The organism is Roseburia sp. 499 (genome assembly GCF_001940225.2).
Taxonomy (GTDB): domain Bacteria; phylum Bacillota; class Clostridia; order Lachnospirales; family Lachnospiraceae; genus Petralouisia.
Map to the genome: position 1 here is coordinate 2883574 of NZ_CP135164.1, position 57671 is coordinate 2941244.

General features: G+C 38.1%; 54 protein-coding genes and 4 tRNA genes (1 of these 58 running past the window's edge). 10 read left to right on the plus strand and 48 right to left on the minus strand.

Annotated elements, in window-relative coordinates; translation table 11 throughout:
* The 8 genes from BIV20_RS14115 to BIV20_RS14150 form a co-directional block, all read right to left on the minus strand.
* Nucleotides 1-919: the start of an ABC transporter permease gene (locus BIV20_RS14115; RefSeq protein ID WP_075721978.1), read on the minus strand. 1097 nt of this gene lie to the left of the window's left edge; 919 of the gene's 2016 nt are visible here — the first part of the coding sequence; its start codon is at nt 917-919; its stop codon lies off the left edge, out of view.
* Entirely contained in the window at nt 912-1679 is a 768-nt protein-coding gene (locus BIV20_RS14120) for an ABC transporter ATP-binding protein (RefSeq protein WP_075721977.1), read from the minus strand. The genes BIV20_RS14115 and BIV20_RS14120 overlap by 8 nt, the downstream gene beginning before the upstream one ends.
* Before the next feature lie 112 nt (nt 1680-1791).
* Nucleotides 1792-2772: a sensor histidine kinase gene (locus tag BIV20_RS14125; protein WP_075721976.1), complete on the minus strand. Its 981-nt coding sequence runs from the start codon at nt 2770-2772 to the stop codon at nt 1792-1794.
* Nucleotides 2759-3430: a response regulator transcription factor gene (locus tag BIV20_RS14130; protein WP_075721975.1), complete on the minus strand. Its 672-nt coding sequence runs from the start codon at nt 3428-3430 to the stop codon at nt 2759-2761. The genes BIV20_RS14125 and BIV20_RS14130 overlap by 14 nt, the downstream gene beginning before the upstream one ends.
* Nucleotides 3431-3524: 94 nt before the next feature.
* Nucleotides 3525-3974 (minus strand): DUF6465 family protein, encoded by a 450-nt coding sequence (locus BIV20_RS14135; protein WP_075721974.1) that lies wholly within the window; start codon nt 3972-3974, stop codon nt 3525-3527.
* Between the two features lie 24 nt (nt 3975-3998).
* Complete coding sequence (locus BIV20_RS14140) at nt 3999-4253, minus strand: HPr family phosphocarrier protein (RefSeq protein WP_075721973.1); 255 nt, start codon at nt 4251-4253, stop codon at nt 3999-4001.
* A gap of 165 nt (nt 4254-4418) precedes the next feature.
* Nucleotides 4419-5597 (minus strand): cation diffusion facilitator family transporter, encoded by a 1179-nt coding sequence (locus tag BIV20_RS14145; protein ID WP_075721972.1) that lies wholly within the window; start codon nt 5595-5597, stop codon nt 4419-4421.
* 60 nt (nt 5598-5657) lie between these two features.
* On the minus strand, nt 5658-6785 hold the full coding sequence (locus BIV20_RS14150; protein ID WP_075721971.1) for an SLC13 family permease: 1128 nt from the start codon (nt 6783-6785) through the stop codon (nt 5658-5660).
* Nucleotides 6786-6862: 77 nt separating this feature from the next.
* Here BIV20_RS14150 and BIV20_RS14155 point away from each other — a divergent pair, with 77 nt between their 5' ends.
* Both BIV20_RS14155 and BIV20_RS14160 read left to right on the plus strand, forming a co-directional pair.
* Entirely contained in the window at nt 6863-8737 is a 1875-nt protein-coding gene (locus BIV20_RS14155) for an OPT family oligopeptide transporter (protein ID WP_075721970.1), read from the plus strand.
* An 88-nt stretch (nt 8738-8825) separates the two neighbouring features.
* Entirely contained in the window at nt 8826-10196 is a 1371-nt protein-coding gene (locus BIV20_RS14160; protein ID WP_075721969.1) for an NCS2 family permease, read from the plus strand.
* 57 nt (nt 10197-10253) lie between these two features.
* Here the strand turns inward: BIV20_RS14160 and BIV20_RS14165 are convergent, their stop codons facing one another.
* From BIV20_RS14165 to BIV20_RS14190, 6 genes are all read right to left on the minus strand, one after another.
* Nucleotides 10254-10838 (minus strand): manganese efflux pump MntP, encoded by a 585-nt coding sequence (locus tag BIV20_RS14165; protein ID WP_075721968.1) that lies wholly within the window; start codon nt 10836-10838, stop codon nt 10254-10256.
* Nucleotides 10839-10863: 25 nt separating this feature from the next.
* A complete protein-coding gene (locus BIV20_RS14170; protein ID WP_075721967.1) occupies nt 10864-12924 on the minus strand; it encodes a hypothetical protein in 2061 nt (686 codons plus the stop codon).
* A gap of 17 nt (nt 12925-12941) precedes the next feature.
* Nucleotides 12942-15026 (minus strand): efflux RND transporter permease subunit, encoded by a 2085-nt coding sequence (locus tag BIV20_RS14175; protein WP_075721966.1) that lies wholly within the window; start codon nt 15024-15026, stop codon nt 12942-12944.
* Nucleotides 15027-15190: 164 nt separating this feature from the next.
* Nucleotides 15191-15766 (minus strand): TetR/AcrR family transcriptional regulator C-terminal domain-containing protein, encoded by a 576-nt coding sequence (locus tag BIV20_RS14180; protein WP_075721965.1) that lies wholly within the window; start codon nt 15764-15766, stop codon nt 15191-15193.
* A 44-nt stretch (nt 15767-15810) separates the two neighbouring features.
* Nucleotides 15811-16854, minus strand: a complete 1044-nt coding sequence (locus BIV20_RS14185; protein ID WP_075721964.1) for an HD-GYP domain-containing protein — start codon at nt 16852-16854, stop codon at nt 15811-15813.
* A gap of 519 nt (nt 16855-17373) precedes the next feature.
* Nucleotides 17374-18237 (minus strand): hypothetical protein, encoded by an 864-nt coding sequence (locus tag BIV20_RS14190; protein WP_075721963.1) that lies wholly within the window; start codon nt 18235-18237, stop codon nt 17374-17376.
* Nucleotides 18238-18515: 278 nt separating this feature from the next.
* Here BIV20_RS14190 and BIV20_RS14195 point away from each other — a divergent pair, with 278 nt between their 5' ends.
* The 6 genes from BIV20_RS14195 (at nt 18516) to BIV20_RS14220 (ending at nt 23960) form a co-directional block, all read left to right on the plus strand.
* Nucleotides 18516-19337, plus strand: a complete 822-nt coding sequence (locus BIV20_RS14195) for a hypothetical protein (RefSeq protein ID WP_075721962.1) — start codon at nt 18516-18518, stop codon at nt 19335-19337.
* 470 nt (nt 19338-19807) lie between these two features.
* Nucleotides 19808-20176, plus strand: coding sequence for a hypothetical protein (locus BIV20_RS14200; protein ID WP_075721961.1), 369 nt, complete (start codon nt 19808-19810; stop codon nt 20174-20176).
* A 24-nt stretch (nt 20177-20200) separates the two neighbouring features.
* Entirely contained in the window at nt 20201-20773 is a 573-nt protein-coding gene (locus BIV20_RS14205) for a hypothetical protein (RefSeq protein WP_075721960.1), read from the plus strand.
* Nucleotides 20774-21079: 306 nt separating this feature from the next.
* Nucleotides 21080-22102 (plus strand): hypothetical protein, encoded by a 1023-nt coding sequence (locus BIV20_RS14210; protein WP_075721959.1) that lies wholly within the window; start codon nt 21080-21082, stop codon nt 22100-22102.
* 40 nt (nt 22103-22142) lie between these two features.
* Nucleotides 22143-22544, plus strand: a complete 402-nt coding sequence (locus BIV20_RS14215) for a hypothetical protein (protein WP_075721958.1) — start codon at nt 22143-22145, stop codon at nt 22542-22544.
* Nucleotides 22545-22655: 111 nt separating this feature from the next.
* The gene (locus BIV20_RS14220) at nt 22656-23960 is read left to right on the plus strand and encodes a tyrosine-type recombinase/integrase (protein ID WP_075721957.1); all 1305 of its coding nucleotides are present in this window, start codon (nt 22656-22658) and stop codon (nt 23958-23960) included.
* Nucleotides 23961-24037: 77 nt separating this feature from the next.
* Here the strand turns inward: BIV20_RS14220 and BIV20_RS14225 are convergent.
* The 4 genes from BIV20_RS14225 to BIV20_RS14240 all read right to left on the minus strand — a co-directional run bounded on the left by BIV20_RS14225 (nt 24038) and on the right by BIV20_RS14240 (nt 25829).
* Nucleotides 24038-24110, minus strand: a tRNA-Gly gene (locus tag BIV20_RS14225).
* A 6-nt stretch (nt 24111-24116) separates the two neighbouring features.
* Nucleotides 24117-24187: transfer RNA gene (locus BIV20_RS14230), tRNA-Gly, on the minus strand.
* A 4-nt stretch (nt 24188-24191) separates the two neighbouring features.
* Nucleotides 24192-24264: transfer RNA gene (locus tag BIV20_RS14235), tRNA-Phe, on the minus strand.
* Between the two features lie 71 nt (nt 24265-24335).
* Nucleotides 24336-25829, minus strand: coding sequence for a methyl-accepting chemotaxis protein (locus BIV20_RS14240; protein WP_075721956.1), 1494 nt, complete (start codon nt 25827-25829; stop codon nt 24336-24338).
* Between the two features lie 210 nt (nt 25830-26039).
* Here BIV20_RS14240 and BIV20_RS14245 point away from each other — a divergent pair, with 210 nt between their 5' ends.
* Complete coding sequence (locus BIV20_RS14245) at nt 26040-27380, plus strand: butyryl-CoA:acetate CoA-transferase (RefSeq protein ID WP_075721955.1); 1341 nt, start codon at nt 26040-26042, stop codon at nt 27378-27380.
* A gap of 73 nt (nt 27381-27453) precedes the next feature.
* Here the strand turns inward: BIV20_RS14245 and BIV20_RS14250 are convergent, their stop codons facing one another.
* From BIV20_RS14250 to BIV20_RS14340, 19 genes are all read right to left on the minus strand, one after another.
* Complete coding sequence (locus BIV20_RS14250) at nt 27454-29025, minus strand: methyl-accepting chemotaxis protein (protein ID WP_075721954.1); 1572 nt, start codon at nt 29023-29025, stop codon at nt 27454-27456.
* 242 nt (nt 29026-29267) lie between these two features.
* On the minus strand, nt 29268-31523 hold the full coding sequence (locus BIV20_RS14255) for a phosphatase PAP2 family protein (protein ID WP_075721953.1): 2256 nt from the start codon (nt 31521-31523) through the stop codon (nt 29268-29270).
* A gap of 60 nt (nt 31524-31583) precedes the next feature.
* The gene (locus BIV20_RS14260) at nt 31584-31718 is read right to left on the minus strand and encodes a hypothetical protein (protein ID WP_278335700.1); all 135 of its coding nucleotides are present in this window, start codon (nt 31716-31718) and stop codon (nt 31584-31586) included.
* Nucleotides 31719-31898: 180 nt separating this feature from the next.
* Entirely contained in the window at nt 31899-34520 is a 2622-nt protein-coding gene (pulA, locus tag BIV20_RS14265) for a type I pullulanase (protein WP_075721952.1), read from the minus strand.
* A gap of 100 nt (nt 34521-34620) precedes the next feature.
* Nucleotides 34621-35661 (minus strand): aldose epimerase family protein, encoded by a 1041-nt coding sequence (locus BIV20_RS14270; protein WP_075721951.1) that lies wholly within the window; start codon nt 35659-35661, stop codon nt 34621-34623.
* 88 nt (nt 35662-35749) lie between these two features.
* Nucleotides 35750-35820: transfer RNA gene (locus BIV20_RS14275), tRNA-Cys, on the minus strand.
* Nucleotides 35821-36255, minus strand: coding sequence for an ABC transporter ATP-binding protein (locus tag BIV20_RS14280; RefSeq protein WP_330554332.1), 435 nt, complete (start codon nt 36253-36255; stop codon nt 35821-35823).
* A gap of 2 nt (nt 36256-36257) precedes the next feature.
* On the minus strand, nt 36258-36611 hold the full coding sequence (locus BIV20_RS14285; RefSeq protein WP_330554333.1) for an ATP-binding cassette domain-containing protein: 354 nt from the start codon (nt 36609-36611) through the stop codon (nt 36258-36260).
* A gap of 3 nt (nt 36612-36614) precedes the next feature.
* Nucleotides 36615-37397 carry an ABC transporter permease gene (locus tag BIV20_RS14290; protein ID WP_075721950.1) on the minus strand — a complete coding sequence of 261 codons (783 nt, stop codon included), beginning with the start codon at nt 37395-37397 and terminating at the stop codon, nt 36615-36617.
* Nucleotides 37398-37790, minus strand: a complete 393-nt coding sequence (locus BIV20_RS14295) for a BadF/BadG/BcrA/BcrD ATPase family protein (RefSeq protein ID WP_075721949.1) — start codon at nt 37788-37790, stop codon at nt 37398-37400.
* A gap of 614 nt (nt 37791-38404) precedes the next feature.
* Nucleotides 38405-39691 (minus strand): IS110 family transposase, encoded by a 1287-nt coding sequence (locus BIV20_RS14300; RefSeq protein WP_075718156.1) that lies wholly within the window; start codon nt 39689-39691, stop codon nt 38405-38407.
* An 82-nt stretch (nt 39692-39773) separates the two neighbouring features.
* Entirely contained in the window at nt 39774-40829 is a 1056-nt protein-coding gene (locus BIV20_RS14305) for an ABC transporter substrate-binding protein (protein ID WP_158024953.1), read from the minus strand.
* A gap of 45 nt (nt 40830-40874) precedes the next feature.
* The gene (gene cysK / locus BIV20_RS14310) at nt 40875-41741 is read right to left on the minus strand and encodes a cysteine synthase A (protein ID WP_083655316.1); all 867 of its coding nucleotides are present in this window, start codon (nt 41739-41741) and stop codon (nt 40875-40877) included.
* Nucleotides 41742-41841: 100 nt separating this feature from the next.
* Nucleotides 41842-42000, minus strand: a complete 159-nt coding sequence (locus tag BIV20_RS14315; RefSeq protein WP_075721947.1) for a YezD family protein — start codon at nt 41998-42000, stop codon at nt 41842-41844.
* Between the two features lie 293 nt (nt 42001-42293).
* Nucleotides 42294-42446 carry a YezD family protein gene (locus tag BIV20_RS14320; RefSeq protein ID WP_083655324.1) on the minus strand — a complete coding sequence of 51 codons (153 nt, stop codon included), beginning with the start codon at nt 42444-42446 and terminating at the stop codon, nt 42294-42296.
* A 512-nt stretch (nt 42447-42958) separates the two neighbouring features.
* Nucleotides 42959-43822, minus strand: a complete 864-nt coding sequence (locus BIV20_RS14325; protein WP_075721945.1) for an Rpn family recombination-promoting nuclease/putative transposase — start codon at nt 43820-43822, stop codon at nt 42959-42961.
* 97 nt (nt 43823-43919) lie between these two features.
* A complete protein-coding gene (locus BIV20_RS14330; protein ID WP_075721944.1) occupies nt 43920-44750 on the minus strand; it encodes an energy-coupling factor transporter transmembrane component T family protein in 831 nt (276 codons plus the stop codon).
* Nucleotides 44750-46474 carry an ABC transporter ATP-binding protein gene (locus BIV20_RS14335; RefSeq protein WP_075721943.1) on the minus strand — a complete coding sequence of 575 codons (1725 nt, stop codon included), beginning with the start codon at nt 46472-46474 and terminating at the stop codon, nt 44750-44752. Before BIV20_RS14335 ends, BIV20_RS14330 begins: the two co-directional genes overlap by 1 nt.
* Before the next feature lie 73 nt (nt 46475-46547).
* Nucleotides 46548-47105 carry an ECF-type riboflavin transporter substrate-binding protein gene (locus BIV20_RS14340; RefSeq protein ID WP_075721942.1) on the minus strand — a complete coding sequence of 186 codons (558 nt, stop codon included), beginning with the start codon at nt 47103-47105 and terminating at the stop codon, nt 46548-46550.
* 340 nt (nt 47106-47445) lie between these two features.
* On the opposite strand from BIV20_RS14340, the gene tnpC reads away from it, so the two are divergent.
* A complete protein-coding gene (gene tnpC / locus BIV20_RS14345; RefSeq protein ID WP_143524481.1) occupies nt 47446-48900 on the plus strand; it encodes an IS66 family transposase in 1455 nt (484 codons plus the stop codon).
* A 146-nt stretch (nt 48901-49046) separates the two neighbouring features.
* Here tnpC and BIV20_RS14350 read toward each other — a convergent pair whose 3' ends face one another.
* From BIV20_RS14350 to spoVT, 11 genes are all read right to left on the minus strand, one after another.
* The gene (locus BIV20_RS14350) at nt 49047-49805 is read right to left on the minus strand and encodes a tRNA threonylcarbamoyladenosine dehydratase (protein ID WP_075721941.1); all 759 of its coding nucleotides are present in this window, start codon (nt 49803-49805) and stop codon (nt 49047-49049) included.
* The gene (locus BIV20_RS14355; protein ID WP_075721940.1) at nt 49805-50626 is read right to left on the minus strand and encodes a bacteriohemerythrin; all 822 of its coding nucleotides are present in this window, start codon (nt 50624-50626) and stop codon (nt 49805-49807) included. Before BIV20_RS14355 ends, BIV20_RS14350 begins: the two co-directional genes overlap by 1 nt.
* Before the next feature lie 95 nt (nt 50627-50721).
* Nucleotides 50722-51687: a glycerophosphodiester phosphodiesterase gene (locus BIV20_RS14360; protein WP_075721939.1), complete on the minus strand. Its 966-nt coding sequence runs from the start codon at nt 51685-51687 to the stop codon at nt 50722-50724.
* A 1-nt stretch (nt 51688) separates the two neighbouring features.
* A complete protein-coding gene (locus BIV20_RS14365; protein WP_075721938.1) occupies nt 51689-53029 on the minus strand; it encodes an MFS transporter in 1341 nt (446 codons plus the stop codon).
* A 115-nt stretch (nt 53030-53144) separates the two neighbouring features.
* Entirely contained in the window at nt 53145-53588 is a 444-nt protein-coding gene (locus BIV20_RS14370) for a DUF5085 family protein (RefSeq protein WP_075721937.1), read from the minus strand.
* Nucleotides 53578-54033, minus strand: coding sequence for a DUF5085 family protein (locus tag BIV20_RS14375; RefSeq protein ID WP_075721936.1), 456 nt, complete (start codon nt 54031-54033; stop codon nt 53578-53580). Before BIV20_RS14375 ends, BIV20_RS14370 begins: the two co-directional genes overlap by 11 nt.
* The gene (locus tag BIV20_RS14380) at nt 53999-54733 is read right to left on the minus strand and encodes a hypothetical protein (RefSeq protein ID WP_075721935.1); all 735 of its coding nucleotides are present in this window, start codon (nt 54731-54733) and stop codon (nt 53999-54001) included. The genes BIV20_RS14375 and BIV20_RS14380 overlap by 35 nt, the downstream gene beginning before the upstream one ends.
* Nucleotides 54734-54747: 14 nt before the next feature.
* Entirely contained in the window at nt 54748-56229 is a 1482-nt protein-coding gene (locus tag BIV20_RS14385; RefSeq protein WP_075721934.1) for a T7SS effector LXG polymorphic toxin, read from the minus strand.
* Between the two features lie 13 nt (nt 56230-56242).
* Nucleotides 56243-56515 carry a DUF5344 family protein gene (locus tag BIV20_RS14390; protein WP_075721933.1) on the minus strand — a complete coding sequence of 91 codons (273 nt, stop codon included), beginning with the start codon at nt 56513-56515 and terminating at the stop codon, nt 56243-56245.
* A gap of 1 nt (nt 56516) precedes the next feature.
* Nucleotides 56517-56912, minus strand: coding sequence for a hypothetical protein (locus tag BIV20_RS14395; RefSeq protein ID WP_075721932.1), 396 nt, complete (start codon nt 56910-56912; stop codon nt 56517-56519).
* A gap of 127 nt (nt 56913-57039) precedes the next feature.
* Entirely contained in the window at nt 57040-57588 is a 549-nt protein-coding gene (gene spoVT, locus BIV20_RS14400; RefSeq protein WP_075722023.1) for a stage V sporulation protein T, read from the minus strand.
* Nucleotides 57589-57671 lie beyond the last annotated feature (83 nt).

The window sequence follows — 57671 nt, forward strand, 5'->3', positions numbered from 1 at the left end:
ATGACACCGTACCTGAAACCATCACTAATACCGCAGTACTTAGAATACATATATTGGCAAGCCCTACTGCGTTTTGTTTCATACGATAAATCATACCGGAAACAGATGTAAAATGTGCAGTCTGATAATAGTATTTTTTATTTTTCCGAAGCATTTTTAATACTGCAATGCTCCCTGCCGTAAACAGACAGTAGGTTCCAATCATTACTAAGATAACCGCTACAAAAAACAGGAAAATTGCCCCTATTGGGTCTTTTGTCACAATTGCAATCACATATCCTGCCACTAATGTTATTACGCCTACAACCGTCATAATCCAACGTGTCTTTGGCTCTGCTTCTCCCTGACTACTGCTCTGCAGTAATTCTACCGGTTTTGCTTTCTGCACCTGATGCAGATTATATAATAAAGTTACCACATAGATAGCCGCAAATAACACAGCCATATTCACAAGACCTTTGCCATAAATAGAAAAGCCAAAAGGAACCTCTAAATGTGTAATGCGCAACAAAATCAATATTACCACTTTATTTAAAATGATGCCTGCTGCAAGTCCCCCAAGAATACTAATGACTCCTACTATCAACGTTTCCCAAAACATCATTTTTCCTATATGACGCTTTTCCATTCCTAATATATTAAAAAGTCCAAATTCTTTCTTTCGACGCTTCATTAAAAAGCTGTTAGTATAGAACAGAAAAATACATGCAAAAATTGCAATTACAACACAGCCCAATGTCAACATCATGCGGAGTTCCGCTCCACCGAACATATTTTCAATTCCTTTATCCCAGGTAATTGCCAGCATAATGTAATACATCGCACTCATACCTATTGCCGTAATAATATAAGGTAAATAAAGGCTTTTATTCTTCTTCAGGTTCTCCGATGCCAGCTTTGCATAAAAAAATCTACTCATTTCTGCCACCACCTGTCGTAATTACTGTAAGGGTATCTGATATTTTCTGGTACATTTCTTCGTCTGTACAGGAACCTTTGTATAACTGATGGAATACCTGACCATCTTTAATGAACAGCACTCGTTTGGCACAACTCGCTGCCTTAACAGAATGTGTTACCATGAGTATCGTCTGACCACTTTCATTGATATTCTTAAACATCTTGAGAAGTCCCTCTGCCGCCTTAGAATCCAACGCTCCTGTAGGTTCATCTGCAAGAATCAACTGTGGTGCTGTAATCAACGCTCTTGCCACTGCTGCACGCTGTTTCTGTCCACCGGATACTTCATAAGGATATTTATTTAAGATTTCTCTAATTCCCAATTTTTCCGCAATCGGCTGCAAACGCTCATTCATCTCATCAAAATGTTTTCCTGCCAGTACCAACGGAAGAAAAATATTGTCCTGCAAACTAAAGGTATCTAATAAGTTAAAATCCTGAAATACAAATCCCAGATTCTTTCTACGAAATGCAGATAGTTCCTTCTCTCGAATCTGTGATAAATTCTTTCCTCCTAATAACACCTGTCCGGCCGTCGCCTTATCCAACGCCGCCAGAATATTCAGCAATGTAGTTTTACCGGAACCGGATTCTCCCATAATTGCTACATACTCTCCTTCTTCCACGGAAAAGGTAACATCGGACAGTGCCTGCACCTGATTTCCACCAAATCGTGTGGTATATACTTTTTTTACATTATTTACTTCTAAGATTGCCATAATGTCCTCCTTGCTTTCTTGTTCTAAGGATAGTATACAAAAAAAGGAAATGCGTTGCCTTAATTCTGGCTTACATTTCCAGTTCATTTCTTACATTTTCGTAAGGTTCTTATCAAAACACCAGTTTCACTTGTGTTCCTTTTCCCGGCTCTGATTCTACATACACTTTATGTCCCAACTTCTGCAATATCTGCTTACACAAATACAATCCAATTCCACTTGCCTTCTTATCACTTCTTCCATTATATCCGGTATATCCCTTTTCGAAGACTCTAGGCAAATCTTCCGCCAGAATTCCAATTCCGGTATCTTTAATTACAAGCATACCGTCTTCCATATAAATAGAAATGCCACCTTCTGCCGTATATTTAATGGCATTCGAAAGAATCTGTTCCACAACGAACACTAACCATTTTTCATCAGTTACTACCTTCACATCCACTGCATTGTAATGAAGTGCAAGTTTTTTCCGAATAAACATAGGCGCATACTTATGGATTGCCTGACGTATAATATCATCCAACGAATACTCCTGCAATACAAAGTCATTTACACTACTATTTAATCGTAAATACTGCAATACCATTTCCACATATTGCTCAATTTTAAACAGTTCACCTTCACATTCCTTGCGTCGCTCATAAAACTGTTCTATCTCCTCAGTATCCTGTTGAAGCAACAAACGCATTGCTGCAATCGGTGTCTTAATCTGATGTGCCCACAATGTAAAATAATCTGTAATATCCGTCTTCTCCCGCATAAGTTGGGCTGTCTGTTCTCTTCTCTCCTCTTGGGCCTGATACAACAGTTCCTGATAAGCCTCTTCCACACTGTCTTTTGCTTGCGGCAACTCTTCTGTTCCATTCCGAACTGCTTCCTGCTGCTCTTTGAGGTTGCACACCTTATTTCGATAAGCTAGTGCATCAATAAATACTGTTATACTTCCCACTACCAGGCACAATCCAAAGGCGTATCCCACTGCCTCTACGGGTAGATGATAAAGAAAAAATATAAATGCAAATATAAATCCAAAAAGAACGAACAAGGCTATCCCAAGTCTATGACGCCGAATATAAGACTTAATCCACCACATAACCAATTCCCTTTCTGGTCTTTATGACATCTTTTATCCCTACTTCTTCTAACTTCTTACGAAGTCTTGCTACATTTACAGTAAGCGTATTATCATCAATGAAACTGTCAGATTCCCACAGCCGTTCCATCAAACGGTCTCTAGTGACAATTTTCCCTTTTTGCTCCAATAACTCTTGTAAGATACGCATCTCATTTTTAGTAAGTTCAATCCTATTTCCCTCATAGGTTATAATTCCATTTCCACAATCAAATACCATTCCCCTATGCTCCATCAGATTACTTTCTCCGGCAAAATCATAAGTACGGCGTAACATTGCCTGAACCTTTGCCTGAAGCACATTTAAATCAAAAGGCTTCGCGATAAAATCATCTCCCCCCATATTCATGGCCATAACAATATTCATATTATCAGACGCTGAGGAAAGAAAAATTACCGGAACCTTTGATATTTTTCTTATTTCATCGCACCAATGAAATCCATTATAAAAAGGCAGTGAAATATCCATCAATACCAAATGAGGCTGCTCCTCTACAAATGTCTTTTTTACATTTTCGAAATCTACAATACAAACAGCTTCATATCCCCAACTTTCCATATGATTCTGAATTGATTTTGCAATTACTGCATCATCTTCTACAATCAGTAATTTATACATTACATTTCCTTTCCATACCAAAAACTTTTCTATAAAAAAAGAAGTCCGCCTGCAGAATTCGCCGCAAGCGGAACCTTTTTACTATTCAAATATATTATACTGGAACTCCTCCAGCAATCTTCTCGTTGATTACGTAATATGCCATATGTTCTTCTGGCTTAATATATAAACGAATTGATTTGATAGAAGATTCTCTGTGTCCTTCTGCAATATATGCCTGTTTTGCTCTTTCCAGTACTTCCTTTGTAAAAAGTTCCTGACCGGAAAACTGTACATATATTTCTTCTATCTTTTCTACCTCTTTTGCAGCTGGCTTTTTAGCAGGCTTCTTTCCAGTTGCCTTTTTCGCTGCTGTTTTCTTTTCTGCTGTCTTCTTCTCTGTCTCTTTCTTCTCTACAGGTGCCACTGTATCAAATACAAGTGTCTCCTGCTTTGCTTCCACCGTCTTCTCCACCGGTTTTGCAACCGTTTCCTGCTTTACAGGAACTGCTGTCTTTGCTGTTACTGTTTTTGCTGTCGCTGCTTTACTACCACTCTTTTGCATGTTATTCCCTCCCAAAATAAATAATTACTGGCAAGCTAAGAATCGCTCCATTGCATTCAATGCTTCCTGCTCATCGGTTCCGTTTGCTACAATGTTCACAGACATTCCTTTTGATGGATTAAATGCCATAATTCCCATAATACTCTTTGCATTAATTCTGGCATCCCCACTCTCCAAACAAATGTCACTGTCAAACTGACAAGCGACCTGCACCAGTTCTGCAATCGGATTGCTATACTCTTTCGCTACATTAGATACAATAACTTTCTTTTCACTCATCTTTTCTCTCTCTCTCATGTACTATGATATAAGCTATTATGTATGTGCCCTATTATCATAATCGAATATACACCAACTAATTTCCTTTTTCAAGTATATTTTCGAAAAACTAGTAAATTCCACGAAAGAATCAACTTTATTTTCTAAAAAATAGACACTTTTTCCTTATTTTTCCTTGCAATAAGCCTTATCCACCTCTATTACTGTAAAATGATTCTTTCCTATCTTTTCCTTTGTTTTCGTTTGAATCAGTTCTGTTAGTTCCTCATCCTTCATCTTGTATCCAAAGGGAACTACAATATCAAAAACAAGATTTGCATGGGACGGTCCCATAACCACCCGAAAGTCATGCATAGAAATTTTTTCATCAATTTCCTTTAAAAGGTCCTGCATCTGTACTTTTAATTTATTGACCTGTTCATCTCCTGTCACTACCGGGTCCATATGTATCACTGCTTCACACTTTAATTGATTGCGCAGTTCATGTTCTATATTATCTATCACATCATGAAGTTTTAATATATCTCCGTCCGCCGGAACCTCTGCATGAAGAGATATCATCATACGTCCCGGACCGTAATCATGCACAACCAGGTCATGAATCCCACTTACTTCTGAATGTTTCAGTACAAGTTCTTCTATTTGCTCCACAAATGCTTCTTCCGGCGGCTGTCCCAACAGCGGATTCAAGGTATCTCTCGCCGCACTGATTCCCGCATAAAAAATAAAAATTCCTACCAACACACCACAGTATCCATCAATCTGAAGTCCTGTTAACTTTCCAACAATCGTCGCAATCAAAACCACTGTAGTTGCGCAACTATCACTCAAACTGTCTGTTGCAGTTGCGCCCATGGCTGTCGATTCTATTTTCTTTCCAATGCTATGATTGTAATACGCCATGTACAACTTTACGCAAATAGAAACAATTAGAATTCCTACCGCCACCATACTAAACTCTACCGGTTCCGGATGAATAATCTTTTCCACAGAAGATTTTATCAACTCAAATGCCATGATAAGAATCGCCCCTGAAACAATTAACCCTGAAACATATTCTATTCTTCCATGCCCAAAAGGATGATCTACATCCGGCTCTGCTCCGGACATACGAAATCCAATTAAGGTAATCACAGAGGAACCTGCATCTGATAAATTATTAAATGCATCTGCCGTAATGGAAATCGATTTACTTATGGTTCCTGCCAGGAACTTTCCTGTAAACAAAAGTACATTCAGCAAAATCCCTACCACACTGCAAAGCATTCCATACTTTTGCCGCACCTGCGGATTCTTCACATCCTCCTTATTTTTAATAAACAACCCAGCTAGTACTGAAACCATCTTGTTCCCTCCTATATTATATATGCCTTTATTTCAGCAAAATACCTTGCACCTATTATATCACACAATACCGCTTTTATAAAATGCGAATAACACAGCAAAAAAGAACACATTTGCTACCGTAAAATACTTCAGATAAGAAAATCTTTTATCCTTATCCTCTGCTCCAATATACCGAAAAGAAATCAAACTTGCCATGGATGCAATCAGTGTTCCAAGTCCACCAAGATTTGTACCAATCACAAGACTTTTTATATCCTCCGTAAATCCGGACAACAGGAGTGCTGCCGGAACGTTACTGATTACCTGACTTGCCACAGCCGCTGTTATCACCTCATTACCATCAATCACAGTTTCCAACACTCTGCAAAACTCTTCCATTCTTCCCACATTTCCTATGAAAATGAAAAATCCTGCAAAGGTCCCCAACAATGCATAATCTACCTTACAAAAAATCTTCCGGTCTATGGCAAAAACGCCCACGACCACCACAATAAAAGTAACCGAATAATGCACAACACCCGCAACAGCAAGGATGCATAAACAAAATAATACGCTCCATCCTACAAGTTCTTTTTTGTCCAGATATATTTCTTCTGCATCAATCTGCACACTCCCTTTTCCACTTTTTCTTCCGGTTGCAATGCACCAAATCAACAATACCACCAGAGAAACCAATGAATATGGAAACATCAAGCATATAAATTCCATCCCACCCATATTTGCCCTTGCATATAGGTATAGATTCTGTGGATTTCCTATCGGTGTCAACATACTTCCCAGATTTGCAGCAATGGTCTGCAACACTACCACAGGAATCAACAATTTTTGCTTCTTTTCCTCTCCCATCATCCCAAGCACCTGAATTCCCAGTGGAACAAACGTAATCAAAGCCACATCATTGGTAATCAACATACTAAAAAAGAAGCATAAAAACACCAATATCACAATCAACTGACATCCGCCTGTAACCTTTTGCAACAGGTTTCTCGCTATCATTCGAAATACACCTATTTTTTGAAACCCTGCTACAACTACCATTAAACAGAATAAAATTGCCATAGTACGGACATCAATATAAGAGATGTATTTTTTATCGGGCAACACAAAACAGGAGGAAATTACCGCAAGCAAAATGGCAATGCATAATATGGTTTCTCTTTTTATAAATTCCATGCATTTTTTCATTTGTTCCGTTCCTTTCCTGTAACATATTTTTTCATTATATTACCATATCATAACATAAATCAAGGAGAACTTATACCATGAACGAACAAAAAGACTTTAAACCCTATATTCCGGCAGACCACATCACCTCGGAATTTACCCCAGCCTCTGTGATTACCGGAATTCTTCTGGCTGTTGTTTTTGGCGCGGCTAATGCATATCTCGGACTTCGAGTAGGACTCACCATTTCCGCTTCCATTCCCGCCGCAGTAGTTGCCATGGGAGTTATTCGAGTCCTTTTACGAAAAAATTCTATTCTGGAAAGCAATATCGTCCAAACCATCGGTTCTGCCGGAGAATCCGTGGCAGCAGGAGCTATTTTTACCTTGCCGGCCTTATTTTTATGGGCAGGAGAAGGAAAAATGTCCACTCCAAGTATTTTTGAAATCACTATTATTACCCTGGCCGGTGGTCTATTGGGTATTTTTTTCATGGTTCCTTTAAGAAATGCCCTTATTGTAAAGGAACATCTTACACTGCCTTATCCGGAAGGCTCAGCCTGTGCAAAGGTGCTACTTGCCGGAGAAAAAGGAGCTTCTAATGCTTCAACCGTTTTCGCCGGAATGGGCATCTCTGCCGCTTTTAAATTCATTGTTGACGGACTAAAAATATTTCCAAGCGAAATCTCCCTACGTTTCAAAAACTTTGCCGGAGAAATTGGCACACAGGTCTATCCGGCTGTTTTGAGTGTAGGCTATATCTGTGGCCCTAAAATCGCCTCTTATATGTTTGCCGGTGGCCTTATCAGTTGGATGGTACTAATTCCCGTCATTGTATTATTCGGTTCTCAACTTACTCTTTATCCCGGTATGGAGCCAATTGGAATGCTATATGAAGCAGGTGGAGCCAGTGCCATCTGGGAAAACTATATCCGTTACATTGGAGCCGGCGCTCTGGCTGCCGGAGGCATCATCAGTCTGCTTAAGTCTCTTCCTCTGATTTTACAGACTTTTCGGGATTCTGTAAAAGGATTAAAAATTTCAAACCACAAGACCTCCAAACGTACCGACCAGAATCTGGATATGCGTTTCATTCTTTTTTGCATCGTTCTGATTGGTCTGGTTCTTTGGCTGATTCCTTCCATTCCTCTTACACTTCCCGGTACTGTTCTGGTAATTGTATTTGGTTTCTTTTTCTCTGCCGTATCCTCTCGAATGGTAGGGCTGGTAGGTAGCAGCAACAACCCAATTTCCGGCATGGCAATTGCTACCCTGCTATTTTCCACTATTATTCTAAAATCTACCGGCGATTCCGGAACAAGCGGTATGCAGGGAGCCATCGCCATTGGTTCTATCATCTGCATCATAGCTGCCATTGCAGGGGATACCTCCCAAGACCTGAAAACCGGTTTTTTATTGGGTGCCACTCCCAAAAAACAGCAAGTCGGCGAACTGATTGGCGTTACCGCCGCTTCCCTCGTCATCGGCAGTGTCCTTTCCCTTTTGAACGCCGCCTGGGGCTTTGGTTCCGAAGAACTAGGTGCCCCACAGGCAACACTAATGAAAATGATTGTGGAAGGCGTTATGGAGAGCAATTTACCTTGGGCTCTGGTATTTATTGGCGTTTTTCTCGCCATTGCCATAGAGGTTCTCGGTATTCCGGTTCTTCCTTTTGCTATCGGTGTATATCTTCCGGTACAGTTAAACGCCTGCGTTATGGTTGGCGGTCTGCTTCGCCTCATTCTGGACAAAAAAGATGATTTTAGAATTAACAGTGGAATTCTCTATTGCTCTGGTATGATTGCCGGAGAAGGACTTGCAGGTATTCTCCTTGCGATACTAGCGGTAATAGGAATTGACATTGCCTTGCCAACAGGTGGAACAGAACTAGGAAGCCTTATCCTCTTCCTTCTGATTATTTTAAGTGTGTTAAAATTTTCACTATGGAAAAAGAAAAAAGCCCCCACTCCCTAAGTCCGTTCAGATTGTTTCTTTTCTCCCTCTGTGTTATAATATGAGCACCGTATTGTAAATACAAACTATATAAAAGGAGAGTAAATTTATGCTTGAAAAATTTTTCAAACTCAAAGAAAACAACACTTCTGTAAAAACAGAAGTGGTTGCCGGATTTACTACGTTTATGACAATGGCCTATATTCTGGCAGTAAATCCAAGCATCTTAGGTGATGCCGGCATGAACGGAAGTGCAGTTCTGATTGCAACAGCTCTGGCTTCCTTTGTAGGTACCTTACTCATGGCACTACTTGCTAACTACCCATTTGCTTTAGCCCCTGGAATGGGATTAAACGCTTACTTTGCTTACACCGTAGTTATCGGTATGGGATATTCCTGGAAGCTAGCGTTGTTAGCTGTATTTGCAGAAGGTATCATTTTCATTATTTTATCACTGACCAACGTGCGTGAGGCTATCTTTAATGCGATTCCTCTTACTTTGAAATCAGCTGTCAGTGTTGGTATCGGTCTATTCATTGCTTTTATTGGTTTACAAGATGCCAAATTAATTGTAAATAGTGATGCTACCTTAATTACTTATCAGACTTTTAAAGGTGAAACTTTCCGCTCTGTAGGAATCGGTGCTATTTTAGCATTAATTGGTATTTTGATTACTGCCATCTTACTGATTAAACAGGTAAAAGGTGGTATCTTAATCGGTATCCTTGCTACCTGGATTCTTGGTATTATCTGCGAACTTGTAGGCATTTATATTCCAAATCCGGAAGCAGGTATGTATTCCACTATTCCTGCTTCTATTGTAAGCCTTGATTTTTCTTCCTTTACGGAAACCTTTGGTGCCGTATTTACCGTCGACTTCAAAAATTTCCCAATCGGAGATTTTGTTGTCATCATGTTCTCTTTCTTATTTGTGGACATGTTTGATACCATCGGAACTTTAATTGGCGTATCCTCGAAAGCAAATATGTTGGATAAAGAAGGAAAACTCGAAAGAATCAGACCTGCTTTATTGTCTGACGCTATTGCAACCTGCATCGGCGCAATATTCGGTACTTCTACTACTACCACTTATGTAGAAAGTGCTTCCGGTGTTACTGCAGGCGGACGTACCGGTCTTACTTCCGTAGTGACTGGTTTATTATTCCTGTTATCCATTATTTTCTCCCCATTATTCTTAACAATTCCTTCCTTTGCCATTGCTCCGGCTCTGGTTACTGTTGGATTCTATATGATGGGTTCTGTTGTAAAGATTAACTTTGATGATATGTCAGATGCTATTCCTGCATTTCTTTGCATTATTGCAATGCCACTGGCTTACAGTATCTCAGAAGGTATCGCTATCGGTGTTATCTCCTGGACTCTGATTAACTTGATTACAGGAAAAGCAAAAGAAAAGAAAATCAGCGCGCTGATGTATGTATTAGCAATTCTTTTCGTATTAAAATATATTTTCTTATAAATACTATTTTCTATTACAAAAGCTGTAGCTATGGAATTTCCAAAGCTACAGCTTTTTTTATATACCTTTTACAACATATCTTACAATTACATCTATTCCGGCTGCTATGAGAAGAATTCCGCCACCTAAATAGGCTTTTACTTTATGCTCATATCCCAGATGATATCCGGTGTACATTCCTAATATCGTTCCTGCCACCGTCATAATTACCACCATAAGCATAATGCTTAACATCCCACATCCCAAAAATCCAAAAGCAATTCCAATCAGCAAAGTGAACATACAATTCCTTATATATAATTGTACGAACTCTCGCATATTGAACTTCTCTTCCCGATGCTCAATAATGCATTCATTTCTCCACGCTTTCAGCAATAGCCGTATTCCCATACAAAGGAAAATTGCAACTGCCAATACCTCTTCTAAAAAGATTTCATAATCAGAGCTCTGATGACGGCCCAGAAGCACAGAAAGAAAATTTCCAATCCCAATTGCCAACACCTGACCAACTACTAAAACGGCGCTCATTAACGCAAGATGCTTTTTTTCAATTTTTGCAACCAGAGAACCCTGACACTCCATAACTGCGAAAATATCCAATGATATTCCCATAATGATAATCAGTTCTTCTATGATATTCATATTGCTGCACTCCTGTCCGACATTCTTATTTTTCGTCTGCTTTTACAGCTTCTGTACGAAGGATGAACTTAACATTTCCCTTTGTACCATCGGAAACCTTTGTAAATGTCTGGTAATCTCTTCCAGCCTCTACAACTGCTGTCAACTTATTCAAAAGTGCCTTTGCATCTCCATCATAAGCATCTACCAATTTCTGAATTCCTTCTTCATCGAACTTAGCCATACCTTCTGTCAACTCGTTAGAGCCACTTTCCAGCTTATCTACACCATCTGCTAACTGTGAAGTTGCTTCTGCCAAAGCATTTGCTCCGCTCACCAAAGCATTGTTATTAGAAACCAACGTGGAACTTCCCTGTGCCAACTGGTTTGCACCACTCTGTAACTGTGCAACACCTTCCATCAGACCGGACTGCTGAAGCTGAGTTGCAATCTGAGCTTTTGCGCCTTCTGCTCCGCTAATTGCTGCACTTTCAGCAGCTGTCTTTGCTGCAGTTTTACATGCATCTGCTACGCTTGCTCCCATAGCTGTTTTTCCATTTTCTGCAATACCGCTTGCCACTGTACTTGCCAGTGTCTGCAATTTTCCTTCCACTACTGCCTGAACCTGCGCAGGACCACCATTTGCAGCAAATGCTGCCTGTGCTGTTGCCTGATCAACTCCCATAGATGCCATGATTCCCTGAATCTGTTGTGCACATGCTGCATCATACAAACTTGTATACAACTCACTGTTACGCAATCCCTGATAAATCATACTTACAGTTGCATCACTTGTCATGGTTGCCGCAAATTGTTGAGAAGCCTGTGCCGCTACTGCATCAGACATTCCTCCGGCAAAAGCACTTTCTACTGCCTGGTCTGCCTGCGCTGCTACTGCCTGCTTTTCGCTATCACTCATGGCTGTTCCCAATGCAGAAGTAAGAGAGGACACACCCTGACTCATACTATTAATTCCACTGCTTAATGCTGCTGCACCTTTGTTGATTTCAGATGCACCATTTGTATAGGAAGTAACACCACTCTTTAACGTATTTACTCCGGAAGCAAATTCCTTCATACTACTCTTTAAGGTATCCAATCCTTCTGCCAGTTCACTGCTTCCATCCACTAATTTTTTAGAAGAATCTGATAATGTATTGATACTGTCTTCTAATTCTGTCAAGTCGAATGCTTCATCTAAATCTGCACTTCCTAGCAAATCATTCATGATGACAGACATTGTCATATCCAGAGAAAAATTCTCTACATCTGCTGTAATTTCTACATAATCCGGAATCTCTACATCTGTATCCAAATCACCATCTTCAATCTGCAAGCTGTCTTTTAATCCCGGCATTGCAACACCTACTACTACTTTTTTGCTTCCATCTGAAATCACTTTACCATTCGTAACTTCTACATTACTATAATCCTCTGGAAGAATCATTCCGGTCATAACAGTAAATGGTACATATACCTCATGTTCTTCCCCATCTACTATTTGAGTAGTCTTCTCATGATTGGTATAGTCAAAACGAATGGTTACCTTTCCGCTCTTTCCAGCAATTTCTTCCGGTTTCATTTCTTTTCCATCCAGATAGTAAGTAATTTTTTCTGTAACAGGAAGTTCTTTCTCTGTAGTTCCCTGATAATAAATATCATTTCCCTGTGCATCCCAGGTAATCTCATCACCATTCTGCGTAAAAGTCTCATCTCCCTTTACATTGGTAATATCTTTTAAATCGGATGCATCCTTTAAGGTATCACTTCCATCCTTATTTTTTAACCATTCACTTACAATTACATCATCTGCAGATCCATCCGCCTTAGCTACTACATAAACAGTTTCTTCTTTTCCTACTTCTTCTGTCTCTGTCTTATCTCCGGACAAAGCATCTAACAGTTCGTTTTGCGCATCCTCTGTTTCTTCTGTTTCTCCCTCGGTATTTTCCTCTTTTGTTGCTTCTTCTGTCTGAGCTGCTTTTTCTGCATGAACTGCATATGCTCCGCCCACTCCGGTTCCTAACACTGCAATGGTAACTGCTCCAGCCGCAACACGAATCACATATTTATTTTTGAATCTTTTCTTTAATTCTACATTTTTCATATCTATTTCCTCTCTTTCTATTTTTCACTTATTTCCGGTTTAAAGCCCTTACTTGTATGAAGAATCAATTTATCAAATACCATAAACATTGCAGGCAAAATAAATGCTACTACAAACAAACTAATAATCGCACCTCTTGCAAGTAAAGAACACAGAGAACTAATCATGTCAATACTGGAGTAAATACCAACGCCGAAGGTTGCTGCAAAGAAACTCAATGCACTGACAACAACTGACTGCAGTGAACTATTCAATGCAACAGAAACTGCCTCACGTTTTTCCGCTCCTCTGCTTCTAGCCCTTTTATATTTATTCGTCATAAGAATTGCATAGTCAACCGTTGCACCTAACTGAATGGTTCCTATTACAATAGACGCAATGAACGGCAACACTGTTCCTGTATAAGTTGGAATTCCCATGTTAATAAAAATTGCAAACTCAATAACTGCTACCAAAATGACCGGAAGTGATATGGACTTCAACACTACTGCAATGATGATAAAGATTAATAAAATAGATACTGCACTTACTGTCTTAAAGTCTTTATCTGTAATCGTAATCAAGTCTTCCGTACATGGTGCTTCACCAATCAACATTGCACTCTTATCATATTTTTTTATAATTTCTTTAATAGCATCGCACTGTGCATTAACTTCATCAGAAGCTGTTTTATATTCTGACATAATATAAATCATCTGATATGTTCCATTGTCCAATGTCTTTAACATCTCATCCGGAATTACTTCCTTTGGAATTGCCGGACCAATCAATGCATCCTCACCCAGTACCACTGCCACACCGTCTAAATCCTTGATTTCATTAATCATCGCGGATGCATCTTTCGATGCCAGATTACTGTCTGCCAAAATGATATGTGTTGCTCCCATATCAAAATCTTCTTCCAGCTTATTGTTTGCCTGAACACTTGCCAAATTGTCCGGAAGCGTTCCTGCTAAATCATAGTACACATCATTGTGTGTATATCCATATAGTGCCGGTCCTAATATTACCAAAAACAATACAATAAATATAACGTATTTCTTTGTTACAAAATTACCAATCTTTCCAAGATCCGGTATAATTGCTCTATGTTTTGTCTTTTCAATTGCCTTATCAAACACAAGAATCATGGAAGGAAGAATTGTTACACATCCGATAACTCCAATTACAACTCCCTTTGCCATTACAATACCAAGGTCCAAACCTAAGGTAAATGTCATAAAGCACATAGCAAGAAATCCGGCAACTGTTGTAATAGAACTTCCTACAACGGAAGAAATTGTATTGGAAATTGCATGTGCCATAGCACGATTTTTATCTCCCGGGAATCGCTCCTGATTCTCTTGGTAACTGTGCCACAGGAAAATAGAATAATCCATAGTTACTGCCAACTGTAATACTGCTGCAAGTGACTGAGTAATAAAGGATATTTCACCACTTACAAAGTTTGTACCCAGGTTATAAAGAATCGACATTCCGATACTTAATAGGAAAAATACCGGTAACATGAAAGAATCCATAGTCAACGCAAGCACTAAAGCAGACAATCCTGCTGCTATAATTACATACATAATTGCTTCGCTGTTACAAATCTTTTTAATATCTGTTACTGTTGCTGACATACCACTTAAGAAACACTGTTCCTTGGTAAGTCCTCTAATTTCCTCAATCGCATCCATTGTCTCGTCTGCTGACATAGACGTATCAAAAGTAACAATCATTAACGTACTGTTCTTTTCTTCATTATTGAATGCATCCGTTACTTCTTCCGGAAGAATATCCATAGGAATTGAAATGTCTGCCAAAGTGTCATACCAAATGACCTCTTTTACATGTTCCACATCTCGCATCTGCTCTTCCAAAGCAACGACTCCCTTTTCATCCATGCCTTCCACAACGCATAGGGAAAATGCTCCTGTTTCAAATTCATCCAGCAGAATCTCCTGCCCTTTCATTGTTTCTATGTCGTCCGGCAGATATGATAAAATATCATAATTAATTCTGGTATTTACATATCCAAAAGCAGCCGGTATCAGTAACAGGAAACTGATAATCAGAATTGGTATTCTGAACTTAACGACTTTTTTTCCAAACTTAATCATTTTTTCACACTCGCTTTCCTTTTTTCTATTGAGCAGTATAAAAAAAAAGATTGAATAAATACATATTCAATCTTTCTTGCATGTATATTTTAAATATACATTTTTATGAATTTGTCGTTTTACTTTTTACACATGTAAAAAATTGTATATATTAGACACACAATTTATAATTCTTTCAGCACCTCATTCATTGGGGTAGACATAATGTAATTATAAATATCTGTAATCTCTCTAGGCGTTACGCTCATCCCAGTTTCTATCCAGTTCACAATCATAAAACACATGGATTGTGCATAAAACTCTGCCACACTCTCCGGTGTCAACCATGGATATTTACTCTTTTTTTCCGTCTTCCCCTCTTGTTGCAATGACAATACTTCCAAAAGAGTCTCCATAATACATTTCTTTACAATACTTTCAAACGAATTCTGCCCCTCCAACTTTACTGCTTTTCCGTAAAAATCCTTTTCCTTCTCCAGCGTAGTAAACGTTAGCATAAGCCCCTCATCTATCATATCTGCCATTATTAAGGGGCGAATAGGCTCTAAAATCTGTTTCTTGATAATCCACTCTAATAACTCATATTTATCTTGAAAGTGATTATAAAAGGTTGGACGAATCACTCCCGCCTTATCCGTAATCTCCTTGATTGTAATCTTCTCAATAGGTTGCTGACAAGCCAGTTCCTTAAAACTCTCTGCCAGCAGTACATCTATTGTCTCCTTTATCTGTGCTGCCACACCTTCACCGTCCTGTTGTAAATTCCCGCTTGCAGTTAGCTACTCTACATTAAAAGTTCTAAAATCGTCAAGCATCTCGCTGCTTCATCTGACTTCAAATCAATAATTTCTCCATCCGGTATTACCTTCACCTTAGGCCGCAGAATAAAGTCCCGATAATTCTCCATTACTACTGCTGTTCTTCCATCAGAAAGTTCTACTTCACATCCTACCGGATAAACAGAAATCTTACGCATAAAGATATTCACTAATTCGGGATCGAACTCTGCTCCGGCATTTGCCATAATGTACTCTACTGCCTCTGAAGGAGAAACCGCCTCATGATAAGGTACCTTGGAAGTCAATGCATCATACACATCCACCAGTTTTATAATTCTTGCATAAATCGAAATCTCTGTGCCGGATTTCTGCTGTGGATATCCTCCACCATTATACCATTCATGATGTTGCAACACAGCAGTATATACATGATTGGAAAATTGAAAGTTATCCTTCAAAAACTCATATCCAAGCTTTGGATGTTGCTTAATCATTTCATGTTCTTCCTCAGTGAGTTCCCTTTGTGCGCACAAAATTTCCTTGTCCACAAAACGCTTTCCTACGTCATGAAGCATTGCCGCTGTAGTAAGTATATTTAATTCTGTCTGATTCATGTTACATGCTGCCCCTATCATCGCAGACACTACAGCCACATTTACAGAATGAAAATAGGTATAATCATCATATGTCTTCACGTCCAACATATTGCACATAACATCGCCGTTATTCAAAACATCTTCCATAACGTCCATAACGACCTTCTGCAAGTTCTGCTGTTCCATAGGGAGTGTCGGATTGTCCAAAAATAAATCATGTACCTTTTTCAAAGCCTCACGCTTTACTTCTGGTCGAATCACCTGCGGAATAATCAAATCCTCGGAAAATTCATCATCAATATAAATTCCAGGAAAACCAAGGCTTACTAGATTGCGAATGTACTCATCATTCAATATCAAATGCTTTCCTAAGAGCAGGGTTCCTTCACCATCATAAATATCCTGCCCCAGTGCCATTCCTTCTTCTACTCTAGATATCGGCATATACCGCATATTACAATTCCTCCCGCTATCTTTCTTCGGTTCTTTCTATCAGATTTATATAGTATTTATTTTAGCATATTATGTCGAAATTGAAAACCTTTATTCTATATAAAAATGCAACACATTTAACCAATTTTGAAAAACAAAAAAAGTGCTGAAGCCTTGTAAATCCAAGTACTTCAACACCTACTTATTAGAGCGATAGACGGGGCTCGAACCCGATAAGCCAAAAAGCACCAATCTTAGGAAAGAAAGGAGCTTCGTACATCTTCGTTCTCTGATTTTAACCAATTTTTAACCACATTAAGTTTTAACCAGATTTTTCAATTTTTACCACAAGAGCCTGTCAATCCCTTTACCGTAGGCACTCGCAGAGTGGGGATTTACTGGCGGTAGTAAATTTCATCAATCCCCCATCATGGGAAAAGGGACATTCCAATGCACTTTATTGGAATATCCCTTGATTACTACTTTACAACTACAAAAAAGAGAATCCCCTAATAAGAGATTCCCTATATATATTCATGGTTATTTTGTTGCACCACACTCGGAACACTGATAGCCTACTGTTACTACTTCGTCCCATGCTTCCTTTACGGTCACTGTTACGATGTTGGATACCCATTCTTGGTGAGTCACAGCTTCGTGGTGGATAGTATTACCAGTACTGAACTCCTTATCCCCCCATCTACAACCTTCCCCATAAGTATTAGCGTGATATAATGCATGATTATTAGCTTCCTCCTGACCATGTATTCTTACAATAGAACCATTTCTATTATAACATGTAAAGCAAATAACGTCAACATCTGTTTCTTCTTCATCCCACGCTGGTTCATCTACTACTGTCTCATAGTGTCCGTGGTCTTCCTGACGGGTTTCTGCTGGATGATGAATTGTCTGAGTGATTGGAATCCAATTATGGGTATGCGTTGGGGTTGTACTGCTTGTACCCCCTGAACTGTTTCCTCCACCGTTACTTGGTGCTGGGATTGGTGTATGGCTTGTACTACCTGTATTACCTGTGTTTCCACTATGGTTACCAGAATTTCCAGAATTACTACTTCCACCGTTACCACTATTTCCAGTGTTTCCTGTACTTCCACTGTTATCTGTGCTATCAGACTTTTCTGTTTTATCAGACTTATCTGACTTTTCCTCAGTACCCTTGCTATCCTTGGTGTCCTCTTTAACTTCGGTTTCACCGCTGGCTACCTGAGTTTGAGTTTCATCGGAAACCTTTTCATCTATTTTATTTTCCTTTGTATCCTTAGTTTCTGTAGCTATTGCTACTTCCTTTTCAGTTGTTTTAGCATTTCCGCATCCACAACCACTAAATAGTAGACTAGATGCAATAACCAACGCTAAACCGCCTATTTTTAATGCTTTCATAATTTCACCTCTTATACCATATTGATATACAGTAAAATTATTTATATTCTTCTGTCCAATTTACTAATTTTACAAATTATCCTTTTTACAAATCACTATTATACACTATTCATTATATTTGTCAATCCTCTTTTTTCAATTTATTCTATTTTTTTCAATACATATTTTAATATCCGCAAAAAACGTTACCTAAGTGGGGAAACTCATTAAAATATTTTAATCAAAGTATTTGTGATACAATAAAATTACATTAAAAAATTTATTGGAGGTACACTATTATGGAAGAAAGAAAAATTGAATATCATCCGTCTTATACAGAGGAAGAAAACAGACTGTTGCAGGACTATATTGAGAATGCATCAGAAACGGAGCTTGTAGAAATGATTAGGAAATTACAGGAACTATATACTCCAGAAGTTCCAAACATATCTGCATCATTACAGCAATTACAAAAAGAGGTTCGGGAACGTGATATATTAAACCAACAATATGAAGCGTTGAAAGCTTGTAAAAACGAATGGGGTAAATACCAAACAGCATTATCTAATTATAAGAATGCTATTATTATTCGGAGAAAATATGTCGAATTCAAAAAAACTTATACCGAAAATCACAACAATATCCGCAATTCCCTAGAAATATTTGAAGTATTTTGTGAACAAGTTAAATATATCAAAGATATTGCGCCAACCAACCAAGACTACATTCGTAAGGCTATACTATCCGACAGCGCAAAGTGGCAGACAAAAAAACCAGAACAACCACACTTTTTTTCGACTATTAACGAAATTGAAGTAACCCCACTGAGTGATTCCGAAAGTTTAGAAAGCATTGGAAAAGATAATCTCAAATATATGTTAATGTTGATGTTATATCATGCCGATTCACCTACCGCAATTGAGATTCCTGTGGCTATTTCATTTCTTACCAGAAAATATGCAGAAACAAACCACAAGCAGAAAAATAATCTTCCTATTTTCGCTACTAATTTACTCTCTATACCTGAATTAATAAAGAAAAATCAGGAATTGCTAGAAGATATTCAAATTATAAAAGAAGAAGCTGATATTTTACTTACAGAAGTAGAAGAAATTGAATAAGATAATCAATCTGATTAAGCATCCTTTAAGGGTGCTTTTTCTATTTTTTGGGGATTCTCCTTCAAATAGCTTCTACCATTTTTAAGTGATAGGATACAAGTATAAGAGATGATTATCTCAAAAAAAGTTATCGAGAATATCTCTTTTATGGGGATTTCTCCTCAAATAGCTTCTACCATTTTTAAGTGATAGGATACAAGTATAAGAGGTGATTATCTCAAAAAAATGTTATCGAAAATATCTCTTTTGTGGGGATTCTCCTTCAAATTTTTTATTCCATCTTCATGTGATATTCTTGATACATGAAGAAGAAAGCGAGGTGACAATATGACTTTAATTCGAGCTCCCAACAAAAGAATCCCCCATTTAATATGGGAGATTCATGTAACCGATAACCCACCGAAATGTGTTATCTGTCTCTAGCAGGATTATTATATCACATTTTCGGAATTAAGGACAGGAGGTCTTTTATGGCTAATAGAAGTAAATTGGTAAATAAGGATATTGCTATCGAAGTAATTGAACCAGAACGCGTGTATGTTCTACTAGAAGTTGCACCCGTATATGATTACGGTCCTGACGGCAAGCCAACCGAAACAGTGATTGGTCACAAGCATACGGTCGTTAATATCGATTCTTTCGAGAAATATGTGATAAAAGTCGCTGGAACAAAACCACTGATTTCTGCTGAACTTTTAGCAGAAAAACGTGAAAACGGCGAAAAAGTGTATGTGGAATTCGAAAATGCAACCATCAAGATGTATTGGAATTCCAGATTAAATGCGTATGCAGATAGCTTCAAGGCAGATGGTATCCATTTTGTAGAAACAGAGGAATAAGAGGAATAAGAGGAGGAAAAGACTATGGAACATTTGGGAACTAATCTTCTTGCCATTATCTTAATGGCAGCAATTGTGATAGCAATTTTATTTGCTCTTATGGTACTCATTGTAATGTGTATTGGTAAAAAGAGCGCACAGGAAGCCACTAAAATCATTGTAGATTTTTTTGCTTCAATCTGTAAAGCGTTTCAAACACCAGATGTACAAGCACCATGTATCACTTACGATGTTTTTATTGGTCACAATGGATATATCATCCGTGATGACATTGTAAATGAATATTTCGCCCCCTTGCAGAACTATTGGGAAACCTTTTATTATTCAGATGCGAAATATGCTTCTCAAAACGTTGTGGAATATGCATTCCGTGCATATTTCCCTACTAAATTTGAGAATTCATCCAGACGGCTATTAGCGTCTGTAAAACAGATAGCGGAACAGGCATTAACACGTCACTTCCATTCTTTCGGAGTATCCTTTCCAGTTGACAGGTTTATTGCTGTCAAAATACATCAGGACATTGTGTCTGTTTTTATAGCTGTAAACGATAAGGGATTCTCTGAAATTGAGAAGCTACGGCAGAATATTTGCTAACCCTGTGAATTATGGACATTTTGCAGTGTGAAGCGCGGTTGCCGTAGGCATAAGCGCGGAACATTGCGGAAATGTCCATCTTCCCGCGGGGGTAAGTATTACCCCCGCGGGAACAAACAAGAAAAATCTCATCCAGAAGCCGCATAAATTAAGGCTTTCCAGCACAAAAAATCATGTTCGCCCCAAATGCACAAATCGAACATACAAAGTATTTACTATCCTTTTATGGGGAAAGAACATTAAAATGCAATATTTTTATATTCTGTATATACTGAAATTAACAAAAAATCAGAGGAGGTAAGCATTATGAGTAATGAAATTAAAGCAGCAAAAAATGTTCAAAGAAATGCCTATCAGATTACTATCAATAATCCCATAGACAAGGGATATACACACAGGGCAATAAAAGAAGAATTAACAACTTCTTTTACTACTTTAAGATACTTCTGTATGGCAGATGAAATCGGAGAACAAGGCACATATCATACACACATTTATGTTGTATTTACATCCAGAGTGCGTTGGTCAAAGATAAAGAAATCCTTCCCAGAAGCACATATCGTTTTCCCCTATGGAACAGCCGAGAATAATCTTGAATACATCAAGAAATCTGGTAAATGGGAAAATACTGAAAAAGCGGAGACACGCGTAGAAGGTACGTTTGAAGAATGGGGAACGTTTCCAACACAAAAAGGTGAAAAGCCAGAAATGGAAGAATTATACGAAATGGTAAAGAATGGTTACTCAAACGCTCAGATTTTGGAGATAAATAATGATTACATATTGCAAATCGATAAATTAGACAAGCTACGAACTATGTTACTCACGGAGAAATATAAGGATACGCGTAGGATGGATTTAAAAGTTACATATATCTACGGAGCAACTGGAACAGGAAAAACCAGAGGTGTATTGGATGAACATGGAGATTCTAATGTTTATAGGGTATGCGATTACAGACATCCATTTGACGGTTATAACTGTCAACCTGTTATAGCATTTGATGAATACCGCTCACAACTACGCCTATCGGATATGTTGCAGTATTGTGATATTTACCCTATTGAGTTAAGTGCAAGGTATTCAAATAAATTTGCCTGTTATGAAACAGTCTATATAATATCGAACTGGTCATTGGAACAGCAATATGAACAAGAGCAAAAAGAAAGTCCAGAATCTTGGCAGGCATTTTTAAGACGTATTCATGAAGTCATTGTTTACCATGAAGATAAGACAATTACAACATATGATTCCATGGAAAAGTATCTGCACCGTAATGAGCAATTTCATGAAGTATCAAACAAGGAAAAAGCAGAACTACCATTTTAAAAGTGGCTCTGCAAATTATAAAAAATGGAGGAAATTAATTATGTCAAAAGGAAACGAAAGAAAAGAAATTACATCTAGAGTTAATTCCATATTGGAATTAAACAATCTGTATGAAAACAAAGATTCTAATCTCACTTGGGATAAATATGCTCATAACCGTATCTCGGAAAAATGTGCTATCCAAAGTTTTCATACACGAATAGCAACAAAAGAGGAATTAAAAGCATTAGATATGGCAACTGTACGTCCATCTTTATTAGATGCTCTAGAAGAAACTGTATATCTTCTTAATGATGTACAATCTGTATCTCGCATCCGCACCATAAAAAAGCATGAATTTCAAGACGTTTTAATGATATCATTTTATGATGAAAATGACATTCAGATTTTTTCATCTGACGGAACTTTTGTCATGGAGGGAGTAAACGTTAAAAACATTTAACCTCCTAGCAATTAATATATAGAAAGATAAAGGAAAAAGGCTTTCCCTTTCCGACAAAGTATTTCAATAAGGACAAGTATTTCACTGGGAACACCTTTAAGGTGTACCATAATGAAGAAAGAAAATTTAACACAAATACCATCAAACATGGAATTGAAAAACTTAATAGATTATGCTACCCTATCTTTTGAAGATGTACGAAAATTGTACGCAATGAAAGAAAGAGAGGATATTTTATCAAGTTATTCTTTTCCAGAAAAACCTTCTAAGGATGGTTTTTACAGAATATATGTAAAAGACACTACCAAAAAAGCGGGTCGTAAACAGCTTACCGCTAAAACTTTAGACGAACTAAAGAACAAAGTATATTCGTTTGAAAAAGGAATATCTGGAAAAGCCACAAAAACATTTAAAGACACTTTTTTGATTGTACAGGAAGAGAAATTAAAATATGTCAAAAATCCAGAGAAAATTGTATCAGTTCAGAATACTATTTCAAGAAACAGGTCTGAATACAAGAGATTTTTCGAGGGCACATTCATAGAATCCAAATACTTGGATTCCATTACCAAAGATGACCTTGAAAATATCATACTCTTAAATTTACAAAAATATGACCTTAGAAAAAAAGGACTTGCATCCATGAAAGCAATTCTAAAATCTATTTTTGATTTAGCATATGAACAATACTGGATTAAAGACAACACTTACAGTCGAGTAAATTTCAAGAAATTTTCGGATTTACTGGTGGAAAGTGTTCCTGTTACAGAACGTGTCCACTCTAACACTGAAATAATGGATATGTTGGAGTACATACATGAACATCAAAAGAAGAAGCCTTCCTATATTCCAGCATGGACTTTAGAAATGCAGATTCTGACTGGAACTCGTAGAGGAGAACTTCCACCCTTACGTTGGTCGGATGTTCACGATGATTACATCGAAATCAAACGTTCACAAATTACAGTCAAGAAAAACGGTAGCACAAAAGAATACTTTAAAATCGTTTCCCACACCAAAAACTACAAAGGTAGGAACTTTCCTATCACAAATGATTTAAGAGCCTATTTGACCCGATTAAAAGACATACACGACAGATTTTATCCGAAATCAGAATTTCTATTTCCTGCTGATACGGAAAATGGTGTCATCACGAATAATGTTGTTTATGGATTCTATCGTCGGATGTGTAAGAAGCTCAACATTGTACAAGTGGAAGGTGTGATAAAAGGAACACACTCCTTCCGTAGAAACAATATTACAGATGTGGTAAACGCAACAAATGGAAATGTGATTATGGCATCCACACTATTTGGAAATACTCCAGATGTGGCAGAGAAAAATTATTACACAGGTGCAAATTTAGCAGTCGCAAAACAGGCTTTGGAATCTCGAAATTTTTTAACCAACTTTTAACCAGTTTCAGCAATTCCACAGAATAAAAAAAATGCTGAAACCCAGTAAAATCAAGGACTTCAGCACTTATCTGTTAGAGCGATAGACGGGGCTCGAACCCGCGGTCTCGACCTTGGCAAGGTCGCGCGTTACCAACTACGCCACTATCGCATATAAAGCGGGTGATGGGAATCGAACCCACGTATCCAGCTTGGAAGGCTGGTGTTCTACCATTGAACTACACCCGCGGAGTGCCCAGTTCCGGAATCGAACCAGAGACACGAGGATTTTCAGTCCTCTGCTCTACCAACTGAGCTAACTGGGCCCGCTGCGTTTCAGCAACGGTATTATTTTATCTGTTTTTCACACAATTGTCAATACCTTTTTTTATTTTTTTTAAATATATTGTTCCAGGTTATCTGTGGTACTCTTAATCTGACCAATTGCCTCCTTTGCCTGCTGTGCAAATTCAAGGTTCTGAACACTCATATTGCTTGCCTGCTCTGCGCTTGCTGTTACTTCTTCTGTCGTTGCCGACAGATGAGAAATATTCTCAACAATCTTATTGTTAGAATCGGAGAGATTGGTAATTCTCTCGTCTATTTCATTAATATTTCCAATCAATTCTACCATATTAGAATTCAGTTTCTCAAAAGTATCTGCTGCTGAAAGAATCATCTCATTTTGACTCTCTGCTGCTCCCACAGAGCTTTCCACAGAGACAACTACCTCATTCGCATTTTCATTTAACTCATTGATAATTCTTGTAATCTCTTCTGTCGAACTTCTTGTCTGCTCTGCCAACTGACGTATCTGATCCGCTACTACTGCAAATCCTCTTCCTGCTTCGCCTGCCCTTGCACTTTCAATCGATGCATTCAATGCCAATAGATTCGTCTGACTGGAAATATTCAAAATCATGCCTGCAATTTCTTCTACTTCTTTTGTTTTATTCTGAAGTCTCTCCATCGACTCCGTCACTTGATTATTCGTATCCGCGATCTGTACTGACTGCTCCTTTAATTTCTCCATTACCTTCATGTTTTCCTGGATACTCTCATTGGACTCTGTTGCAATTCCTACCATTCTCTTGGAACTTTCTCCGGTCATATTGATTGCTTCTTGAATACTCTGAGTCATATTGTTCTGTTCCTCAATGTTCTGAGCCGTCAGACTCGTTGCAGATGAAATCTCCTGCATACTGCTCGTCACGGTTTCCGTAGCCCCTACCAGACTGTCAACCATTTCTGTACTCCGGTCTGACTCTTCTTTGACGATTCTGGATATGGATACAATATTCTCCACCATAGTTCTTTGCTTTTCGTTCTGCTCAGCTACACTTCCCAATGCATCATCACTGAACTGTTTGGAAATAGTTCCAATTCTGGTTAATACATAAAATATTCCAAGTACAAGCAAAATCGTACCTAAGGTACTAATATTCTGCACCATATTTCCCTTCACTCCATGAACCACTTCTACAATAATATAGAGTATTACATAAAATATTATATTCTGCTTATATGCCTTTTTATCATAATAAGGAATCTGCACTGCCAACACGCCAATTAACGCAAGACTCAAAAACGTGGCATCCGTTTGAAGTCCAAGTAACAAAAATTCCACACCCAATTCTATGGTAATGGCTTTCTTCAAATTCTTGGTGGATCTGTCACCAAAGAAAATAAAAACATTGATAAGGCAAGACACAAGGATAATGATTATATTTCCGATTGCCGTTGGCAATGCAATCCTCTTCATCACTAATTTCAAGACCAAGAAAAGTAACAATATTAACATTAAAAAATCTGCCGATAACAGATATAATCGATTCATTACATGATAACGTTCTTTTTCGTCATTAAAACGGTACTTATTTTGTTCTCTCATTTTGTCTCCTCCTTTACACACTCTTCATAGCATTAACATCCATTTCAGACTCGTGCTAATTATAATACATTTTTTCACATTATTCTATTGTTTTTTTACCTTTTTTGGTAAATTTTGCAATCGCTCTCTTATTGACCCTTAAGGAGAAAGGTGTTAATATAAAAGTATGTTACAAATTTAACAATCCAAATTTTCTAGGGAGGTCTTATCATGGATTTTAATCAGGAATACCAGCAGAAACTTGTATCTGCTGATGAAGCTGTAAAAATCATCAATTCTGGTGACTGGGTAGATTACGGATGGTGTACCGGCACACCGGATGTACTGGACAAGGCACTTGCAAAACGTACCGACGAATTGAAGAACGTAAATCTTCGTGGCGGTATTCTTTTAAAGCCACTGGCAGTATTTGAACGTGAGGATGCCGGTGAGCACTTTACTTGGAACTCTTGGCATATGTCCGGTATTGAACGTAAATTAATTAACCGCGGTTGTGCTTTCTATGCTCCGATTCGTTACTCTGAATTGCCACGCTACTATCGTGAATCTGCTACCAAGAATAATGTAGCAATGTTCCAGGTAGCTCCAATGGACAAACACGGATATTTTAACTTTGGACCAAATGCTTCTCATCTTACTGCTGTATGCGAGACATCTCAGAAGATTATTGTAGAAGTAAACGAAAATATGCCTCGTTGTCTGGGCGGATTCGAAAACGGCGTTCACATTTCTCAGGTTGATTTCATTGTAGAAGGTGAGAATCCTGCTATCGGTGAGCTCGGCGGTGGCGGACCTGCTACAGATGTAGACAAAGCTGTTGCTAAGTTAATCGTAGAGGAGATTCCAAATGGCGCTTGTCTTCAGTTAGGAATCGGCGGTATGCCAAATGCAGTAGGTTCCATGATTGCAGAATCTGACTTAAAAGACCTTGGTGTTCATACAGAAATGTATGTAGATGCCTTTGTTGATATTGCAAAAGCCGGCAAAATTAATGGTTCCAAGAAGAACATTGACCGTTATCGCCAGACCTATGGTTTTGCTGCCGGAACTAAGAAACTATACGATTATCTGGACGAAAACCCTGAATTATGTAGTGCTCCGGTAAGCTATACCAATGATATTCGTTCTATTGCTGCATTGGATAACTTTATGTCCATTAACAATGCAGTAGATATCGACTTATTTGGACAGGTAAGTTCCGAGACTTCCGGTATCAAACACATCAGTGGAGCCGGCGGACAGCTTGACTTTGTATTAGGTGCATACCTTTCTAAGGGCGGTAAGAGCTTTATCTGCTGTTCTTCCACCTTCAAAACAAAGGACGGCGAGGTAAAATCTAGAATCCTTCCTACTCTGCATCCAGGCTCTGTTGTTACAGATACTCGTGCTAATACACATTTCCTGGTTACAGAATATGGTAAAGTAAACTTAAAGGGATTATCTGCATGGCAGAGAGCAGAAGCTATTATCTCTGTAGCACACCCGGATTTTAGAGATGAATTAATCAAAGAAGCTGAAAAAATGCATATTTGGAGAAGAAGCAATAAATAATTTGTAATTATTGTTGACCATGTTAAAATGGCTGGCGCCTAATGTTTTATCCATTAGGCGCCAGCCATTTCTCTTATAATTTGAAAAATTTCAACTCTTGATTCAGTTCTTCTGCTTTGGAACTTAATTCTGTTGCAGTCGCTGCTACACCATTCATCAAAGCATTTACCTCTTCCACACTTGCATTTACCTCTTGGGTACTTGCCGCTGAATTCTCACTAATGGAACTCAACTCTTCTATCTCATGTGAAATCTGTGTCATTCCCTCTACTGTTTTATCAACTGCTTTGCTAATCAGGTGTACTTTGTTTGAAGTTTCCTCTATCTCCAGCGATAACTTTTCAAATTCTTCCATTACATGTTCAAGATTTTCTTTTTGTTCCTCACCATCGGCAACTGTACTATCAATCGTTTTAATGCACTCATCAAAATCCTGTACCAATGTATTTATAATATTTGTTATCTCATCTACCTGCTGAGAAGTATCTTCACTTAGGTTACTAATTGAATCAGCCACAACAGCAAATCCTTTGCCTGCTTCTCCCGCCCTAGCTGCTTCAATAGAGGCATTAAGACTTAATAGTTTGGTCTGTGAAGAAATTTCACCAATCACAGAAACAATTCCTTTTACGCTTTCAATTACTTCCGTAATAGATTGAATCTTATCTGAGATTCCTCCTATACTACTATTAACCTTTTGATTACTCTCCGACATACTTGTTATCTTTTCTTTCACAAGATTACTTCCACCATCAAGTCTCTCAGAACAATCAGAAATATCATTAGCAGATGTCTTGATTCTATCAACATCCTCATTCATACTATTGATATTTTCTGCTATACTCTGGACCGATTCGGACTGTCCCTGTAATCCGGTAGCAATTTCTTCTATTGCTTTTGATACCTCGTTCATTGCTGATAATGTTGTATCAGATGTTGTACTTAATTCTTCTGACGAAGCGCTTACGTCATTTCCTATATTTGTGGCAGCCTTGATTATACCTGATAATTCCTCTGCCATATGTCTTGTGGACTTGTTAATCTCACTAATTTCATCCTTTGATTTGCTAACACGACTCTCTTTTTCAATTGCTAAATTACCATTTGCAATGCTTACAAGATTCGTTGTCGCTCCTTTAATCTGTTTTGCCATACGGCTGGCAATCAGATATCCAGCGATTCCAAAAGTCAGTACACACACATTCGTAATAAAAAGCACATATCCTGTCATCTTACTTACATTGTCTTCTACAATTGCTTGGGGCGTACCTGCAAACAGCATTCCATTCTCTGTTGGAATATAATAGCCATAGTAAGCAATACCATGAACGTCAACATCCGTATCAAAGAACTCCTTTCCTTCCTCTAAGACAACCTTTATAACTTCCTCACTTGCTTTTGTCCCCTCTACCCCCTGGATAGAACTCTGTGTTCTGGTATCCCCTTCAAACACTGTAATATCCACATTCTGATTTTGAAAGGCATTTACATCTTCATTATACCCCTCCAACGCCACTTTTAGTGTTGACGCCTGCTCCTCATCCAGAAAATTTTGTACCAGAACTAAAGAAATTCCAGCTATTAATATACTAGCTATCACCATCGGGAGTAGTACCATTCCTACCAATTTCCATTTCATCTTCATAGTTCTCTACCTCCTGTGTCCATTCAAATCGTCCATCGAATTTTTCTTTTGTAATGTACTCTTATTATACCAAATTCTTTTGTAAAAATAAACAATTATTTTTAATATTTTCTCTTTTTTTGTGCATTATTGCCAATTCCCTTATGCTGACACACATAAAAAAACAGAAAGACCTTTTCTCTACCGCAGAAATGGTCTTTCTTTTTTCTCTTTCTAAGTCTCGTTAATATTACATCCGAATTTTATCGGACATCTGCTTTTTTTCTTTTTTTGTATACCACGATTCCTGCTGCTCCTACACCTGCCACTACCAACATGGTAAGCCAAACTGCAATATTCTGTGTATCTCCAGTTTTTACCTTACCTGTTTTTTCTGTTTTAGATGTTGGTGTTGCCGTCTCCTGTTTTGTTTCTGTTGCAGGCTGTGCCGTCAGCACGATTGCATAGTCAGAAGCATGGGTAAATTGTAATGACACATTTCCTTCTGCGCCTACAGTTCCTTTATTGATAAGCTCCATTTTCCCCTCATTGTTATAGTAATACAGTGTTCCAAGCTTGCCATTATTTTCTTTTCCAACATTTATTGTAAGAACCGCTGTAAATCCAAACTGTCCGTTATGTGCCAGTGAAATCTGGATAGACGGATTACTTCCAGCCAGAGCAGAAATCACACTCTCCGGAATATTCTTTGTGTTCTTTGTTACTTCTAAATTAACATCCTGTAATCCGGCATCTGTGATAGTCTTTCCATCAATCACCCAGGTATATCCTGACATTTGAACTTCTAATGTTATGCTCTTTCCTTTTGCTGCTTCTAATATTGTCTTAGGTAATACTGTAGCACCTCCCATAACGACAGTAACTTTTTCTCCGTTTTTTGCATTTTCTATCTTTGAAACTACCTGTGCAATCGCTTCTGCTGTCATTGTTTTACTATCACTATTATCATTGTTTCCCGTCTGTGTTCCATCAGCGGATGGATTTGTAACATCAGAACTATTTACGGAACTTACTACTACCTTTCCATCCTGATAAGATATCTGCATATTCTCGTCCAGACCGGTAACCTCAATCTTATCAAACTGAGATGCTACACTTGCAGTTTCAATTATTGCAAATCCTTCTTCCGGTACAAATCCATTGTCAAAAGTAAGTTTCAATGTTCCATGGAAATTTGCATTTCCGGCAATCTTTAAGATATCCTCTTTATTAGAAACCGTTAACTCCAATACTGCATTTGCTCCCTGTGTATAACTTCCGGAAACATTTACAGTATCTACCGTATTCTCCACTACATTGCTGTTATTTTCTACACTTCCCTTACCAAAAGCGTTGGAAGAAGATGCTACAATCGTTCCTCCTTTTACGTTCGTTCCTCCGGTATAAGTATTCTGACCGGAAAGAGCAAGCACACCAGTACCTTCCTTCGTAAGTACGCCTGCACCACTAATATCATTTTTCCAGTTATCTGATGCATGGAATCCTCCAAGAGCTGCATCCATGTTGACAGTAACATCATTTACAAATGCACCGTATCCACTTGCTGCCTCAAACAGATTCAATCGTCCCCATCCTTCTGCATCATCCAGAACCGGATATCCGGATTCAATTCCGGTAGTGTAAAGCACATACCTTCTCTGGGTGTCGTCCAGATATGGGAAACGAGATTCCAGCAGTACCTCTGCTCCCTTTGGCACAACCATTGGCTTATTTGTATCTCCTGTCTGACTTAATCCATAAGTCATACGATAGCGATAAGTTTCCTTATCCTTCTGGTAGTTTTCATATTCTGCCTGTGTATCTACTGCACTTACCAGTTTCTCTCCTGCTGCTACCGCATTTGCCTTTACCTCTGCATTTTTAGAGTCATTCAGGTTTGCAGCTGCTACTGCAGTTGCCATAGTACGTCCACCCATTACATCCAAACAAGAATGCATTCCGGTTACAATTCTGTTATTTCCAAGTTCAGATGCACGATAAATCATCTGTTGATACTGCTGTGGTACTGCATACGCCATAGAAATTCCGGCAAGATATGCTGCATTTGTATGACCACTTGGATATCCCCCATCGTTGGATGGATCAGCCTTAATACATGGCACAAGGATATCAATGACATTAATTTCCGGATATTTTGCATCAATTCCTGACCAACGGAACGGACGTGCATACTTGTAATACTTCTTTGCAGAGGAAGTACTTGCAGAACCTCCACGCACTGCACCTATCAATTTAACAATATCACCATACTCACTGTCTTCATCTGCATATACTCCGAGTCCGGATACCATACTGTAATTCTGGTTTCTTCTATCGTCCAGATATGCTTTCTCCTGTTGTTCTTTAGTACTGCCCTCTGTAATTGCCTTTGTGGTATTCAGGTTTTCCAGATGAGTACTTTCATTCAAAACAGTTCCATTATTCCATGCATCCCCCGGTGTGAAAATATTTAACATCTGGGAAAGCACTCCAATCGCTGCATTGGATTCCGGTGACATATTGTCACCACTGTTGGTTTGATACACATCTACATAATAGCCATAACCTGCCTCTACCGGCTAGATTACTTCATCTCCCACTTTTGTCGAACCATCTGTCGTTGTTTCTGCATACGCAGGTAATACTGCTGAACCTACTGTTGCAACAGATAATGCCGCAACTAATACTCTGCTCCAATTGCTCCATTTTCTCATTCTCTTTTCCTCCATAAACATTTCTATGCTAAGCGATAGACTTTGCTATTATACATTCCATCCGTATGAACTATATGATAAGCTCGTAAAATTTTTGTAATTTTTCAAAAAAGAGGTTGCGCGAACCAAAAATTTTCGGTTCACACAACCTCTTCCAAAATCTAATATTTATATTTATTTTTATTCTTTTACCAGTACCATACAAGAAATTGATTCTACACTTACATCACCACTTACGGTTTCCAAAACTTCATTTCCTGCTGTCTGTCCTTTGATATATACATCCCAGTTTCCTTCCGGAAGTGTTACCGTAATATCTTCGTCAAACGGATTGTAGATAACAAATACATTTCCTGATGCTCCCACTTCTTCCGGCGCAATCTCATATACAACTGCTCCCTTATGTTCTTCCTGTGCATAGAACTTAATCTGTTCTGCAGTTGTACGCTCCATACGAAGAGAATCATGTGCCTTACGGAATGCAATCAATCCCTTGTAGAATTCATATACCATCTTGGTATTCTCATCATCTAAAGAATCCCACTTAATGCTATTTACGGAATCCGGAGATACATAACTGTTATCCTCAAAGGTTCCATCCTCTTTTACTTTAGAACGAAGCATTTCTTCTCCAGCCAGTATAAATGGTACTCCCTGAGAAGTGTACACAATAGATGCCGATAACAAATTCCGCTTCGTTCTGTTTTCTAAACTATCATCTGCACAAGTAATATTAATCTTATCCCACAAAGTAAAATTATCATGACAACTTGTATAATTAACTACCTGCGTTGCATCTGCAGACCAACCTGGTTTTCCTTCTGCGCATTTCATAATCGTGCTATAGGTTCCTATGATATCTCCATTAACATATCCAGACTCTTCTGCCTCAAATACGCTTCCTTTAATTGCATCTCTGATATTATCAGAAAACAGTGCCATTCCAGGCATATTCACTGCATTAGTCTGAGTTGCCAATTTTACATCGTCTTTGGTTGGTGTAGTATCTAAACTCCAACCTTCTCCATACATGATAATGGATGGGTCAATTTCATCTAAAGCTGCACGAATCGCATTGATGGTATCCACATCTGTCAAGCCTACCAGATCAAAACGGAATCCATCAATATGATATTCTTCTGCCCAGTATTTTACAGAGTCAACAATATATTTAGATACCATAGCTCGCTCAGAAGCTACGTCATTTCCACAACCGGAACCATTTGCCCATACTCCATTCTCATTAATTCTATGGAAATATCCCGGTACAATCTGGTTAAAGCAATAATCTTCTCCACTATAAGTATGGTTATATACTACATCCAATACAACACTAATATCGTTGTCATGAAGTGTCTGAACCATCTGCTTAAATTCTTCTACACGCACTTCACCATGATATGGGTCAGTGGAATAAGAACCTTCCGGTACGTTATAATTCTTTGGATCATATCCCCAGTTATACTGATCGCTGTCTAATTTGGACTCATCTACTGTAGCGTAGTCATAAACCGGATTCAGATGAAGATGAGTAATACCCAATTCCTTCATATGGTCTAATCCGGTAGCAATGCCACTGGCTGTCTTAGTTCCGGTTTCGGTCAATCCCAGATATTTTCCTACATTAGCAATTCCTGAACTTTTATCTGCTGAAAGGTCACGAACCTGAAGTTCATAGATAAATGCATCTGTAATTTTCAGGTCTGTATTTGGACGTTTATCCTGGTCCCATCCCTCCGGATTGGTAGATGCCATGTCTATAACCATAGCACGGTTACCGTTTACACCGGTTGTCTTCGCATATGGGTCACATGCTTCATTTTCTTTTCCATCTACTTTTACAGTATAAGTATAGTAAACACCGTTTAAATCTCCGGACTTCTCTACACTCCATACACCTTTGTCGCCTTTTTTCATCTCGACTGTTTCGATTTTATCATCTTTTCCTGCTTCTCCTTCTTTATAAAGATTTACAGAAACAGCATCTGCAGTAGGTGCCCATACCTTGAATGTAGTTGCATCCTTTGTCCAGGTTGCTCCTAAATCATTTCCATCATATGTATACTCTGATTCAAATTCCTCTGTGGAATAAATATCCGGCATACTAGCTTCCACCGGACTTCCCTCTTCTAAAGATACATAATATTTTCCTTTCTTTTGAAAGAAGTCTTTGATTCTCGCAATTCCCTTTTTCTTGTTTACTGAAATTTCTGTCTTTTTCATTTCTTTTAAGTCTCCATCTAAAATCTTGATATTTTCTATTTCTTCCTGGCTCAGCTCACCGGAAACCTTAAATTCCACAGTCTGATAATCATCCTTTACATGAACATCATAAATGCTGACTCCAGTCTCTACATCGTCTCCCATAACAACATCAAAATCCTCTTCTCCTGATGTCACATATACATCTACGGTTCCTGCAACTACTTCTGTAAGATCTACAAAACGGTCCCCATCGGTATCCTTGGATTCCCATTCATTTAATCTTACAATAAATCCCAGCTGCATGGTCTCCGGTGCCAAAGTAATGGTGGTCACCACTCCTTTCTCATCCTTTGCTTCTTCGTCGAATTCATAGGAACTTCCATCACCATTTGTCCAGAACCATACATTCCAACCATCGTAATTATCATCACTTCTTAAATAATGCAGATTCACCGTAATCTCCTGCGATGTACTCTGTTCTTCCTTCTGTTGCGCCTCTTGCGATGCGTCTGTGTTATTTTTTCCGGCACATCCGATTATTTGGCACACCATTGAGACTGCCAGTAATACGGCAGCCAATTTTTTCATTTTCTTCATAAAAAACCCTCCCAATTAGTCCTCATTACCTATATAATAAAGAACCAGTGGGAGAGTGTACATATCAATTTTCTTTTATTCGTGTTGTTTTTTTATGGTCCTATTTTAAATACAAACGATAAGTAGTTTTGGAATTATACTGTTCTCCTGCTTTTACAACCGGAGATGCAAAATTTTCCTGATTTACTGCATTTGGATAGAACTGTGATTCCAGACAAAATCCCTGACGGTCATGATACTCTGCGCCACTTTTTCCCTTGTGAGCCTGAATAAAGTTACCCGCATACAATTGCACACCGCAGCAATCTGTTGATGCTTCCATTGCGATTCCATTCTCTTTACAATATGCATTTGCCATTACTTTCATCTCGCCCGGCTTTTCACTCAATACATAGTTATGATCATATCCTCCGGCAAGTTTTAACTGTTCAAAGTCTGCATTAATATCACGTCCAATTGGCTTCATTACCCGAAAGTCCATAGGAGTTCCTTCTACCGATGCAATCTCACCTGTTGGTATGCTTTTTGCAGCCATTGGTGTATAACTATCTGCAAAAATCTGCAATTCCTGCTCCTCCATGGAACCACTGTCATGTCCGGCCAGATTAAAATAAGAATGATTGGTAAAATTCATAATGGTATCCTTATCTGCTGTTGCCTGATAAGAAATCTCCAACCTATCTTCTTCTGTTATGGTATATGTTACTTCTGCTGTCATATTCCCCGGAAATCCCTGTTCTTCCTCCGAACTAAAATGGGTAAGGGTAATACTATTATCTGTAATCTCTTTTACATCCCACATAACCTTACTAAAGCCATTTTTTCCGCTGTGAAGGTTATTCCCATTATCGTTATCTTCAATCTTCCATGTTTTTCCATTTATCGTAAACTGTGCATTCGCAATACGATTTCCATTCCGTCCTACTGTTGCACCGAAATAACAACCATTTCTCTGGTACCCTTCTACGCTGTCATATCCCAGTACCACATCTCTTTCTACACCATTTTTATCCCGGAAGATAAACGCTACCAAAGTCGCACCATAATCTGTAACCTTGATTGTAGTGTGATTTTTATTTTCTAACACATATAATGCTGCCTGCTCTCCCTTATCTGTTTTTCCAAATGATACCTTTTGCATTTGTAGTTCCTCCTGCATTTTTCTAAAATCATTCCTATAGGTTTCATTTTATACCGATGCGAAAGCAAATACAACTATTATTTTTCAATGGTACCGCCTGGATTCGAACCATGGATAAAGATTTTGCAGTTCTCTGCCTTTCCCTTTGGCTACGGCACCTTAGATCACATAATCCTCTTGCTGATCTTGTTCCTTGAAAAACTCAGCCATAATATCTTTTTTGATTCTTACAAACTCACCGGAACTTCTATATCTTGGTCTTGGAAGATTCACATCTATAATCTGTTTCACTCTTCCCGGTCTCGAAGATAGAATTACAATTCTGTCTCCTAAATAAATCGCTTCTTCAATATCATGAGTCACCAATATCATCGTTTTCTTTTCCGCTTCCCAAATCCGTTGAATCTCTTCCTGCATATTGATACGTGTCAATGCATCCAATGCACCAAACGGCTCATCCAGCAACAGCATTTCCGGATTCTCTATCAGCGCACGCGCAATACTAACTCTCTGCTGCATTCCTCCTGATAACTGATTTGGATATGACTTTCCAAAATCACTCAACCCCACCAACTCTAAATACTGATATACCATCTCTAACTGCTGTTTTTTTGATAATTTTTTTTCTTTTCATAACTTATTCCAAAAAGAACATTTTTTTCCACTGTCAGCCATGGAAATAATCGAGACTCTTGAAATGCCATTCCCCGTTCTACTCCCGGTCCACAAATCGAAACTCCATGACTACTTATGTCACCTTCACTTTGATGCTCAAGTCCCCCGATAATTCTCAACAAGGTACTTTTTCCGCAACCGCTGGCACCCAAAATACTGATAAATTCTCCCTTTTTTATTGTAAGATTGATATCTGACAATGCTTGTACATCGCCTGTCTCACACTGAAATGTTTTTTCCAAATGAGAAATTTCCAATGCATTTTCTACACTCATTTTTTACTCCTTTCCCTTGGCATTCCACTTTAACAATCTATTTTCTATTTTCCTAATCAAAATATTTATCAGCCATCCAATGATACCTATCGTAAATACACCTACATACACTTTATCCGGCCTCATCATTTCTCGGTTATAGGTGATAAAATAACCCAATCCGGAAGATGATGCTATCATTTCTGAACCAATCACACTCAGCCACGCTGAGCCAATTCCAATCCTCAGACCTGTAAAAATAGACGGAAGTGCTGCCGGTAGTATAACAGATACTACAGTATCTTTTTTGTTCTTCGTAAATATCTCTGCCACTTCTTTATACTTAATATCTACATTCCTTACACCGTCTGTGGTATTAAGAAGCACTGACCAGAAACTACCAATCGCAATGGCAATTACCTTAGAAGTTTCACCAATTCCACAAAATACTATCAACACCGGGACCCATGCCAGAATTGGAACGGGTCGTAAAATTTCAAGCATAACGGAGAGAAACCGTTTCACCAGAGGTGACAGCCCAAGAATTACTCCAAGGATTACTCCAAAAGATGCCCCTACAACATATCCTATTCCAACTCTCTTTAAGCTCATTGTTATATGCTTTAACAGTGTTCCCTCGTTTCCCATTTCCACCAATACAGCAAACAATTTTGAAGGTGATGGCAAAATACTCGGATTCAATAATCCTGCCAGACTTGCCACCTGCCAAAGTAGCAATAACCCAACAGGTATTATGACTCCTAATATTTTATAATCTGCCAGCCTCTTTTTCCTTTTTCCATGCATTTACAACCCGCCTCCCCAGCTGGATTTGATTTCTTTTGCATAATCATGAGCATAAATGGCTGCACCTAATGCCCCTGCCAGAGTTGCATCTAACTTTGTGCTCCCCAATTCCATTCCCAGCACTTCCTGCACCGCCTTTCTCATTCCGGGATTATTAGATACTCCACCCGTAAAGAGCACCGTATCATCCAAGCCAATTTTTTTCAGTAGATTTTTTACTCTTCTTGCTGTTGCAATATGAATACCTGCTGCAATATCTTCTTTTGGTGCTCCCTGTGCTTTAAGAGAAATAACCTCTGATTCTGCAAATACAACGCACTGACTACTAATATCAATTGGATTTTTGGAAGTTACTGCCGCTTCTCCCAACTCATCCAAGTCCAGTTCCAACAATTGCGCTACTCTTTTTCCAAAAGTCTCTCTGCTTCTTCATAATATTTGTTGGTAAAAATATTAGAAACATCTATTGTTTTCTCCAATTTTCCTCCCTATATAGTCAAGTCTTTTTTCCCTTAAAATAAGGGATTTGTTTAAATTGTTTCTCAGTAAAACGAGCCATCATCATGGATATTTCTCTGCATCTGGTGCAAAAATAGTGGTTTCTGGGTACACGAATTAAAACGTCTCGATTGTTTCGTTTTAAATGGCCTTGTGTATACCCGTCCCTCTATGGTGATGTACCTCCCATGTCTACCAGGATCATCTCACATTTTGGAGAGTCCTCACTTCCTTCGTTCCACCTATCCATAACCAGGGTGTCAGCTTAGCTCCTTTGCAGGGTCATGCCCTCTGGAAAATATTCCTGCCGACTACTGGCTCATACTTTGTAAATTTTGTTACTGACTGTTTCTATGAAAGCACCTTGCGGCGGACGTTTACCTCTCATTTCCACTTTTGCCGATTACTCAGCTTTTATTCTTGTCAGCCCTTATCGTGGCTGAGCAAAACAATCCTTTCCTAATTGCTTTGTTCAACCGCGATAACAAGCTTGGGTTTCTGTGTTTCTTTTAATTCAGTGCCAATGCCGGACGCTGTATATCTTCAAGCATTTTCGTTCCGTCATATGCAACACCCTTGGTTAATATCGTATAAAATATACGTATTACCTTACACGCAACCGCTATTACCGACTGCATTTTCTTCAATGGATTCCGTTCTCTTGTTCTATAATAATTATGGATTTCCTTAAACTCTGCATTCTTTCCTATTAACGATATTGCCGCTTCATATAAAACATAGCGCAGCCTTTTTCTTCCACGATAACTGATATGACTTTCTCCGTTATGCTTTCCTGAATCATTGCTAACGATTGCATATCCGGCCAACTTCTGTAACTGCTTTGGATTGTCAAAACGTCTTATATCTCCAACCTCTGCAATAAATCCACAGATTGTTATCATACCAATCCCTTTTATCTCCAAGAGTTTATCTATATATGGAATCTCATACAGTTTTTCTTCTATTGTCTGCATCAAATCATTCATTCGACAAGTATACATTTCATAATCACCAAGCAAAATCTGAAGTTCTACTCTTGCTGCTTCTGGTGCTTCTTGACTTCCGATACTATGCTCTGCTTTATTTACCAGGGTCTTTGCCCTCTTAATTCCTACTGCTCTCAGCTTCGCATCTCGCCATATTTTATTCACTCCATCAACTCCAAGTCTTACGATATCCCCCGGCAATGGTGCCTGCTTTAAAATCATCATTCCACTTACGGCATCAAGATTCCCATAAACATCCTTGTATTCTGGAAAGTAAATGCTAAACCAACGTGCAATTCGATTTTTGATTCGAGTTATTTCTTCCTGTGTCTGGAATCTTAAATTTGAAAGATTTCTTATTTCCGCATAAATTCCTGATGGAATATATGGATAGGAAAATCTTCCTTCGTTTACCAACGCAGCAATTGTCTTCGGATCTTTTCGATCATTCTTGTTCGGATTATTGTCATCCAATTCCTTTGATTTTTTTACATGATGTGGATTCACATGCACCGGGCGCATTCCTAAGTTTTGTAGAAACATTCCTAAACCAAACCAGTAGTGTCCTGTAGGCTCCATGCCTGGGAGCACTACCTCTTTGTCGTGATTTTCAGCAATTTCATCCATCCAGTTCTTAAACGCCATAAAACCTTCTTCATCATTGCTGAATGCAAATGGTTTTCTTGAATACTCATAATTACGCCAATCAAATGCTCTTGCATAATGCACTTGACTACCAACATCAATACCAACAATCAAAGTTTTTTCTGTTATTGATGCAATTTTACTGTTTTGTGTGTTATACTTCATTTTAGATACCTCTCTGTTTAATAAGATTTTTTACTAACCGTGCAAAGTCAGTAATCTTATTTTACACTGAGGTATTTTTTTCTCAACCTTCTTTCTTGGAATCCTCTACATTTTTAATTATACAGGAAGCTCCATTTACCAAAAACTCTACCGCCTCTTCAAATGCCTTTTTATCTTCATCATCAAATTTATCTTTATAAGTCCATCTGTCAACAGATACTAATTCTTCAACAGAATAGTCTGTATTTTCTGCAATCACAGACTTCACTTCGTCCCTATGTTCTTCTGTGTAATCCTGAATAATTTTTATCTGCTTTACAAATCTGGCAACAATTTCAGGATTTTTTTCTGCAAAATCTGTATTCACAATGTTTAATCCTGCACTTGTATTTAATGCACTATCACTGATATCCAAGGGAAATAAATCCGAACGCTGTGTAAACGCGTCTACATTTGGTCCTACCGTACCGATAGCATCTACTTCATGATTTAACACTGCCGAATACAAATCATTTGTTGCTGCTATATTTACTATCTCAACATCTTGCTCCTCAACACCTGCCTGCTGAAGTGCTCTTAAAACATTTGCCTCTGTTGCAGAACCGCCCTTTAACGCAAGCTTCTTTCCCTTCAAATCAGCTACTGTTTTTACCTCATCTTTTAAATCTCCAGACACTACTATGCCATACGATTTCAAATCTACTGCGGTCAAGGAAATTGCTTGCACCGGCGCACCACTTGCATACCCATTAATAAGTGGAATATTTCCTATTCCTGTTGAAAAATCAAGTTCTCCTGCTGCTAATGCTTCTATAATTGGTGGACCATAATTGAATGGAATCCACTCTACCTCAATGCCATCTTCTTTAAATTCATCTTCAATCCACTCATGCGTTGCATCTATACTGTAAACATTATCAGCTGAGGTTGGCTGATATCCAATCCGAATCACCTTTGCTTCATTCAGTCCTTCTCCCAAAAATTCATTTTCCTCTTGCGCTTCTCCCACTGTTTCGGCCTGTTCATTTTCTACTTTCTTTGCTACCTCATTTTTTGTTTCTGCATTGTCTCCGCATCCAGCCAAAACTCCTGCTAATATTCCTATTGTTGCAATTAATACTGCTATTTTCTTTTTCATTTTCTTTTCCTCCGTCATATTCATATATACTTTCTAAATTCCTCGTCAATCATCAAACAAACTCGTTGACAAATATCTGTCACCGGAATCCGGCAGTAACACAACAATTGTCTTTCCCGCATTTTCCTTTCTTTTTGCCAAAATGGATGCTGCCTTCAACGCTGCCCCTGAAGAAATTCCTACCAAAATTCCTTCTGTTCGTGCAAAGACTTTTCCCTCTTGATATGCATCTTCATTTTCAATTGTGACAATTTCATCGTAAATCTGTGTATTTAACACTTTTGGTACAAATCCGGCTCCGATTCCCTGAATTCTGTGCGGTCCCGGATTTTTTCCGGACAATACTGCACTTTCTGCCGGTTCCACTGCTACAATTTTAATCTCCGGATTTTTCTCTTTCAGGTACTCACCTACTCCAGTAATTGTTCCTCCTGTTCCTACACCTGCAACAAAAATGTCTATTTTTCCAGCTGTCTGTTCCCATATTTCCGGTCCGGTGGTTGCTTTATGAATCCTTGGGTTTGCTTCATTTTCAAACTGCCCCAACAGGAATGAGCCTTCAATCTCACGATTCAACTCTTCTGCCTTGGCAATGGCGCCTTTCATTCCTTTTGCACCCTCTGTAAGCACTAGCTCTGCTCCATATGCTTTCAACAACTTTCGTCGTTCCACGCTCATAGTTTCCGGTAAAGTTAGAATTGCTCTATACCCTTTCGCCGCAGCTATTGAAGCAAGTCCAATTCCGGTATTCCCGGAAGTTGGTTCAATAATAGTAGCTCCTGGTTGAATATGACCTCTTTTTTCTGCATCTTCTATCATTGCCAATGCAATACGGTCTTTTACAGAACCTGCCGGATTGAAATACTCTAACTTTGCTAAAATCGTAGCTTGATTGATTCCTGTCTTTTTCATATTTGATTAAATTTCTATTCTTTTTAGACAGAATATAATTCCTCCTGCCGAAAAATATATTTTTTGCATCTGTCTTCTCCTCTCCCAAAATAACGTTAAACTATACTAATCTAATTTTGACATTTGTGTCTAACTGAACAATCTTTCCTTCATGTACCACAGCTGTCACTGAACCATACTGAATGCTTTCTATTTTCTCCTTTATTTGTTCCAAAACTTTTTCATCTATTTTTCTTTTTTCTTCATTGAGATTTACCATTTACTCCACCTTCTTTCCCTAAAATGCAAACTGGAGGCTTCAAATCTAAATGATTCAAAGCCTCCAGTTTGTCTGGTCGGTTTTATTTCCTATTTTCTAAGTAGGAATAGTATGGTTTTGTACGTTGTAATAACAATACACTTATTATTTTTATTTGTCAACATTTAATTTAAAAATTTTCTAAATTAATTTTATTTAAATCGTATTTCCCATAAATACAAAAAGGCCTTAAATCATAAAAATGATTTAAAGCCTCCAGTGTATCTGGTCAGTCTTTTTCTATTTTATTTCTCCTACTTTAAACGTACTTTTTCACTCTTTTCAATCTGAATGATTTTCCCATCCTGAATAATAATAGATACAACCCCATACTGGATGGATTCTATAAATTCAGCTATTGTCCTTAGCTCCTCTTCTGTTACGGCTTTCCCTTTTTCCTTTTTCATATCCTCACCTTCCATTCGTCACCTGCCACTACATATTATAATAGAAAAAAGGAAGCTGCCTTGCTTCCCATCTTTTATAAGATATATATCTACTCGTTCTTCAACACTTATCTTTTAAGTATTAACGAATCTCTGATATATTATATAAAGAAGGGAAGTATATTAAACTTTCGGTATAACACATTATCGACATATCCATATTCCTATATAATTTACAAACTTTTTCCGCTATTTTTTTTAACATATTCCCTTTTCTCCTTTCCATATATTTCCTATCGCTTTAATAGGATATTAGCACTTTGTAACTAGTTTGTCAATAGTTTTAAACATTTTTTATTTCCAATGATAAAATATAAGATAGGCTCTCTACACTGCTTTTACTTTAATTCTAACTGGTAAAATTGCGAATTGCTTTTAGATAGTACGTTTTTTTCGCACTAACAGACTCTTATATCAGGCAGTCATAAATGACTGCCTGATACTTTTTCTTTTGAATGGTTTGTGAATGATATTTACATTTTCTCTATAAATTCTTCTATAGATGTAACTTTAGCAGCTAGCTTATGCCACTTTTTTAGGATCTCTACATCTTGCTGAGCTAATATCTTCTCCGTCAGTTGCTCTGGAACAGAACCATAGTCCTCTAATAATTCCAAAATATCTTCGACTTTTCCTTGCACTATTCCCTGAGATATTCCTTGAGATATGCCATCTTTCTCTCTGGACCTTAACAATTCTTCGAATGTCATGTACCTCGCCTCCAGATCTCTCTCTTTTTTTAGCTTGCTTATCTTGTTATGCAACTTATTGATAGACTGTTCTGTTACCGTTGCCACATAGGCATCTGTACTGTTTTCCATATACTCCAGAAAATGTATCAGTTCCTCCGGCACTTCATCTCTATTTTCTCCCCTGGTGCTTAGAAATATTTTCTTCGTTTCGTCTCCTAACGGGAAATCCCGTTCCAAGCACCGTTCTTCAAAGGTATATCGATAAAGCTTCTTCCCAAAGGGATCAAATGTACAAATGAATATGACATATCCGGGTTTCAAATCGTTAAAATCCTGTCCCGGTTTTAGGGATGACACATCCATCTCCGCCTGATGATAACGGCTTCGTTTTGGCAGATTCCCTTCGTTTTTGTTCTGCGCTTCCACATTGTAATTGACTTCTATTTCGTCATTAGCATAAATATCCAGCCTCACGCTACGAAAATCTGAACTAATCAAAATACTGTGTTCTGCATGGACATTCACTGGTGGAAGCTTTTCTCCAAGTATAATCTCCAATACAAGCCGACATGTCTCCGGGTCCTCCAATGCTGCTGCAAATAAGAATGCATTGCTTAAATCTAATTCTTGAAAACTCTTTTCCATACGTTCCTCCTGACTGCAAAACAGTGCAGAATAGAACCTATCTATAGGTTGATTATAAGCAATATTTTAAGGCATAGCAAGTGATTTCTCCATAAATTTATGCCGCAAATGGATTATAAAACCGACTACCATCCCAAAAAGTAATCACAAGTGCTGCCGCAACAAACACTACCGTTATCAAAATAACCAAATAGTCGTTTCTATTTAAAGGTTTGCCTGAATACCATGTCCTCTTTTTCTGCTTTCCGAATCCACGCAGTTCCATAGCATTACTTACTACATCAATTCTATCCATACTGGAAAAAATCAACGGAAAAATAATTGCTGCCATATTTTTTACCCGTTCCATAAGAGATGCCTTCTTTGACATCTCGATTCCTCTTGCTTCTTGGGCATGTTTTATCTTTTTAAAATCATCCTGTACATCCGGAATATAGCGAAGTGCGATGGCAACTGCATAACCAATCTTATAATTCACTCCAACCTTATTCATAGACGCTGCAAATTCACTCGGATTCGTAGTAACAATAAACATGAAGACTGCGGGAATTACTGTTAAATACTTTATCATTACATTGAATTCATAAAAAAGCTGCTCCACGGTTAAAGTATAACTACCAAATAAATGAACAAGTACTGTTTCCGTTCCATATATTTTTGTTCCTTGATTTGGTGAGAAAATAAAAATTGCCAGTAGGTTAATTATCAAAAACAACATAATGAACTTAAATACGGTCCCAACCTGCCTCCACTCTGTCTTTGACATAATAAAAATAATCATGCTGCACACTAACATCACCAGTAAGACCCGTGTATCATAAGAAACCATACTGGTAATTGACCAAAGGAGGAAGAAAACCAGCTTTGTCACACCGCTTAATTGATGAATCCATGTGTCTTTTTCTTCATAGGACAATACTCTGGACATTACTCTACCTCCTGTCTGCTTTTCTCTCTTTCAGCTCGCTCATACCCAATAAATCGTTCCACAAAATCTGATGCCTCTTCTATTCCACATCTTACTGCTAAATCATAAAGCGATGTTTTCTTTAAATATGCCTTTTCTGCAATTCCCTCATCCGTTAATACATGCGAAGGTGTGTCGTCTGCCAATAGCTGTCCATCTGCAATAACAATGGCTCTATCCGTATATTCCAACATCAAATGCATATCATGTGTGATAATAATAATTGTAATTCCATACGTTTCATTGAGTTCCTTAAGGAATTCCATAATCTCTGTATAATGCCGGTAATCCTGACCTGCTGTTGGTTCATCCAAAATAATCACGTCCGGATTCATAACCAAAATAGATGCAATGGTAACTCGCTTTTTCTGTCCAAAACTTAATGCAGATACCGGCCAATTTCGGAATGGATACAAACCACAGATTTTCAACGTTTTATATACCCGCTCCTTAATTTCTTCTTCGGGTACTCCACGCACCTGCAAACCAAGTGCTACTTCCTCGTAAATCATGGCTTTACTAATCATCTGGTTCGGATTCTGCATTACAAGACCAATCCGCTCTCCTCTCTCTCGAATGGACTTATCTGCAATATCTTCTCCATTTAATAAAATATTTCCTTTATCCGGTTTAATAAAACCACATATTAAATTCGAAAGCGTTGATTTTCCCGCACCATTTTTACCAACAATACTAAGGATTTCCCCTTTATCTACCTTGAAACAAATATCCTTCAGAACCGTTTTCCCCTGGGTATAGGAAAAACTTAGGTCCTGAATCTCCAGTACCGTTTCATTCTTTTTTTCTTTTTCAGGCAAATCAACGGTATAAAACCATTCTTTTACATTCTCTTTATAGGTGTCTAGCTGCATTTCTTCTATATGCTGTGGCTTTGCATCCGCAGAAATTTTGCACCCAGCGTACTTTAAGGCAGTAATATAAAGCGGTTCACGTATTCCTTGTTCCAGCAGCACATTCATAGACAATAATTCATCGGGTGTAGTATCTGCAACAATTCTTCCATTTCCCACTACAATAATGCGGTCAACATCGCGATATAAGGCATCTTCTAACCGATGTTCAATAATAAGAATTGTTGTTCCCCGTTTCTTCTGTATCTTATCAATTAAATCAATAGCTCTTTTCCCTGTTGCAGGGTCCAGATTTGCCAATGGCTCGTCAAAAAGAAGGATATCCACATCATCCACCATGACTCCTGCCATAGACACTCTCTGTTTTTGTCCTCCTGATAATTCCCGAGGTGCATGGTTCAAAAGGCTTTTCACATCTACCATTTCTGCTACAGCATCTACTCTTTCAAACATCTCCCCCTGAGATACTCTGTCATTCTCCAGCGCAAATGCAATGTCCTCTGCTACTGTAAGTCCTATAAACTGTCCATCTGTATCCTGCAATACGGTACCTACCATTTTTGCCAATCCAAAAATCCCCAATTTCGCGGGATCCTGTCCCTTTATAGAATAGCTCCCTGTAATCTCTCCATTATAAGAAAAAGGCACCAGCCCATTGATGCAATGTGCCAGTGTAGACTTTCCCGAACCGGACGGTCCCACAATCAAAACCTTTTCCCCCGGATAAATAGCAAGTTTAATATCATGCAATGTGGGTTCTTTCTGTGAGTGGTATTTAAATGAAAAATTTTTAAATTCAATAATTGGTTCCATTACTTTATCCTTATCTGTTCTTTTTTACGGAAAAACAGCACATACAAAATATGTGCTGTTTGACATTTTACACCTATTCTTCTTCCTTTGTCAAACTGGAGGACTTTGCTCCAACCTTTGAATATCCTACTGCAATCAAGGTACCAAGAATTGCCACAATAATAATATTACCTAAAAATGCCCATGCTCCCTGTGCAAAAACTTTATTTGCCGGCTCCGCATATATAAGAATATCTAAAGCTGGTGCTACACCAATCCATGCAATGGCATTTCCTATAATCTGAACTACATTGAATAAGACAATTTGTTTTTTTCCAAATCCACCCTCTTTAATGGCAAATTTACGAACAAACAATCCAACCAAAATACCAAGAACTGCTTCCGGGAATACCCAACTCCACCAAACACTACCATAAAACAACGCATCTCCAAGTGCATGACCGATAAGTCCTACCGCGCCTCCAACAACAGGTCCAAATACTGCTGCAAGAAATACCAGCAAAGCCGCTCTTGGTTGTAATGCTGTGTTCGGAATAAATCCTAACGGAATCTGCACTTCCGTAAGTGCTACGAATAAGGCTGTTCCAATACCAATTGCTACTACTTCTTTAATTCCAAATTTTGATTTCATGTAACTGTTCAGAACCTCGATAAGTTCGTGTGATTTGATTTTGTATAAAACAGAGAATTTTATTTTTTTCTGTTTTGATAAAAATCGCTTTATTGTGGATAAGAGAAATTATAATTGAAAGTTTTCTTATCCCATGTGGATTGATATATTTTTCCACTTATATTTTATTTCAAATCCATCGATTTTCGATGATTTTGAATAGATTTAATACCATTTGTACTCAAAAATTTAATACTTATCCACCGTCATTTTTACCATAAGCGGTTTTCTTAAGATTCGCTTATTTCCTTGAATTTCGTTATAATTATACTATAGAAATCAAGGAAAGAAGGTGGTCTGTTTGCCTATTAATATCACAATGGAATTCGTTCAACAGTTAATGGATCAGAATACTGCTTTGACAAAGCAGGTATCTGAAATGAACGAAACAATTAAAGAGCTTAATCAGACCATCAAAGAACTTAAGGAGCAGCTCAACAAAAACTCCAAGAATAGTTCAAAACCACCTTCAAGCGATGGACTTAAGAAACCACCGGTAAATAAGAATCGTAGTCTGCGTCAAAAGTCTGGTAAGAAGCAGGGAGCTCAGAATGGCCACGATGGAACATGTCTTTCTGTTATCGCTGAACCTGACATTATAGAACCACATATGCATTCTGATTGTGATAATTGCCCTTATCATGATAGCTGTCTTGATAAAGCTTGCATCAAGGAGACTCGTCACGAAATTGATGCTGAAGTAAATGTAAATGTCACAGCACATCAGCTTATTGTAGTAAGAAACTGTCCTCTTCATAACTGCCAGAAGGCAGGTTCTTTTCCTGCTGGCATCAAAGCAACTGTGCAGTATGGTAAAAACTTACAAGCAATGGTAGTCGCTTTTAATACTGTTGGAGCAGTAAGTATTAATCGCACTCATGAAATACTCAGTAGTGTATTCAACATCCCACTATCAACTGGAACCATCAAAAACATGGTGACTCGATGTGCCGATGTTTTAAAGCCAACCTATGAAAAGATTTATTGTATTATGACGAAGCTTGGGCTTATTCATTGCGATGAAACAGGAACTCGTGTTGATGGCAAGACCTGGTGGGTTCATAACGTTTCAGATATGGATTATACCTATCTGAGCATCCAACAGAAACGAGGGCATCTTGGAATGGATGCAATTGGAATCCTTCCATCTTTTCAGGGTATTGCTGTCCATGATTGTTGGGCTTCATACTGGAAGTATCCAGATGTGAAACATGCGGTATGCTGCGCACATCTATTGCGTGAGCTTAACGGGATAATCGAAAACTATCCCGAGCAAAAATGGGCTCTACAATTCAAAGAACTTCTTCTTGATATGAAAAAGGTAAGAGACAAAGCTCTTTTAGGCGAAAAAGATGAAATCAGCTATTATCATCGACATAAGTTTGATAAGAAATATGATGAAATCATCAAAACCGCATATGAAGAAAATCCTCTTCCTGAAGAAACCATAAAAAAGCGTGGTCGCAAGAAAAAGAGCAAGGTATTAAATTTGATTTGCAGACTACAGAATTACAAGGCATCAGTCTGCCTATTTATAAATAACCTCTGTGTACCTTTCGATAACAACCAGGCTGAACGAGATTTAAGAATGATAAAAGTCAAAACTAAAGTATCAGGCTGTTTTCGAAGTGAAGAAGGTGCACAGGAATATTTAACAATTATGAGTTATATCGGAACCGCTCATAAGCATGGAATCAATGCATTCACAGCGATAAAAGAATCATTAAATGGGAATGCAGATATCATCTTTGCTTAAGACGTTCTGAACAGTTACGATTTCATAATACATTTCCTCCTTGATGTACATATTATTTTTGTTTCATCATGCCTTCCTTTTCCATATATTTCCTACTGACTTAATAGGATATTATCACTTCATATCCTATTTGTCAATAGTTTTTACTATTTTTCCGCAGTCAAATCCTTCACGACTTCTCCTGCAATAATCAATCCTACTACTGATGGTACAAAAGCATTACTCCCTGGAACCTGACGACGCTGGGTACACTTCCGTACCGTTCCCGGCGGACAGATACAGTTGGTTTTACAACTGATTGCCATATCATCTATCGGCACTAGCGGTTTCTCTTTGGAATAAACGACCTTCAACTTCTTGATTCCACGCTTCTTCAATTCCCGGCGCATAACCTTTGCCAATGGACAGACAGAAGTCTTATAAATATCTGCCACTTCAAAGGCAGAAGGGTCCATTTTATTTCCTGCTCCCATAGAACTAATTATCGGTGTTCCAGACGCTTCTGCCTGCTCTACCAACTGAAGCTTACCGCTAACAGTATCAATAGCATCTACCACATAATCATATTGAGAAAAATCAAACTGCTCTGCGGTATCCGGCAAGTAGAAGGTCTTATAGATATTAACTTTTGCATCCGGATTAATATCCAAAATCCGTTCCTTTGCCACATCTACCTTATACTTTCCTACTGTCTTTCTAGTGGCAAAAATCTGACGATTAATATTGGTCAAACACACTTTATCATCATCAATTAAATCCAGCGTTCCAACTCCACTGCGTGCCAGTGCTTCTACTACATAACCACCAACACCGCCTATTCCAAAGACCGCTACCCTGGCATTTGCCAATCGTTCCATTCCATCTTTTCCTAGTAATAATTCTGTTCTTGAAAATTGATTTAACATTATTCCTTACTTTCTTCTCCAATCATTTTATCTGCTTTAAGAATATGATTAATCAGCCATCCCAAAAGAAACTCCATAAGTTCTTCTAAGTACTCTTGCTGATGATCGTCCACATCCTCCAGATTAATCTCTGTTAACTTTTCTACAAAAGCTTCATGAGCGCGCTTCTGGGCGTCCAAGCGAGAATAACCAATGCTTTCCATATATGCTTCCTCATCTTGGAAATGTTTCTTGGTATAGGCCTTCAACTGTTCCAAAATATTTACGATTTCATCATACTTATCGTGCAGAAGTTCTTCCTTAATGAGACTATTTGCCTCTGCTATAATTTCAAATAACTTACGATGCTCCTGATCTATCAGCTCTATGCCTGTAAAATACTTTTCCGTGAAAACACAAAAGTCGGCTTCTTCCTTCAGCGGCTGCAACTTTCCTATCATAATATCGCTACCTAGAATATGATGGTAAAGCCATTTTGTAAGGTAAAACATCATTTCTTCCAAAGTTTCCTGCTGTTCTTCCTCACTATCCTTGCACTGTATGTCAAGAGCATCTATTTTCTCGCAAAAATCCTGATGCTGTTGTTTCTGCATAGCAAGCTCGGGATCATTTATGCTCTCCATATACGCCTCTTCATGTTCAAAATGAGTATCTGCATATTTTTTCAAATCATCCAGCAATTTATTGAGCTGATGATACTTATCTGTAACAATATTATTGTGTAGCAATTCCATAACTTCATTAATAAGTTCAAATAAATGACGATGTTCATCATCAATCTGTTCAATTCCTATCAAACAATCTTCTGTAAAATAATACATGATACTACCTCCTGTTCCACGCGCTTTTCCAACTATTCATTATAGCACAAATTGAAAAAAACAGACATATTTTTTCATATGTCTGCTTTTACTCTTTAACGCCCAAGCAATCCCAGTAAAAGGTCCGGTCTATTCGTAATAATTCCATCTACCCCTAAGGCTATCAGCTTCTGTATATCAGCTTCTGCATCCGGTGTCCAAGGATTCACGCCTATTCCCAAATCATGCACCCGTTTTACCAGTGTTGGGTCTACGAGACAGGAATGATATTCACAATGCAGGTAATCCAACTTAAAATCTAAGTCTGCTACATACTCTGCCAAATCATTTTGTTTTCTAAGTTGTGCCTGTACTTCTCGAAAACTTAAGCCCGGATAAATTGCAGAAATACTCTGAATCTGTTCCATTGCAACAGCTCCCATATCCTTTCCGGGAATTTGAAGGGCATCTAAATCAATCATATCTGCCGATGGCAAAGTTAATTCACTAGGAGAAATCTGATACAAGGGCTTATCCGACGGCAAGATTTTTTCTGCCAACTCAAAAACCTGATTTCCTTTCATTGGCGGCAATGTTAACGCTCCTACTCTAAGCTCCGGCAAAATCTTCTTCATATCTCGTAACAAAGTATGATCGAATGCCGATACGATAATTTTATCCGTAAGTCCTGCGTCTTTGATTGCTCTGGCAACAGATTCCACATATGGAATACTCCGATCCACCGGTGCCTTAAGTTCAACATTGACTACTTTGAAAGATTTTGCAACTTCCAGACATTCTTCTAATGTAGCAATTCCTTCTCCTGCAAACTCTTTTCCTTTCCAGGAACCAAAATCAAACTTTTTAAGTTCTTCCAGTGTCATTTCACTAATTCTGCCACTTCCATTGGAATTGGCATCAATTGTATAATTATGATGAATCACCATTTTTCCATCTTTTGTAAGCTGGACATCCGTCTCAAACCCATCGGCTCCGATTTCTTTTGCAGCACGAAACGCAGCCAAAGTGTTTTCCGGCGCAACGTAGGATGCTCCTCTATGAGCAATTACCATTGGCTTCATATTATTGTTCCTCCTCAATCATTTTCTCTCCATGATGAACATGAAATACACAGAATATAGCAACTACCATCATAACTAACGCTATCATGTGAATCATATTATAGTTCGTCATACCTACAACAAATCCCATAATCACCGGACAAACCACTGCCGCTGTAAAGGTTGCAAAATAGTAATATCCGGTGAATGCACCAAAACGCTCTTTTCCACCGATTGAAAGCATGATTGGTAAAGTATTAATATTAATCATAATAAAGGCACCTGCATAAATAAAATAGCATGCTGCGAGTAACACGGTAATATAATCCCCTGCAAAACCAGGCATTGCAAACATGAACACATGCATTACAATTACGATGCTAAGTCCGGTCAGAATGGTTTTTCTTCTTCCTAACTTGCGCCCTGCTATCCCTGCCGGAACTGCAAGCAAAACGCCTCCCAATGTACCCACCGTCTTAATCATGGTTGCTGTGGTAGCATCCAGACTAAGAAGCTTTGTTGCATATAAAGTAAAATATGTTCCAACTCCGTCACTGGTACCTGAAATACAAAATAAGGCCACCATCATGATAAACATACTGCGTTTTGCATCTGCAGGCAGATTCAAATTACGGAGCGTCTCCCGTTTCTCCTTTTCCTGATGAACTTTTTCTTCCTTAGCCCCTTTTCGATTATCCACCCACTTTACACAAGTTAGCAGAATTACAAGACAAAAAACTGCAACAATAGAACCAAAGATAAATACTGCCAGGTAATTTCCGCCATCGATTGCTTCCCGAAAACCGAAAACTCCCAAAATTCCCGCTGACGCCGATGCCACAATAGTAAATACTGCCGAAACCATATTCACTACGGCATTTCCTTCGCTCTGATATTCCGCAGGTACAATGTCCGGCATAATGGCTACACATGGTGCTCTCCAGGTAGACATAATAAAATTAAATGCAATGATAACCACCATCATTGCCAGAATTCCTGTCACCCCACTAATTCTTCCCATAACCGGAATAAGCACAAAAAGGATAGAACATAATACAATTCCAACAATAACATATGGCATACGCTTTCCATAGCGACTACGCATATAATCGGATTTTTTTCCGAATAACGGTTGGAAAATCAGACCAAAAAAATTATCAATTGCCATAATAAAACCAATCAGCGTAGATATGGTAGCTGCGGATAGAGTAATGCTTCCAAGATCCCCAAGCTTCTCGTCCAGAATCAATGGGACATAACTGTTATAGATGGTCCAGAACACCATAATACTTCCAAATGCAAAGCTTGCCAGAATTAATTGCAGGGTACTATACCCTCTTTTTGATATTTTATTTTGCGACATATGAACACCTTCCATAATTATTTTTCTCACATGGTATGCTAGTATATCGCAATTATGTAAAATTCCTTATCAAAACAGCGTAAAATGTGGGTAAAGTATTATTTACTCCTATCCCTTAAACAATCGCAGCATAGAGAGAATAAAATCCTTCTTTCTCTAACGGATTTTTGGCAAAATAAACCGGAGAAACCATTCTCACTCCATCTTCCTTACATTTTTCCTGCATTTTATCATAAATCTGCTCTGAGTTTTCCTGCAATTCATCCGGATATATCTTACAACAGATTGCCTGTTCCAACCCAAAATAACTATCAAACTTAAATGTTTTATCTTTGCTACCACACTCATTCGCCGTAGGAAGCATAAACCAGATAGAAAGGATTCTGTTTTCAAAAGTGTACTCAATCATGTATACCAACGGTCCCTTTACCATCACCTCTTTGTTTGAAAATACTTCTGACAGAAAATCCTTTTCCGCCTCTAATATATGTTCTTTATCTGTAAAGTATCTCTTTGACAAAACATTTCCCATTGTAAACGGTTCGTAACTAAATATCATTTTTCTCGCCCTCGCAAATCGGTGCAAATATATCAACCACTGTTTCTCCATATACATTCATACAAATATGAAAAAATGGCTTTTCCAGTTCCATATGATTTTTTCTTGCGCACTCCTCTAATACCAGATATTCCTTTTCCACATCATCATCCTCAGACAGATGTCTCATACAAAGTCCTTCTTGTACCTCAAGTTTAGGAATAAAAGAAATTCCTCTTTCTTCTTTGATGTCTACCGGATGATTCACGGAAACATACAATTTATATTCATGTTCTCCGTTCTCCAAAGCTGTTTTCTGATATACAATGGGGCCGGTAGGATAGAGGCCCTTTTCTATGATTGCGGCACGCATCGCCAATGCTGCTGTCCCCATATTCTCCTGCTTCATGGTGCTTTTTGCACAAATCACATTATTCATTGCTAACGTTTTCTTTTTTACTATCATTTTTTTCTTTTCTCCTCATCTTATACTCCAACTTTATAAACATTACCGCCTGCACAAACAGAGAATAAATCAATACCATCCAAAACCATAATATGGCATACATCAGTATCAACACCCGCAAAGATTCATTTAATGATACAAACCATACCTTTCTGACATGTAATGATAATAACGGAATAATTGGTATTGCTGTCAAAAACCAAATCCACGCACTTTTTGGTAATTTCACATTATATTTCTTACCCCGAAAAGCTCCTTCGCGCAGTTGTTTATAATTCTGCATTCTAACTGTAATCCAAAAACCAACACACAAACTCACAGATATTCCGCCAAAAATCAATGCCGGAATTGCTGCTGTATCCGCAGCAATTCCAATACATATTATTTCCGTTCCAAGCATCACCAAGCCTACATTAGTAACTACATAAAACGCTACATCCACTTCTGTATATTTCAATTTCTTTGATAAAATCAATTTTAGATTTGTGATAACTGCAACTATCACTGTTACTATACTGTATGTTTTGCAGAATACTTCCCACACTTCAGAATCAATTTGTGGTCCCATAAGTGTTCCACAAGGAATTCCTATGAACAATAATATTAACAGCATAGCCCAGCCCATCTTTCGTCCTTTTACAAATCGATCCCGCATTTCCGAATATTTAATCGTAAGAACCTGGTAATCTTCTCGTTCCATTTATACTCTCCTTTTTACCAAAATACTGTGCTAAACCAGTTTGTCACTGCATCCGTTCCACTCTGAGTCCAATCTTTCACATGACCTGCAAAGGACTTAGGTGGTTCTCCCCAGTCCCATGTAGCAGCAATGTCAACAAGTGTACCTATTCCTGCTCCAATTGCCGTTCCGGGCCCTGGACAAATTGCCGTTCCTATCGCTGCTCCCGCTGCCGGAAGTCCTAAATCACATCCTAAATCAATGCCTAAATCTGTTGTCAAATCCAATACAGATTTACCCTCTACATCCTGCATGTATTTCCCCGTAGTTGGATTATATATGTTATCATACACATCTGTACCAACAGTTATTCCAACATCTACTACATCAAAAATATCTTTTCCTATTTTTAAAGCTCCGGGATTTCCATCTACATATTTTTCAATATTTTTTATATGTTTCAATATATCTGCAAACTCATCAGACTTAAGCAACTGTTTCAATGCTTTTTTGTTAATTACATTTCCAGCTTCATCCACAACTTTTATGCCATCCGTCATCATTTCTGTTAACTTGTTTGCCTTTATGCTACCGCATCCCAGCTGGCGCAAAGCAGCGGACAAATCTTGTGCATTATCAAAATGTGACGTTATCTTAAATATAACTGCCCCTGTTTCTTCTGATACTTCTAATTCAAACTTGAGTCCAGCCTTAAATAAATTACGCAACTCTACTGCACTAACTCCTATGTTACACCCGCTTTCAATCATTGCTTCCAATGTTCTTAAATCAGAATATGCATCTAAATAATCAAACACCGCATCCCAGTTATTATTCTCAATTTTATCTCCTACACTTATCTGATACTCCCGCAAATCCTGTAACCATTCATCCGTATTCCAGCCTTCCGGTAACGAATCCTTAATTCCTTTTACATTACCAAGTGCCGTCATTCTATTGATTCCTGATACAATATTATCTATTGCTGTCTGTGCATCTGCAAAATCTTTTTCATGCGCTCCATTAAATCCTTCAAAATCTTCTTTCGCGGTCTGCGCATATTTTATCGTTTCTGCAAATTCTTCACATACTGCATCATCGGAAAAATTTTGAATAATTTCCACAATGTCCGAAACCGCCCGGCGTTCTGCTGCAAGTTCTTCCGTAGCTGTTTCAAATGCCTCTAATAACTTTCCCTCTGTATCCACTTTATCCTGTATATACTGACTTTCATAAACAGGCGTATATCCTTCATCGATGTTTTCTTCAAAATCTTTATTGGAATAATACATTGTGATATCTATATCATATATTAATGCTTTAAATGCCCGGATAATTTCTCCATGTAATTCACTATAATATGCCTTAATATTTTCTGCAGACTCACCTTTTAAGTCTTCCAGTTCAATAAACTCATTGACCGCTGTTTGTAGCTCTTCAAAAATCTCCAACTGATTGTTTAACATCTCTGTCAATTTATCATAACTGTTTGCAACCATTCTATATGCAATTTTCATATTTTTCTCCCCCTTATAATTTATCCGCCGCTTTTAATGTATCTCTAACATCTCTTAAACTTTTAATATCTTCACTGACCAAATTGTAATATTGCTCCAATGCCGTTGCAAGATTTGTAATAATATTCTTATACTCATCCAGATAACTCATAGAACAATTTTCATACTCTACTTTTATATTCTTTTTATTTGCTTCTATTCTATTATTTGCCTTTTCTATTTTTTTAACTGCATCATTATATGTACTTTCATTGATTTGTATGGTTCCATTTCCTATACTTGCCATGTTAATCCTCCTCAGACCAATTATCTATTACTCCCTGCCAATAATCAATTTGATCTTGTGCATCCTCTGCATTTGTTTGATATATCTGTATTTGTTCTTCAAACTGACTTATTACATCATAATGTTTACTACTTTCCTGATTGAGGGAACCTGACAGACTTTCCAGACTTTCCCGATAATTAGATACCCGTTTTCCTTCCCAGTCAACAGATTTAAGATTCGGATCAACTTCACCTTTAAATGTATTAAAGTCGAATAACAAAGTACTCCATGATCCGCTTTCCAGATTATTTAAATAATTTGTTTTGGCTGTCTTTAGACGTTCAATTTTAGTTTCATAGTCCGCCTTTTTTGACTTCCAGCTGTCCCTTTTGTCTCTAGCTTCACTTTTTGTCATACTCTACTCCTCCCATATGATATATATTTAATAAAATACCTCTCTATTTTACATTTTTCGCCTATTTCCGTCAACCCTAGCCCCTTTATCCATCAAAAATGGAGATGCCCTAAGCATCTCCATTCCATTACTGTTCCATCTGTCTTCCTAAAAAACCGGCTGCAACCTTCGCCAACTTCATTTCTGTTTCTCCTATTTCTATTTTTTCTTCCTTACTATAGATAACAACCGCTCCAATGGCATCTCCTTCGCATATAATCGTTGATACTACCTGCGCTGCATATTCGGAAGAATCATCTATTGTAACCTTTATAAACTCTGAGTTCCCTATTCTTGCCTGAAAATTTTCTCTTCCGGTAATAACTGCTTCCAATTGTTTGCTGATGGGCTTTCCATCAAAGTCCTTCTTCCCATTTCCAGACGCGGCCACTACATGATCTTTATCTGTAATACAAATGAGACACCCGGTATTCTGTGCCAAACTTTCTGCATATTGTCCGGCAAATTGACTCAACTCACCAATCGGAGAATATTTCTTTAGAATAATTTCCCCTTCCCGGTCTGTAAAAATTTCCAGAGGATCGCCTTCCCTAATTCGCAATGTACGACGAATTTCCTTCGGTACGACTACTCTTCCAAGGTCATCTATTCTTCTAACAATTCCTGTTGCTTTCATAATGCACTTTATGCCTCCATCTCCTACAATTTCTGTGTTGTTAGTATTTGTAAGAAATAGTGAATTATGCATGTATTTTCCAC

Excerpts from the sequence above, each read along its gene's own strand:
- BIV20_RS14120 (WP_075721977.1), bottom strand. The coding sequence starts at position 1,679 with ATGGCAATCTTAGAAGTAAATAATGTAAAAAAAGTATATACCACACGA.
- BIV20_RS14125 (WP_075721976.1), bottom strand. The coding sequence starts at position 2,772 with ATGTGGTGGATTAAGTCTTATATTCGGCGTCATAGACTTGGGATAGCC.
- BIV20_RS14130 (WP_075721975.1), bottom strand. The coding sequence starts at position 3,430 with ATGTATAAATTACTGATTGTAGAAGATGATGCAGTAATTGCAAAATCA.
- BIV20_RS14135 (WP_075721974.1), bottom strand. The coding sequence starts at position 3,974 with ATGCAAAAGAGTGGTAGTAAAGCAGCGACAGCAAAAACAGTAACAGCA.
- BIV20_RS14140 (WP_075721973.1), bottom strand. The coding sequence starts at position 4,253 with ATGAGTGAAAAGAAAGTTATTGTATCTAATGTAGCGAAAGAGTATAGC.
- BIV20_RS14145 (WP_075721972.1), bottom strand. The coding sequence starts at position 5,597 with ATGGTTTCAGTACTAGCTGGGTTGTTTATTAAAAATAAGGAGGATGTG.
- BIV20_RS14150 (WP_075721971.1), bottom strand. The coding sequence starts at position 6,785 with ATGAAAAAATGCATGGAATTTATAAAAAGAGAAACCATATTATGCATT.
- BIV20_RS14155 (WP_075721970.1), top strand. The coding sequence starts at position 6,863 with ATGAACGAACAAAAAGACTTTAAACCCTATATTCCGGCAGACCACATC.
- BIV20_RS14160 (WP_075721969.1), top strand. The coding sequence starts at position 8,826 with ATGCTTGAAAAATTTTTCAAACTCAAAGAAAACAACACTTCTGTAAAA.
- BIV20_RS14165 (WP_075721968.1), bottom strand. The coding sequence starts at position 10,838 with ATGAATATCATAGAAGAACTGATTATCATTATGGGAATATCATTGGAT.
- BIV20_RS14170 (WP_075721967.1), bottom strand. The coding sequence starts at position 12,924 with ATGAAAAATGTAGAATTAAAGAAAAGATTCAAAAATAAATATGTGATT.
- BIV20_RS14175 (WP_075721966.1), bottom strand. The coding sequence starts at position 15,026 with ATGATTAAGTTTGGAAAAAAAGTCGTTAAGTTCAGAATACCAATTCTG.
- BIV20_RS14185 (WP_075721964.1), bottom strand. The coding sequence starts at position 16,854 with ATGCGGTATATGCCGATATCTAGAGTAGAAGAAGGAATGGCACTGGGG.
- BIV20_RS14190 (WP_075721963.1), bottom strand. The coding sequence starts at position 18,237 with ATGAAAGCATTAAAAATAGGCGGTTTAGCGTTGGTTATTGCATCTAGT.
- BIV20_RS14195 (WP_075721962.1), top strand. The coding sequence starts at position 18,516 with ATGGAAGAAAGAAAAATTGAATATCATCCGTCTTATACAGAGGAAGAA.
- BIV20_RS14200 (WP_075721961.1), top strand. The coding sequence starts at position 19,808 with ATGGCTAATAGAAGTAAATTGGTAAATAAGGATATTGCTATCGAAGTA.
- BIV20_RS14205 (WP_075721960.1), top strand. The coding sequence starts at position 20,201 with ATGGAACATTTGGGAACTAATCTTCTTGCCATTATCTTAATGGCAGCA.
- BIV20_RS14210 (WP_075721959.1), top strand. The coding sequence starts at position 21,080 with ATGAGTAATGAAATTAAAGCAGCAAAAAATGTTCAAAGAAATGCCTAT.
- BIV20_RS14215 (WP_075721958.1), top strand. The coding sequence starts at position 22,143 with ATGTCAAAAGGAAACGAAAGAAAAGAAATTACATCTAGAGTTAATTCC.
- BIV20_RS14220 (WP_075721957.1), top strand. The coding sequence starts at position 22,656 with ATGAAGAAAGAAAATTTAACACAAATACCATCAAACATGGAATTGAAA.
- BIV20_RS14240 (WP_075721956.1), bottom strand. The coding sequence starts at position 25,829 with ATGAGAGAACAAAATAAGTACCGTTTTAATGACGAAAAAGAACGTTAT.
- BIV20_RS14245 (WP_075721955.1), top strand. The coding sequence starts at position 26,040 with ATGGATTTTAATCAGGAATACCAGCAGAAACTTGTATCTGCTGATGAA.
- BIV20_RS14250 (WP_075721954.1), bottom strand. The coding sequence starts at position 29,025 with ATGAAGATGAAATGGAAATTGGTAGGAATGGTACTACTCCCGATGGTG.
- BIV20_RS14255 (WP_075721953.1), bottom strand. The coding sequence starts at position 31,523 with ATGTCACCGGAATCCAATGCAGCGATTGGAGTGCTTTCCCAGATGTTA.
- BIV20_RS14260 (WP_278335700.1), bottom strand. The coding sequence starts at position 31,718 with ATGAGAAAATGGAGCAATTGGAGCAGAGTATTAGTTGCGGCATTATCT.
- pulA (WP_075721952.1), bottom strand. The coding sequence starts at position 34,520 with ATGAAGAAAATGAAAAAATTGGCTGCCGTATTACTGGCAGTCTCAATG.
- BIV20_RS14270 (WP_075721951.1), bottom strand. The coding sequence starts at position 35,661 with ATGCAAAAGGTATCATTTGGAAAAACAGATAAGGGAGAGCAGGCAGCA.
- BIV20_RS14280 (WP_330554332.1), bottom strand. The coding sequence starts at position 36,255 with ATGGTATATCAGTATTTAGAGTTGGTGGGGTTGAGTGATTTTGGAAAG.
- BIV20_RS14285 (WP_330554333.1), bottom strand. The coding sequence starts at position 36,611 with ATGAGTGTAGAAAATGCATTGGAAATTTCTCATTTGGAAAAAACATTT.
- BIV20_RS14290 (WP_075721950.1), bottom strand. The coding sequence starts at position 37,397 with ATGCATGGAAAAAGGAAAAAGAGGCTGGCAGATTATAAAATATTAGGA.
- BIV20_RS14300 (WP_075718156.1), bottom strand. The coding sequence starts at position 39,691 with ATGAAGTATAACACACAAAACAGTAAAATTGCATCAATAACAGAAAAA.
- BIV20_RS14305 (WP_158024953.1), bottom strand. The coding sequence starts at position 40,829 with ATGAAAAAGAAAATAGCAGTATTAATTGCAACAATAGGAATATTAGCA.
- cysK (WP_083655316.1), bottom strand. The coding sequence starts at position 41,741 with ATGAAAAAGACAGGAATCAATCAAGCTACGATTTTAGCAAAGTTAGAG.
- BIV20_RS14315 (WP_075721947.1), bottom strand. The coding sequence starts at position 42,000 with ATGGTAAATCTCAATGAAGAAAAAAGAAAAATAGATGAAAAAGTTTTG.
- BIV20_RS14320 (WP_083655324.1), bottom strand. The coding sequence starts at position 42,446 with ATGAAAAAGGAAAAAGGGAAAGCCGTAACAGAAGAGGAGCTAAGGACA.
- BIV20_RS14325 (WP_075721945.1), bottom strand. The coding sequence starts at position 43,822 with ATGGAAAAGAGTTTTCAAGAATTAGATTTAAGCAATGCATTCTTATTT.
- BIV20_RS14330 (WP_075721944.1), bottom strand. The coding sequence starts at position 44,750 with ATGTCCAGAGTATTGTCCTATGAAGAAAAAGACACATGGATTCATCAA.
- BIV20_RS14335 (WP_075721943.1), bottom strand. The coding sequence starts at position 46,474 with ATGGAACCAATTATTGAATTTAAAAATTTTTCATTTAAATACCACTCA.
- BIV20_RS14340 (WP_075721942.1), bottom strand. The coding sequence starts at position 47,105 with ATGAAATCAAAATTTGGAATTAAAGAAGTAGTAGCAATTGGTATTGGA.
- BIV20_RS14350 (WP_075721941.1), bottom strand. The coding sequence starts at position 49,805 with ATGTTAAATCAATTTTCAAGAACAGAATTATTACTAGGAAAAGATGGA.
- BIV20_RS14355 (WP_075721940.1), bottom strand. The coding sequence starts at position 50,626 with ATGTATTATTTTACAGAAGATTGTTTGATAGGAATTGAACAGATTGAT.
- BIV20_RS14360 (WP_075721939.1), bottom strand. The coding sequence starts at position 51,687 with ATGAAGCCAATGGTAATTGCTCATAGAGGAGCATCCTACGTTGCGCCG.
- BIV20_RS14365 (WP_075721938.1), bottom strand. The coding sequence starts at position 53,029 with ATGTCGCAAAATAAAATATCAAAAAGAGGGTATAGTACCCTGCAATTA.
- BIV20_RS14370 (WP_075721937.1), bottom strand. The coding sequence starts at position 53,588 with ATGATATTTAGTTACGAACCGTTTACAATGGGAAATGTTTTGTCAAAG.
- BIV20_RS14375 (WP_075721936.1), bottom strand. The coding sequence starts at position 54,033 with ATGATAGTAAAAAAGAAAACGTTAGCAATGAATAATGTGATTTGTGCA.
- BIV20_RS14380 (WP_075721935.1), bottom strand. The coding sequence starts at position 54,733 with ATGGAACGAGAAGATTACCAGGTTCTTACGATTAAATATTCGGAAATG.
- BIV20_RS14385 (WP_075721934.1), bottom strand. The coding sequence starts at position 56,229 with ATGAAAATTGCATATAGAATGGTTGCAAACAGTTATGATAAATTGACA.
- BIV20_RS14390 (WP_075721933.1), bottom strand. The coding sequence starts at position 56,515 with ATGGCAAGTATAGGAAATGGAACCATACAAATCAATGAAAGTACATAT.
- BIV20_RS14395 (WP_075721932.1), bottom strand. The coding sequence starts at position 56,912 with ATGACAAAAAGTGAAGCTAGAGACAAAAGGGACAGCTGGAAGTCAAAA.
- spoVT (WP_075722023.1), bottom strand. The coding sequence starts at position 57,588 with ATGAAAGCAACAGGAATTGTTAGAAGAATAGATGACCTTGGAAGAGTA.